Source organism: Rhodococcus sp. BP-332 (assembly GCF_019836065.1).
In the GTDB taxonomy this organism is placed as follows: Bacteria; Actinomycetota; Actinomycetes; order Mycobacteriales; family Mycobacteriaceae; genus Rhodococcoides.
On record NZ_JABUEC010000002.1, the window covers coordinates 570,969 to 627,011 of the forward strand.

At 68.8% G+C, this 56,043-nt stretch carries 58 protein-coding genes (2 of these 58 running past the window's edge); 21 read left to right on the forward strand and 37 right to left on the reverse strand.

Annotated features, from left to right (window positions below):
* The 3 genes from HQ314_RS08325 to mshA all read right to left on the reverse strand — a co-directional run.
* A protein-coding gene (locus HQ314_RS08325) for an AMP-binding protein (protein ID WP_027506349.1) crosses the window boundary here: on the reverse strand, positions 1–564 show its 5' portion. The gene continues 1,038 nt to the left of window position 1, outside the view; the window shows 564 of its 1,602 coding nt (coding positions 1–564); its start codon is at positions 562–564; its stop codon lies off the left edge, out of view.
* Positions 565–694: 130 nt separating this feature from the next.
* The gene (locus HQ314_RS08330; RefSeq protein WP_037186136.1) at positions 695–1,252 is read right to left on the reverse strand and encodes a YbjN domain-containing protein; all 558 of its coding nucleotides are present in this window, start codon (positions 1,250–1,252) and stop codon (positions 695–697) included.
* Positions 1,249–2,628: a D-inositol-3-phosphate glycosyltransferase gene (mshA, locus tag HQ314_RS08335; protein ID WP_222650065.1), complete on the reverse strand. Its 1,380-nt coding sequence runs from the start codon at positions 2,626–2,628 to the stop codon at positions 1,249–1,251. Before mshA ends, HQ314_RS08330 begins: the two co-directional genes overlap by 4 nt.
* A 144-nt stretch (positions 2,629–2,772) precedes the next feature.
* Between mshA and HQ314_RS08340 the strand changes: the two genes are divergently transcribed.
* Positions 2,773–4,269 (forward strand): DUF222 domain-containing protein, encoded by a 1,497-nt coding sequence (locus tag HQ314_RS08340; protein WP_222649798.1) that lies wholly within the window; start codon positions 2,773–2,775, stop codon positions 4,267–4,269.
* Between the two features lie 19 nt (positions 4,270–4,288).
* Here HQ314_RS08340 and HQ314_RS08345 read toward each other — a convergent pair whose 3' ends face one another.
* On the reverse strand, positions 4,289–5,116 hold the full coding sequence (locus HQ314_RS08345; protein ID WP_222649799.1) for an alpha/beta fold hydrolase: 828 nt from the start codon (positions 5,114–5,116) through the stop codon (positions 4,289–4,291).
* Between the two features lie 89 nt (positions 5,117–5,205).
* Between HQ314_RS08345 and HQ314_RS08350 the strand changes: the two genes are divergently transcribed.
* Positions 5,206–6,429, forward strand: a complete 1,224-nt coding sequence (locus tag HQ314_RS08350) for an alkane 1-monooxygenase (protein WP_308119312.1) — start codon at positions 5,206–5,208, stop codon at positions 6,427–6,429.
* On the opposite strand, the gene HQ314_RS08355 is transcribed toward HQ314_RS08350, so the two are convergent.
* Positions 6,430–7,158, reverse strand: coding sequence for a hypothetical protein (locus HQ314_RS08355; protein WP_222649800.1), 729 nt, complete (start codon positions 7,156–7,158; stop codon positions 6,430–6,432). It abuts the gene before it with no gap.
* 22 nt (positions 7,159–7,180) lie between these two features.
* A complete protein-coding gene (locus HQ314_RS08360) occupies positions 7,181–8,509 on the reverse strand; it encodes an ROK family transcriptional regulator (RefSeq protein ID WP_222649801.1) in 1,329 nt (442 codons plus the stop codon).
* Between the two features lie 319 nt (positions 8,510–8,828).
* Here HQ314_RS08360 and HQ314_RS08365 point away from each other — a divergent pair, with 319 nt between their 5' ends.
* Positions 8,829–9,716 carry a TauD/TfdA family dioxygenase gene (locus tag HQ314_RS08365; RefSeq protein WP_222649802.1) on the forward strand — a complete coding sequence of 296 codons (888 nt, stop codon included), beginning with the start codon at positions 8,829–8,831 and terminating at the stop codon, positions 9,714–9,716.
* Positions 9,717–9,736: 20 nt separating this feature from the next.
* Positions 9,737–10,504, forward strand: a complete 768-nt coding sequence (locus HQ314_RS08370) for an SDR family NAD(P)-dependent oxidoreductase (RefSeq protein WP_027506342.1) — start codon at positions 9,737–9,739, stop codon at positions 10,502–10,504.
* A gap of 22 nt (positions 10,505–10,526) precedes the next feature.
* Here HQ314_RS08370 and HQ314_RS08375 read toward each other — a convergent pair whose 3' ends face one another.
* Both HQ314_RS08375 and HQ314_RS08380 read right to left on the reverse strand, forming a co-directional pair.
* Positions 10,527–11,708 carry an Ig-like domain-containing protein gene (locus tag HQ314_RS08375; protein WP_222650067.1) on the reverse strand — a complete coding sequence of 394 codons (1,182 nt, stop codon included), beginning with the start codon at positions 11,706–11,708 and terminating at the stop codon, positions 10,527–10,529.
* 37 nt (positions 11,709–11,745) lie between these two features.
* The gene (locus HQ314_RS08380) at positions 11,746–12,834 is read right to left on the reverse strand and encodes a UDP-N-acetylmuramate dehydrogenase (protein ID WP_222649803.1); all 1,089 of its coding nucleotides are present in this window, start codon (positions 12,832–12,834) and stop codon (positions 11,746–11,748) included.
* A 103-nt stretch (positions 12,835–12,937) separates the two neighbouring features.
* Between HQ314_RS08380 and HQ314_RS08385 the strand changes: the two genes are divergently transcribed.
* The gene (locus HQ314_RS08385; RefSeq protein ID WP_222649804.1) at positions 12,938–14,521 is read left to right on the forward strand and encodes a Rieske 2Fe-2S domain-containing protein; all 1,584 of its coding nucleotides are present in this window, start codon (positions 12,938–12,940) and stop codon (positions 14,519–14,521) included.
* Between the two features lie 8 nt (positions 14,522–14,529).
* Here the strand turns inward: HQ314_RS08385 and HQ314_RS08390 are convergent, their stop codons facing one another.
* From HQ314_RS08390 to HQ314_RS08405, 4 genes are read right to left on the reverse strand one after another with little or no spacing between them, the layout of a single operon-like run.
* Positions 14,530–16,188 carry a glycosyltransferase family 39 protein gene (locus HQ314_RS08390; protein WP_374197832.1) on the reverse strand — a complete coding sequence of 553 codons (1,659 nt, stop codon included), beginning with the start codon at positions 16,186–16,188 and terminating at the stop codon, positions 14,530–14,532.
* Between the two features lie 2 nt (positions 16,189–16,190).
* A complete protein-coding gene (locus tag HQ314_RS08395) occupies positions 16,191–17,693 on the reverse strand; it encodes a glycosyltransferase (protein ID WP_222649806.1) in 1,503 nt (500 codons plus the stop codon).
* On the reverse strand, positions 17,690–19,150 hold the full coding sequence (locus HQ314_RS08400) for a hypothetical protein (RefSeq protein WP_222649807.1): 1,461 nt from the start codon (positions 19,148–19,150) through the stop codon (positions 17,690–17,692). Before HQ314_RS08400 ends, HQ314_RS08395 begins: the two co-directional genes overlap by 4 nt.
* Entirely contained in the window at positions 19,147–21,177 is a 2,031-nt protein-coding gene (locus HQ314_RS08405) for a hypothetical protein (RefSeq protein ID WP_222649808.1), read from the reverse strand. Before HQ314_RS08405 ends, HQ314_RS08400 begins: the two co-directional genes overlap by 4 nt.
* Before the next feature lie 295 nt (positions 21,178–21,472).
* Here HQ314_RS08405 and HQ314_RS08410 point away from each other — a divergent pair, with 295 nt between their 5' ends.
* From HQ314_RS08410 to HQ314_RS08425, 4 genes are all read left to right on the forward strand, one after another.
* Positions 21,473–22,582: a beta-mannosidase gene (locus HQ314_RS08410; protein ID WP_222649809.1), complete on the forward strand. Its 1,110-nt coding sequence runs from the start codon at positions 21,473–21,475 to the stop codon at positions 22,580–22,582.
* 80 nt (positions 22,583–22,662) lie between these two features.
* Positions 22,663–23,181 (forward strand): DUF2505 domain-containing protein, encoded by a 519-nt coding sequence (locus tag HQ314_RS08415; protein WP_056441577.1) that lies wholly within the window; start codon positions 22,663–22,665, stop codon positions 23,179–23,181.
* A 22-nt stretch (positions 23,182–23,203) separates the two neighbouring features.
* Complete coding sequence (locus HQ314_RS08420; RefSeq protein ID WP_027506337.1) at positions 23,204–23,707, forward strand: DUF2505 domain-containing protein; 504 nt, start codon at positions 23,204–23,206, stop codon at positions 23,705–23,707.
* A gap of 54 nt (positions 23,708–23,761) precedes the next feature.
* Positions 23,762–24,553: a class I SAM-dependent methyltransferase gene (locus HQ314_RS08425; RefSeq protein WP_374197823.1), complete on the forward strand. Its 792-nt coding sequence runs from the start codon at positions 23,762–23,764 to the stop codon at positions 24,551–24,553.
* Here HQ314_RS08425 and pabB read toward each other — a convergent pair.
* Both pabB and HQ314_RS08435 read right to left on the reverse strand, forming a co-directional pair.
* Positions 24,512–26,584, reverse strand: a complete 2,073-nt coding sequence (pabB, locus tag HQ314_RS08430; RefSeq protein WP_222649810.1) for an aminodeoxychorismate synthase component I — start codon at positions 26,582–26,584, stop codon at positions 24,512–24,514. The genes HQ314_RS08425 and pabB overlap by 42 nt on opposite strands.
* A gap of 15 nt (positions 26,585–26,599) precedes the next feature.
* Positions 26,600–27,175 carry a hypothetical protein gene (locus tag HQ314_RS08435; RefSeq protein WP_222646260.1) on the reverse strand — a complete coding sequence of 192 codons (576 nt, stop codon included), beginning with the start codon at positions 27,173–27,175 and terminating at the stop codon, positions 26,600–26,602.
* 114 nt (positions 27,176–27,289) lie between these two features.
* Between HQ314_RS08435 and HQ314_RS08440 the strand changes: the two genes are divergently transcribed.
* Complete coding sequence (locus HQ314_RS08440; RefSeq protein WP_222649811.1) at positions 27,290–28,027, forward strand: DUF2993 domain-containing protein; 738 nt, start codon at positions 27,290–27,292, stop codon at positions 28,025–28,027.
* On the opposite strand, the gene deoC is transcribed toward HQ314_RS08440, so the two are convergent.
* Positions 28,024–28,701 (reverse strand): deoxyribose-phosphate aldolase, encoded by a 678-nt coding sequence (deoC, locus tag HQ314_RS08445; RefSeq protein ID WP_037186135.1) that lies wholly within the window; start codon positions 28,699–28,701, stop codon positions 28,024–28,026. The genes HQ314_RS08440 and deoC overlap by 4 nt on opposite strands.
* Before the next feature lie 75 nt (positions 28,702–28,776).
* Between deoC and purU the strand changes: the two genes are divergently transcribed.
* On the forward strand, positions 28,777–29,667 hold the full coding sequence (gene purU / locus HQ314_RS08450; protein ID WP_027506331.1) for a formyltetrahydrofolate deformylase: 891 nt from the start codon (positions 28,777–28,779) through the stop codon (positions 29,665–29,667).
* Positions 29,668–29,680: 13 nt separating this feature from the next.
* Here the strand turns inward: purU and HQ314_RS08455 are convergent, their stop codons facing one another.
* From HQ314_RS08455 to HQ314_RS08465, 3 genes are read right to left on the reverse strand one after another with little or no spacing between them, the layout of a single operon-like run.
* On the reverse strand, positions 29,681–30,274 hold the full coding sequence (locus HQ314_RS08455; RefSeq protein ID WP_204869089.1) for a bifunctional 2-polyprenyl-6-hydroxyphenol methylase/3-demethylubiquinol 3-O-methyltransferase UbiG: 594 nt from the start codon (positions 30,272–30,274) through the stop codon (positions 29,681–29,683).
* Positions 30,271–31,287, reverse strand: a complete 1,017-nt coding sequence (locus HQ314_RS08460) for an alpha/beta fold hydrolase (RefSeq protein WP_261769887.1) — start codon at positions 31,285–31,287, stop codon at positions 30,271–30,273. Before HQ314_RS08460 ends, HQ314_RS08455 begins: the two co-directional genes overlap by 4 nt.
* The gene (locus tag HQ314_RS08465) at positions 31,284–32,189 is read right to left on the reverse strand and encodes a MerR family transcriptional regulator (protein WP_285184310.1); all 906 of its coding nucleotides are present in this window, start codon (positions 32,187–32,189) and stop codon (positions 31,284–31,286) included. Before HQ314_RS08465 ends, HQ314_RS08460 begins: the two co-directional genes overlap by 4 nt.
* A gap of 76 nt (positions 32,190–32,265) precedes the next feature.
* On the opposite strand from HQ314_RS08465, the gene HQ314_RS08470 reads away from it, so the two are divergent.
* From HQ314_RS08470 to HQ314_RS08480, 3 genes are all read left to right on the forward strand, one after another.
* The gene (locus tag HQ314_RS08470; protein WP_204869090.1) at positions 32,266–32,745 is read left to right on the forward strand and encodes a DUF2975 domain-containing protein; all 480 of its coding nucleotides are present in this window, start codon (positions 32,266–32,268) and stop codon (positions 32,743–32,745) included.
* On the forward strand, positions 32,745–32,957 hold the full coding sequence (locus tag HQ314_RS08475; RefSeq protein ID WP_027506327.1) for a helix-turn-helix transcriptional regulator: 213 nt from the start codon (positions 32,745–32,747) through the stop codon (positions 32,955–32,957). Before HQ314_RS08470 ends, HQ314_RS08475 begins: the two co-directional genes overlap by 1 nt.
* Positions 32,958–33,025: 68 nt before the next feature.
* Entirely contained in the window at positions 33,026–34,282 is a 1,257-nt protein-coding gene (locus tag HQ314_RS08480; RefSeq protein ID WP_222649812.1) for an Nramp family divalent metal transporter, read from the forward strand.
* On the opposite strand, the gene HQ314_RS08485 is transcribed toward HQ314_RS08480, so the two are convergent.
* The 4 genes from HQ314_RS08485 to HQ314_RS08500 form a co-directional block, all read right to left on the reverse strand.
* On the reverse strand, positions 34,283–34,576 hold the full coding sequence (locus HQ314_RS08485; RefSeq protein ID WP_027506325.1) for a DUF2516 family protein: 294 nt from the start codon (positions 34,574–34,576) through the stop codon (positions 34,283–34,285).
* A 67-nt stretch (positions 34,577–34,643) separates the two neighbouring features.
* Complete coding sequence (locus tag HQ314_RS08490) at positions 34,644–35,513, reverse strand: heparin-binding hemagglutinin (protein WP_222649813.1); 870 nt, start codon at positions 35,511–35,513, stop codon at positions 34,644–34,646.
* Positions 35,510–35,977, reverse strand: a complete 468-nt coding sequence (locus tag HQ314_RS08495; protein WP_037186255.1) for a helix-turn-helix domain-containing protein — start codon at positions 35,975–35,977, stop codon at positions 35,510–35,512. Before HQ314_RS08495 ends, HQ314_RS08490 begins: the two co-directional genes overlap by 4 nt.
* Positions 35,978–36,184: 207 nt before the next feature.
* Positions 36,185–37,456: a DUF445 domain-containing protein gene (locus HQ314_RS08500; protein WP_027506323.1), complete on the reverse strand. Its 1,272-nt coding sequence runs from the start codon at positions 37,454–37,456 to the stop codon at positions 36,185–36,187.
* A 276-nt stretch (positions 37,457–37,732) separates the two neighbouring features.
* Between HQ314_RS08500 and HQ314_RS08505 the strand changes: the two genes are divergently transcribed.
* Complete coding sequence (locus tag HQ314_RS08505) at positions 37,733–38,434, forward strand: TetR/AcrR family transcriptional regulator (RefSeq protein WP_027506322.1); 702 nt, start codon at positions 37,733–37,735, stop codon at positions 38,432–38,434.
* A gap of 6 nt (positions 38,435–38,440) precedes the next feature.
* On the opposite strand, the gene HQ314_RS08510 is transcribed toward HQ314_RS08505, so the two are convergent.
* On the reverse strand, positions 38,441–38,623 hold the full coding sequence (locus tag HQ314_RS08510; protein WP_222649814.1) for a hypothetical protein: 183 nt from the start codon (positions 38,621–38,623) through the stop codon (positions 38,441–38,443).
* A 44-nt stretch (positions 38,624–38,667) separates the two neighbouring features.
* On the reverse strand, positions 38,668–38,922 hold the full coding sequence (locus HQ314_RS08515; protein WP_155957058.1) for a hypothetical protein: 255 nt from the start codon (positions 38,920–38,922) through the stop codon (positions 38,668–38,670).
* Positions 38,923–39,126: 204 nt separating this feature from the next.
* Between HQ314_RS08515 and HQ314_RS08520 the strand changes: the two genes are divergently transcribed.
* Positions 39,127–39,702 (forward strand): type 1 glutamine amidotransferase domain-containing protein, encoded by a 576-nt coding sequence (locus HQ314_RS08520; RefSeq protein WP_155957057.1) that lies wholly within the window; start codon positions 39,127–39,129, stop codon positions 39,700–39,702.
* Positions 39,703–39,709: 7 nt separating this feature from the next.
* Here the strand turns inward: HQ314_RS08520 and HQ314_RS08525 are convergent, their stop codons facing one another.
* The gene (locus HQ314_RS08525; protein WP_037186134.1) at positions 39,710–40,198 is read right to left on the reverse strand and encodes a PPOX class F420-dependent oxidoreductase; all 489 of its coding nucleotides are present in this window, start codon (positions 40,196–40,198) and stop codon (positions 39,710–39,712) included.
* Positions 40,199–40,324: 126 nt separating this feature from the next.
* Here HQ314_RS08525 and HQ314_RS21710 point away from each other — a divergent pair, with 126 nt between their 5' ends.
* Positions 40,325–41,356, forward strand: coding sequence for a GGDEF domain-containing protein (locus HQ314_RS21710; protein ID WP_222646266.1), 1,032 nt, complete (start codon positions 40,325–40,327; stop codon positions 41,354–41,356).
* On the opposite strand, the gene HQ314_RS08535 is transcribed toward HQ314_RS21710, so the two are convergent.
* The 3 genes from HQ314_RS08535 to HQ314_RS08545 all read right to left on the reverse strand — a co-directional run bounded on the left by HQ314_RS08535 (position 41,282) and on the right by HQ314_RS08545 (position 45,171).
* Complete coding sequence (locus tag HQ314_RS08535; RefSeq protein ID WP_222649815.1) at positions 41,282–43,531, reverse strand: EAL domain-containing protein; 2,250 nt, start codon at positions 43,529–43,531, stop codon at positions 41,282–41,284. The genes HQ314_RS21710 and HQ314_RS08535 overlap by 75 nt on opposite strands.
* A 119-nt stretch (positions 43,532–43,650) precedes the next feature.
* Complete coding sequence (locus tag HQ314_RS08540; protein WP_027506317.1) at positions 43,651–44,685, reverse strand: PHP domain-containing protein; 1,035 nt, start codon at positions 44,683–44,685, stop codon at positions 43,651–43,653.
* Between the two features lie 120 nt (positions 44,686–44,805).
* Positions 44,806–45,171: an STAS domain-containing protein gene (locus HQ314_RS08545; RefSeq protein WP_037186133.1), complete on the reverse strand. Its 366-nt coding sequence runs from the start codon at positions 45,169–45,171 to the stop codon at positions 44,806–44,808.
* A 347-nt stretch (positions 45,172–45,518) separates the two neighbouring features.
* Here HQ314_RS08545 and HQ314_RS08550 point away from each other — a divergent pair, with 347 nt between their 5' ends.
* Genes HQ314_RS08550 through HQ314_RS08560 form a run of 3 tightly spaced genes read left to right on the forward strand, consistent with a single transcriptional unit; the run spans position 45,519 to position 47,635 of the window.
* The gene (locus HQ314_RS08550; protein ID WP_056442299.1) at positions 45,519–45,950 is read left to right on the forward strand and encodes an ATP-binding protein; all 432 of its coding nucleotides are present in this window, start codon (positions 45,519–45,521) and stop codon (positions 45,948–45,950) included.
* Positions 45,947–46,738 (forward strand): SigB/SigF/SigG family RNA polymerase sigma factor, encoded by a 792-nt coding sequence (locus tag HQ314_RS08555; RefSeq protein ID WP_027506315.1) that lies wholly within the window; start codon positions 45,947–45,949, stop codon positions 46,736–46,738. The genes HQ314_RS08550 and HQ314_RS08555 overlap by 4 nt, the downstream gene beginning before the upstream one ends.
* 30 nt (positions 46,739–46,768) lie before the next feature.
* Positions 46,769–47,635, forward strand: coding sequence for a PPK2 family polyphosphate kinase (locus tag HQ314_RS08560; protein WP_222649816.1), 867 nt, complete (start codon positions 46,769–46,771; stop codon positions 47,633–47,635).
* Between the two features lie 72 nt (positions 47,636–47,707).
* On the opposite strand, the gene HQ314_RS08565 is transcribed toward HQ314_RS08560, so the two are convergent.
* Together HQ314_RS08565 and HQ314_RS08570 are read right to left on the reverse strand one after the other, a co-directional pair.
* Positions 47,708–48,748, reverse strand: a complete 1,041-nt coding sequence (locus HQ314_RS08565) for an NAD(P)-dependent alcohol dehydrogenase (RefSeq protein ID WP_027506313.1) — start codon at positions 48,746–48,748, stop codon at positions 47,708–47,710.
* Between the two features lie 64 nt (positions 48,749–48,812).
* A complete protein-coding gene (locus tag HQ314_RS08570) occupies positions 48,813–49,073 on the reverse strand; it encodes a hypothetical protein (protein WP_027506312.1) in 261 nt (86 codons plus the stop codon).
* A 104-nt stretch (positions 49,074–49,177) separates the two neighbouring features.
* Between HQ314_RS08570 and HQ314_RS08575 the strand changes: the two genes are divergently transcribed.
* Positions 49,178–50,035 carry a class I SAM-dependent methyltransferase gene (locus HQ314_RS08575; protein ID WP_261781497.1) on the forward strand — a complete coding sequence of 286 codons (858 nt, stop codon included), beginning with the start codon at positions 49,178–49,180 and terminating at the stop codon, positions 50,033–50,035.
* Here HQ314_RS08575 and HQ314_RS08580 read toward each other — a convergent pair.
* The 7 genes in view from HQ314_RS08580 to HQ314_RS08610 are tightly spaced (at most 40 nt apart) and all read right to left on the reverse strand, a layout consistent with a single transcriptional unit that may run on beyond the window.
* Positions 50,008–50,589, reverse strand: a complete 582-nt coding sequence (locus HQ314_RS08580; RefSeq protein ID WP_222649817.1) for a hypothetical protein — start codon at positions 50,587–50,589, stop codon at positions 50,008–50,010. The genes HQ314_RS08575 and HQ314_RS08580 overlap by 28 nt on opposite strands.
* 40 nt (positions 50,590–50,629) lie before the next feature.
* On the reverse strand, positions 50,630–51,580 hold the full coding sequence (locus HQ314_RS08585) for an MlaD family protein (protein ID WP_222649818.1): 951 nt from the start codon (positions 51,578–51,580) through the stop codon (positions 50,630–50,632).
* On the reverse strand, positions 51,577–52,620 hold the full coding sequence (locus tag HQ314_RS08590; RefSeq protein WP_222649819.1) for an MlaD family protein: 1,044 nt from the start codon (positions 52,618–52,620) through the stop codon (positions 51,577–51,579). Before HQ314_RS08590 ends, HQ314_RS08585 begins: the two co-directional genes overlap by 4 nt.
* A complete protein-coding gene (locus HQ314_RS08595; protein WP_056441526.1) occupies positions 52,617–53,681 on the reverse strand; it encodes an MCE family protein in 1,065 nt (354 codons plus the stop codon). Before HQ314_RS08595 ends, HQ314_RS08590 begins: the two co-directional genes overlap by 4 nt.
* A 1-nt stretch (position 53,682) precedes the next feature.
* Complete coding sequence (locus HQ314_RS08600; protein ID WP_222649820.1) at positions 53,683–54,663, reverse strand: MlaD family protein; 981 nt, start codon at positions 54,661–54,663, stop codon at positions 53,683–53,685.
* Positions 54,660–55,685 carry an MCE family protein gene (locus tag HQ314_RS08605; RefSeq protein WP_235578873.1) on the reverse strand — a complete coding sequence of 342 codons (1,026 nt, stop codon included), beginning with the start codon at positions 55,683–55,685 and terminating at the stop codon, positions 54,660–54,662. The genes HQ314_RS08600 and HQ314_RS08605 overlap by 4 nt, the downstream gene beginning before the upstream one ends.
* Positions 55,682–56,043 carry the end of an MlaD family protein gene (locus HQ314_RS08610; protein WP_056441520.1) on the reverse strand. Its footprint extends 685 nt past the window's final position, so 362 of the gene's 1,047 nt are visible here — the last part of the coding sequence; its start codon lies beyond the right edge, outside the window; it ends in the stop codon at positions 55,682–55,684. Before HQ314_RS08610 ends, HQ314_RS08605 begins: the two co-directional genes overlap by 4 nt.

The window sequence follows — 56,043 nt, forward strand, 5'->3', positions numbered from 1 at the left end:
CCGTCCCGTGGTGCCCGAGGAGTAGGGCAGCACCGCGAGGTGGGTCGACGGGTCGAAGCTGACGTCGGGAGCCTGTGCACCCTCGGTGAGGAGGTCGCGCAGCGACTCGTGGCCCTCCGCGCCGTCGAGCACGACGATGCGATCGGCCGACAGACCGACCTGCTCCGCTGCGGCCTTCGCCTGCGGGAGCAGCGGCGAGACCGTGAAGATCATGGTCGCGGACGAGTCCGTGAGCTGCTTCGCGATGTCCTCGGCGTTGTACAGAGCGTTGATCGTCGTGGCGATCGCACCGGCGCGCAGGATGCCGTGGAACACCGACGCGAACGCCGGCACGTTGGGCGAGTGCACCGCGACCACGTCGCCGACCTTCACTCCGCGCGAGGCGAGTGCGCCTGCGACTCCGTTGATCTGACCGACGAGAGTGCGGTAGTCGGTGACGGCGCCGCTGGGGCCGTCGATCAGGGCGGGGCGCGCGAGGTCGTCCTCGGTGAGGTCACCGAAGAGGAACTCGTAGACGCTCTGCTCGGGAATCTCGACGTCGGGGTACGGGCTGCGGAAACTCATGGAACTCCTCATCGGCACAGCAGGGACGACAGAAAGGCAACCTTAATGTGTCGAGCGGTCACATAAACATCCTTCGGACATTCCGGGTGACAGCCATCACACGAAGGAGCCTACCTGCACGGTGTCCGAATCAGTCCCGGTCGTCGTCGTCCGCTCGGTCCGCCGGCTGTACCCAGGACGTGGGCCCGTCGTCCGGCCTGCCGTTCACCAGATGCTCGAACGCCTTCAGGTTGTTCAGCGACTCGCCGCGCGAGACGCGCCACGCCCACTCGCGGCGGATGGACTCGGCGAAGCCCAGTTCGAGCAGCACGTTGAAATCGCCGTCGGCCGCCTCGAGCACCTGCCCGAGGATGCGGTCGATCTCGTCTCCCGTGACCGCGTGCGTCGACATCTTGCCGACGAGGTAGATGTCGCCGATCTTGTCGATCGTGTAGTGCACTCCGTACAGACGGCGGTTGCGCCGCAACAGGTATCGGTACACGCCCTCGAAGTTCTCGTCGGGCTTGCGGCACACGAAGGCCTCGATGCGCACGCCGTGGTTGCCGACCGTCAGCATCGTCGAGGTCTTGAGCTTCTTCTCACCGGGAAGGTCCACGACGAACTGCGTGTCGGTGGCCCGGGAGTAGTCCAACTCCCGGTCGGCCAACACCGAGTCGATCAGTTCCGTCACCTGGTCGGTCGTCGTCACAGCGCTCTCACCGGTCCTGTCCGTCGAAGTCGCCACAGACCACGGGGTCTGCGAGGCGAGAACTCACCCGTCGGTCTCTCGACACCCGCGGTACGGCCGAATCTCCACGCCGCGCGGGCGTAGGTGTCCAGCAACGCGTCCGAGGTGTGTTCCCACGAGAAGTTCTCCGCATGTCGTGAGGCATTCGACGCCATCACGGTGCGCAGACGGTCGTCGGCGAGCAACGACTGCACCGCGGTGGCCCAGTCGGCCGGATCGTGGCCCTGCACCAGCACGCCGGTCTCCCCGTCCCGCACGGCCACACCGAGGCCCCCGACGTCCGCGGCGACCACCGGGACACCGCACGCCTGGGCCTCGATGGCCACGAGACCGAAGGACTCCGAATAACTGGGCACCGCAACGAGATCCGACGCGCGGTAGACGTCCGCCAGCCTGTCCGGAGGTTGCGGCGGGAGGAACGTCACCCGATCCTCGATGCCCAGCCGGCGACTCAGCTCGATGAGGGAGTCAGGCCGTTCCAGACCGGTGCCCGACGGGCCACCGACCACCAGCACGCGCACGCGCGACGACGGGTCCCGCCGGTGGATCTCGGCGACGGCCGCGACGAGGACGTCCGGCGCCTTGAGAGGTTGGATCCGTCCCACGAACGTCACGAGAGGGTCGTCGGCGTCCAGCCCCAGGGAGCGTCGAGCGGCGGCGCGATCGCCCGGCCGGAACATGCTCAGGTCCGCTCCCGGCGCGACGACGTCGATCTTGTCCTCGGCCGCGTCGTACAGATCGACGAGGGCGCGGGCCTCGTCGAGAGTGTTGGCCGTGAGCCGATCGGCTTCCTCGACGACCTGCTTCTCACCGATGCGGCGGGCCGCCGGTTCCGGCTTGTCCCCCGCCGCCACCGACAGGTTCTTCACCGCGGCGAGCGTGTGCGCGGTGTGCACCAGGGGGACCTTCCACCGGTCGCGGGCGAGCCAGCCGACCTGCCCCGACAACCAGTAGTGCGAGTGGATCATGTCGTAGTGGCCCGGCTCGTGCCGTGCCTCCTCGCGCAGGACGCCCGCGGCGAAGGCGCAGAGCTGGGTGGGCAGGTCGTGCTTGTCGAGACCCTCGAACGGGCCGGCCGCGATGCTGCGCACCAGTACGCCGGGCGCGGCCTCGACCACGGGTTCGTCACGGGAGGACGTGGCCCGGGTGAAGATCTCCACCTCGACTCCGCGCGCCGCCATCTGCACGGCGGTCTGCAGGACGTACACGTTCATGCCGCCCGCGTCCCCCGTGCCGGGCTGCGCCAGCGGAGACGTGTGCAGCGACAACACGGCTACCCGATGCGGGCTGTGACGGCGGACCACCGTTCCAGTGTGCCCTGTCCGATTGCGTCGCATGTGCGCGCCCACCCGGTCATCCCCCTACGAGCGTGCCGACACATGCGCGGGAACCCGCCGACATTCACAGCGCCGGGAACACGTACGCCACTGCCCCGCGGGAGTCATGGAAACATGTCGGAGGACCCTGCTAACTTCGCACACATGTTCGAACAGGGGTGGGCGACGCAGGATCCGGAGGCCATGGGCCTACCCGGAACGCTCCTCGACGCACCCGCGAACACCCTCCTGTCCACGATGTCCTACGCCTCGGCCGGACTGTCCTATCTCGAATGGACCCGATACCGGGCCGCAGCGGAACTGCACACTCAACTCGTCGTTCCTCACGAGATGTCCGATCACCGCCGGATGGATGCGACGACTCACTGCGCCGCCCGCATCTCGGCCGTCCTGTCCGTCAGCCAGGGCGCCGGAGAAGGCATCCTGACCCGCGCAATTGCACTCCGAGACCGGCTTCCCCGCGTAGCCGAGTGCCTCCGCGACGGCCTCATCGCCCCCAAACACGTCCACACCATCATCGGCCGAACCGACCTCGTCGACGGCACCACGTACGTGCGGGAAGTCGACACCGAGATCGCCGCGGCCCTACAGCGACGCGGCTCGTGGTCGGACAAACGCATGCGGGACATGATCGACCGCATCGTCTACCGCCACGATCCCGACGCCGTCAGGGAACGACGTGTGCTCGCCGAGAACAACCGCAGCTTCTGGATCGACGCGGGACCCGACGGCATGGCATACCTGGGCGCAACCATGACAGCCGACAATGCCGTCGTCATCGCTGCCGCGGTGGAGGAGTTGGCCGGACGCGTGTGTCGCAAGGATCCTCGCAGCAAGGGCGCCCGTTCCAGCGACGCCCTGTTCGCCCTCGCCACCCGCACAGCGTACGAGTGCCAGTGCGACGATCCGGACTGCTCCGCGCCCGGGTGGACCGGTGAGGACGGCCTGCTCACGTCATTCATCGTGCACGTCGTCACAGACTCCACCACCATGGCCGGCGACACCGCCGCCGACGGCAATCCAGGGTTCCTCGTCGGCCACGGCGTCATCTCGCCCGACCACGTCGCCGACCTCGCCGATCGTGCCGACGCCGTCATCCGCCCCGTCTCGACCACCAACCCCGCATCACAGCCCGCCGATCCGTACCGCCCCTCCAGCGCCCTCGACACGTTCGTGCGCATTCGCGACCAGTACTGCACCTGGCCCGGCTGCAACCGTGGGGTGTGGACCGGCGATCTCGACCACATCGCGGAGTACGACCATGAGAATCCCGACGGCGGCGGCCAGACGACCGACGTCAACCTCGGCGGCAAATGCAGGTTCCACCACAACTTGAAGACGTTCGGCGACTTCGTCGACGATCAGTACACCGAGGACGACACGGGACGCGTCGTCTCCACCGTCACCACGCCCGAGGGCCTCGTCGTCCCGGGGCCGGCGCACAACGGATACGACATCCACCCCGGACTCGCCGACGTCACCTTCGAGACGCCCGATCCTCCACCACCGAGTCCGCCCCGCACTCCCCCCAGCAGACGCCGCACACGTCTGGCGGACAAACATGCCCGCCGGAGGAACGAACGCAACCGCAACCGACGGGCCCGCGAAGTCGCCGACACCGACGACCCCCCACCGTTCTGACATGCATCACGTGTGTGGACTAACCCACAGAGTCGACGAAACCCGCCAGCTCGGACAGGAAGCGGGCCGGGTCCGCGACGAACGGACCGTGGTCGACGCCCTCCCACCACGAGGTCGACGCACCGGGCACGACGGAGGCGGTGTGCCGACCCGCGCCGACGTCCACCACCGTGTCCGCCGTGCCGTGCATCACCAGGGTGGGGACGTCCAGAGCCGCCAGCGTCTCGTCGTGTCCCACGTCGCGCCGGAACACCGCGGACCGCACGCGTGGACGCGTCGCCAGGCTGGCGCCGAACAGTGCCTGAGCTGCGGCGCCGTGTCCTTCGCCGGGTCCGGTGAGGGCGTTGCCGAAACTCGCGAGCGCCCTGATGGCCACGCGCGAGTCCTCGCTCATCGCGCCGGGGATCGCCGCACGCATCGCCGTGCCGACGGCGCCGCCGGGTCGGTCCGGACCGATCGCGGTGATCGCCGCGACGAAGACGACACCCGCCACCGCACCGGTGCCGTACACCGACAGGTAGTCGCACAGCACCAGACCGCCGTAGGACCAGCCCAGCAGGACCGCACCCGAGCGGATGCCCTCCTGCTCGAGAACGGCGTGCACGTCCCCGGCCCACAGCGCGGACCGGTCGTAACCGACGTCGGGGGCACCGGACATGCCGTGCCCGCGCAGGTCCACCGCGATGACGCGGTACCGCTCGGACAGGTCGGCGAGGAGGTCGTCGCCCCAGCAGGCTCCGGTCTGGGCCCAGCCGTGCAGCAGCACCAACGGTCGAGCCGAGACGTCTCCCGTGACGCGGTAGACCAGGGATGTTCCGTCGCGCCCGAGCGCCTCTCGTATTGCCATGCCACCAACATATTGGGCGCACGTTGTGGGATGTCAGAAGGGCTCGTGCAGCGGCCTGAGCAGCGTCGACTCGTCGGTAAAGTTCCGTCGTGACCGAAACACACCAGCGCTCCATCTCGCCGAAGACGGGCGAATGGCGTGACCTCAACCGGTACTACTGGCCGTGGGCTCTCATCGCTCCGATGCTTCCGCTCATCTCCGTGGGCATCGTCTTCGGGCTGCAGTGGTGGGCACCGGGAGTGTCACAGGTCGCGTGGTGGTCGGGTCCCCTGTTCCTCTACGTCGTGGTCCCCATCGCGGATCGCATCGTCGTCCCGTTCGACGAGAATCCGCCCGAGGATCTGGTCGAGTCTCTCGAGGCCGACTTCTGGTATCGCGGCTGCGTCTACGCCTACATCCCCATGCAGTTCTTCGGCATCGGGCTGTCGTCCCATCTACTGACGGCCGACGACCTCTCGTGGCTCGGGCTCGAGAACGGCCTGTCACTAGCCTCGAAGATCGGCGTGGCGCTGACCATCGGACTCGTCGGCGGCATCGGCATCAACACGGCGCACGAGCTCGGTCACAAGAAGGTCGAGTACGAACAGTGGCTCTCGCGCATCGTGCTCGCGCAGAGCTTTTACGGGCACTTCTACGTCGAACACAATCGCGGGCATCACGTCCGGGTCGCCACTCCGGAGGATCCGGCGAGCTCGCGTCTCGGTGAGACCCTGTGGCAGTTCTACCCCCGCAGCGTTCTCGGCGGATTCCGTTCCGGGTGGGCACTCGAGCGAGATCGTCTGCACCGCACCGGGAAGCGCACCTTCTCCTTCTCGAACGCGAATCTCACCGCCTGGCTCATGAGCCTCGCCCTGTGGGGTGCGCTGGTCGGCCTGTTCGGTGTCGAACTGCTGCCGTTCCTGGTTCTGCAGGCGGTGTACGGGATCTCGCTGCTCGAGGCCGTCAACTACCTCGAGCACTACGGGCTGCTGCGGCGCACCAAGGAGAACGGACGCTACGAGCGCTGCACTCCGGAACACAGCTGGAACAGCGACTACGCCGTCTCCGACATCTTCCTCTACCACCTGCAACGACACAGCGACCATCACGCCAACCCCACGCGCCGGTACCAGGTGCTGCGGAGCATGCCCGAATCTCCGCAGCTCCCAGCGGGTTACGCGCCCCTGATCCTCGTGTCGTACTTCCCGTTCCTGTGGCGGGCGCTGATGGACAAGCGCGTGGTCGCGCACTACGACGGCGACCTCCGGCGCTCCAACATCCAGCCCGCGAAGCGGGAGAAGTACCTCGCGAAGTACCCCGCGCCGACGCGGTAGCTACTTCTGCCGGCGCCGACTACCGCCGTGCCAGTCCTGCTGCACGCCCGCCTCGTCCTCGCTCACACCGAGAGCCCGCAGCTGGGGTAGCTCCCGCAGACTGCGCTTCAGCTCCGCGAATCCCGGGAACCGTGCCAGTCCCACGACGTGGTCCCACAACTCGACCGCGTCGTCGTCCGACGGGAGCCGGCTGATGACCGGGCCGAAGAATGCCACGCCCTCGGGCGGCTCGACGTGGATGATCGGTGTTCCGACGTCCTTGCCCGTGAGCGACAGCGCCTCGTCGGTCGACTCCTGGATCTCCTCGTCGAACGACGTGTCGTCCAGTGCCCGGACGTGATGCTCGGGCAGGCCGAGGCCGGCGAGGATCGGTGCGAGGAACTCGGCCGTTCCTCGGTGCGCGTGAGCACCGGCCTCGTCGGGCACCGGCTCCGCATCGAAGATCCGCGCGCCGAGCGCGGCGTACAGCGGGCCCATCGCCTCCCGGCCGTGCTCGGCCCGCACGCTCGCGGCAGCCCGGAGCAGCCGGAGCCCCGCAGTGTGTCCCGCCTCGTACTCCGGCGGGAAGTGCGTCGCGTAGTCGATGTGCGCGTTGAGTTGTCGCAGGGAGATGAAACTCCAGTCGACGGTGTAGTCCCGTTGCGCCTGGACGAGGCGGACCCACCTGCTGGTCATCCAGGCGAACGGGCACACCGGGTCGAAGTAGAACCGGAGATCGGGTGCTGTCATGTCCGCAGTATTCCCCGTGCGATCAGCGCTGAGCGTCGATCTTCCGCATCGTCACCACGGGATCGGCGTAGAGCGAGCCGAGGGACACCGCCGCCGCAGCGTGGTCCTGCACGCGCTTGCCGAAGCTGGTGACCCGTACTCGCCGCGACGTCGCGACCGAACTGGAGGACTCGAACGCGGCCTCGACGCGCTCCATCGCCGCCGGATACGCGGTGAACGCCTGACCGCCCACCTGCACGCTGTCGGGGTTGACGACATCGTGCACCAACGCCAGTGCGCGACCCAGCGCATCGGCGCGGTCGTTCAGAAGTCCCTGTGCCACAGTGGAACCCGTGCGCGCCGCCAGGTACACCGCGGCGATGGAACGCTCCGACTCGTCCAGCAGTCCGGCGCGCTGCGCCGCGGCCACGACGGCCCGATCGCTCACGGTCGCCTCGAGGCATCCCGTACGCCCGCAGTCGCACACGGCGTCCGAGCCGGTCGGTAGATGAGCGATCGACCCCGGGCCGCCCGCGGGGGTGTGCACCCGACCGTCGATGGTCAGCGCCAACCCCGTCATCTCCCGCGCATAGAAGTACAGCGACGTACCCGGCCGGCCGCCGACAGAACCACCGGCCTCCGGCCTTCCCGCATCCTCCGGGGCCGACTCCGTCGCGAGCAGCAACTCCGACGCCGCCATCGCCTCGACGTGGGGGGCCACGGCCACCACGGCACCGAGCCGCTCGCCCAGGACCGCGCCCACCGGGGCGTCGGACCAGGCGAGGCGAGGGTGATCGACGGTGCCCTTCTGCACGTTCACGCGGCCACCGATGGCGACACCCACGAACAGGATGCGGCGCCGGTGCCACCGTGCGGCGAAGGACGCGGCACTCTCCGCGATGGAGCGCAGTGCGCCGGCGTGCGGGCCGGAGGGTGTGGCGATCTCGACGCCGCCGAGCACGGTGCCGCGCAGGTCGACGGCGACGATGCGCGTGGTGGTCGCGCCGATGTGCACCCCGAGGGTGCACTGCCCCTCGTGGTCCACCTCCACCGGAACGCGGGGACGCCCGACGGCGCCGGACGTGGACAGATCGGCACGCTCACGCAGCAGCCCTGCGGCGATGAGCGCACTGACGTGGCGATTGACGGTGGCGGTGCTGATGCCGGTGGCCGAGACGATGACGTCGCGCGACACGGGGCCGCGCTGCACCACGGCGCGCAGGACGACGGCGGCCGGAGTGTCGCTGACGCGCAGTTCGGGCGCGACGACGCGCGCCGGCCTCGGCCGGTGGGGACGTCCGTACGGGGACCGCGTGGCGGAACCCGGCGTACGAGGAGCAGAACTCTGGGCGAGAACGGTGGGGGCAGACATGGGAATCCCTCGAAAGCGAGACGGATGGGCCGGGAGCCTGGGAACGAGGCCGGTCACACCCGATCGTCAGACCTCACATGGAGGTCGTCCGTCGACGCGCGATCAGACTCGTGAGAGACCGCGTCGACAACAGAGTTCGCGAGCGAGAGGCAGACGGGAACCGAGCGCGGCGGTCACATACGTGACCCGCGGTGCGGACTTCCTCGCTGGTGCCATGACCGAAAAGTAGCACCGATGTCGCCGCGCTGCAGAATCGCCTGTTTCGCTCGAGGTGATTCGAAGGGTGGACAACCTGCGACTTCGGCATCACAGTGAGCCCATGAAGACCGTGAAACTGGGCGCGAACATCGGCGCACGCATCGACGACGTGCGGATCGGCGGCGATCTCCCCGACGAGATCGTGCACGAGATCAACGAGGCGCTGCTCGAGCACGAGGTCGTGTTCTTCCGCGGCCAGCATCACGTGGACGAGAAGGCGCAGTACGCGTTCGCCGAGCGGCTCGGGATCCCCACCACCCCGCACCCCACGGTCCGGTCGCGCGGAACCCGCACTCTCGCCATCGATTCCACGTACGACAAGGCGGACAGCTGGCACACGGACGTGACGTTCGTCGACCGCGTGCCGAAGGCGTCGATCCTGCGGGCCGTGCACCTGCCCCCGTACGGCGGCACCACCACGTGGGCTTCGGCGACCGCCGGCTACGAGCAGCTGCCGCCCGCGATGAAGGCCCTCGCGGAGTCGCTGTGGGCCGTGCACACCAACATCTACGACTACGCGGCGACCGCTGCCGAGAAGTCCGTCACGTCGACGGCCGAGCGCTACCGCGCGGAGTTCCGCAGCGAGTACTTCGAGGTCGAGCATCCCGTGGTGCGCGTGCATCCCGAGACGGGGAAGCGCGCGATCCTGCTGGGCCACTTCGCCAAGTCGTTCCCGGGCCTCTCCTCCAAGGAGTTCCGCGCACTCTTCGAGCTGCTGCAGGACCGGGTGACCCGCCTGGAGAACACCATCCGGTGGTCGTGGGAGCTCGGCGACATCGCCATCTGGGACAACCGGTCGACCCAGCACTACGCCGTCTCCGACTACGACGACCAGTACCGCCGCCTCGAGCGCATCACCCTCGCGGGCGACGTTCCCGTCAGCGTGCAGGGCGAGTACTCGCGCGTCGTCGCCGGCGACGCGTCGGGCTACAGCGCGATCGCGAGCTGACGCGATCTAGCCTGGTTCCCATGACCAGCGTTCCGACGACACCGTCGACACAGACCGACCGCCCCACCGCCGTCGTCACCGGAGCCAGCTCCGGGATCGGCGCCGCCACCGCGCGGACACTCGCCGCCGGCGGCTATCACGTGGTCGTGGGCGCCCGCCGCGTCGACCGCCTCGAGGCACTGGCCGAGGAGATCGACGGCACCGCCCTCGCCCTCGACGTGACCGACGAGGACTCCGTCGCGGCCTTCACCTCGGTGCTGCCGCGTGTGGACGTCCTGGTGAACAACGCGGGCGGCGCGAAGGGCCTCGCCCCGATCCTCGAGGCGGACCTCGACGACTGGCAGTGGATGTGGGAGACCAACGTCGTCGGCACGCTGCGCATGACCAAGGCGCTGCTGCCCAAGCTGATCGAGTCCGGTAACGGTCTCGTCGTGACCATCACGTCCATCGCCGCGTTCGAGACGTACGACAACGGCGCCGGGTACACCACGGCCAAGCACGCACAGGGCGTGCTGCACCGGACGCTCCGCGGCGAACTGCTGGGCACGCCCGTGCGTCTGACCGAGATCGCTCCGGGCGCGGTGGAGACGGAATTTTCCCTCGTCCGCTTCGACGGGGACGAGGAGAAGGCCGCGAAGGTCTACGAGGGCATCGACCCGTTGGTGGCCGCCGACATCGCCGAGGTCATCGGCTTCGTGGCGTCCCGCCCCTCACACGTGAACCTCGACACCATCGTCGTGCGCCCGCGCGATCAGGCCCCGAACGGCCGTTTCAGCCGCCGGACCTGATTCTCACGCGGCAGTCCGACTCTCACGCGGCAGTCAGGGCGCTCATGCTCTGCCACGTGGGCCAGTCGATCGCCCAGTCGTAGATGTCGCCGTCCGCCGCCGAGAGATCGATGCGCGTGCCGGTGACCTCGACGGGGTCGCCGTAGACGGCCATCTGGAAGTACGTCTGCGCGTCCTCGGTGGAGAGGTTGATGCAGCCGTTGGTCACGTTGGACGAGCCCTGCACTCCCGTGGTCAGCGGATTGGCGTGGATGAACTCGCCGTTGTTCGAGATGCGGGTGGCCCACCGTTCCCGCACGTTCTCGTAGTACGGCGGGTTGGACATCAGGAAGTCCTCGTACTTCTCGGTGACGACGTGGATGCCGCTGCGCGTGACGTTGCGGTCCTCGTTGCCCTCGCCGTAACTCACCGGGATGTCCATGACGGTCTGGCCGTCGCGCACCACCTGCATGCGGTGGCTGGTCGCATCGGCGACGACGACCTGGCTCCGACCGATGGTGAAGTTCACCGTGACGTCCGAGTCGCCGTAGGCGCCGCCGCCGTAGTTCACGCCGTAGAGCTTCGCCGACACGTCGACGGTGGTGCCGGGGGCCCAGTAGTTCTGCGGACGCCAGTGCACGCGGGACCCGCCGTCGTCGGGCAGCCAGGCCCACGAGCCGGCCGTCGGCGGATTCGTGATCACCGTCAGCGCCTTCTCGACCGCCTTCTTGTCGACGATCGCGTCGTCGAACTTCAGGATGATCGGCGCCGCGACACCGACCTCCTGGCCGTCACCGATGTTGGTGGAGACCGACGTGATCGACTGCGGCGCCACCGTGCCGAGAGTGCCCTCGACCGGCACCGGCTTGCCGTCGCTGCCGACTGCCGTCCCTGCCCACGTGTAGACCGCGTCGTACCCGAGGGGCTCGGTGACGGTGAACGTCGTCTTCGCCGGGTCCAGCGTTCCCGCGACGGCGCGGCCGTCGGCGGTGGTGAGCGACACGGCCTCGAAGGTGCCGTTCGCGACCGAGACGGAGATCGGAGCGGTGGGTGAGACGTCGGTCGCACCGGCCGCCGGTGCGTAGGTCACCGCCGCCACGGGCGCGGCCTCGGTGGTCGGCGCGGCGCTCTCCGAGGACCCGGGTGTGCCGGAGCACCCCGCGACCAGCGCGATCACGAGTGCCAGCACGGCCAGGACGGCTGCGTACGGTGTTCTCCCCTGCATCTTCACGGGGACGACGTTACCTGTGGCAACAGACCGATCAGTCGAGCGTGCAGTTCACCAGGCGGCACTCGGGGATCAGCGTGATGCCGTACTTCTCCTGCACACCCGCGCGCACGTGCGACGCGAGGGCGGTGACGTCCGCTGCACTCGCGCCGCCCCGGTTGGTGACGGCCAGGACGTGGCGGGTGGAGAGGGTGGCCCGTCCGGTGCCGACGCGCTCGCCGTACCCGCGGGAGAACCCGGCGTGCTCGATGAGCCAGGCAGCACTGAGCTTGATGCCCTTCGGGTCCGTGAACTGCGGCGATCCGAGCGCCTCGGGCGGTACGGACGACACGATCGGGTTCAGGAAGAAGGACCCGACACTCCACGAGTCGTGCTCCGCCTCGTCCCACACCATGCCGCGATCGGTCCGCAGAGCGATCACGGCATCGCGCACCTCGCGCGCCGAGACGCTCTCTCCGATGCGCACGCCGAGCCGCTCGGCGAGCGCCGCGTACCGCACCGGTGCCGACTCGTCGCTGCGTCGGAGCGCGAACGTGACATCCACCACGACGTAGCGATCGGTGTACTTGAAAGCCGACGACCGGTGCGAGCCGAAGCCGCAGCGTGCGTTGTCCCACACCTCGACCTCGCCGCTCTCTCGGTCGAGCACCGTCACCGACTCGAGCCAGTCCGACGTGGAGGCGCCGTACGCGCCGACGTTCTGCACCGGCGTTCCGCCGGTGCTGCCCGGGATGCCGGAGAGTGCCTCGATGCCGGCGAGTCCGTGGTCGAGCGCGGTGCGGACGACGAGATCCCATTCGACTCCGGCGTCCACGTGCATGCGAGTGCCGTCGACCCGGAGACCGGACGTCGCGACGCGGACGACGGTGCCGTCGAAGCCGTCGTCTCCGACCAGCAGGTTCGAGCCACCGCCGATGACGAGCACCGGAGTCCCGGCGGCGTCGGCGCTGCGTACGGCGTCGACGAGCTCCTGCGAGGTGGTCGCCTCGACGAGACGTCCGACGGGGCCACCGACGTGGATCGTGGTGAGGTCGGCGAAGGACACGGGGCGGTGCGCGGCCGTCGCGGAGCCGGGATCGCCGGTCTCCGGAGCCGTCGCGGACTGGAGGGGACTGCTCGTCACGGGGGTGAACGCTACCCGGCTGTCCCCCCGCCTCGTCGTGAGCACCGGGTGTTCGCGCCTACCATGGTCACCGAACCAGGTTCCATATTTCGGGAGGATTCACGTGCAGGTCACCAGTGTCGGACACGCGGGATTTCACATCCAGACGTCTGCGGGGTCCATTCTGTGCGACCCGTGGGTCAATCCGGCGTACTTCACGTCCTGGTTCCCGTTCCCCGACAACTCCCAGCTGGACTGGGACGACCTGGGCAACTGCGACTACCTCTACGTCTCGCACCTGCACAAGGACCACTTCGACCCGAAGCACCTGGCGAAGCACGTGAACAAGGACGCGGTCGTGTTGCTGCCGGACTACCCGGTGCCGGACCTGCGCACGGAGCTGGAGAAGCTCGGCTTCACGAAGTTCTTCGAGACGACGGACTCGGTCAAGCACACGGTGTCCGGCCCCAAGGGCGACCTGGACGTCATGATCGTGGCGCTGCGTGCCCCGGCCGACGGACCCATCGGCGACTCGGGCCTGGTGGTGAGCGACGGTGAGACCACCGCGTTCAACATGAACGATGCCCGGCCCGTCGATCTGGACATGATGACCGAGGCCTTCGGCCACATCGACGTGCACATGCTGCAGTACTCGGGCGCCATCTGGTACCCGATGGTCTACGACATGCCGCAGCGCGCCAAGGACGCGTTCGGGACGCAGAAGCGGCAGCGTCAGATGGACCGGTGTCGGCAGTACATCGAGCAGGTCGGCGCCACGTGGGTCATTCCGTCCGCAGGTCCCCCGTGCTTCCTCGACGACGAGCTGCGCTCGCTCAACGACGTCTACGGCGATCCGGCGAACATCTTCCCCGACCAGATGGTGTTCCTCGACCAGATGCGCCGCCACGGCCACGACAAGGGCCTGCTGGTGATGCCGGGAACCACGGCGGACTTCTCGGGTTCCGACCTGAACGAGCTGGCGCACCCGCTGCCCACCGACGAGGTGGAGGCCATCTTCACCACCGGCAAGGCCGACTACATCGAGGCGTACGCGCAGCGCCAGGCCGACGTCATCGCGGCCGAGAAGGCATCGTGGGCAACCGCGGCGGGCGAGCCGCTGCTGGGGCCGTTGCGCGCACTGTTCGAGCCGATCATGGCGCAGACCGACCAGATCTCCGACGGCATCGGCTACCCGGTGGAGCTGAATCTGACGGGCAGGCCGGAGGCCGGTCGACCTCCGGTGGCTGCCGACAGAGTGGTGCTCGATTTCCCGAAACGCATCGTGCGCGAACCGATCCAGGACGAGAAGTTCCGCTACACGTTCGAGATTCCGGCCGAGCTGGTCCGCACGGTGCTGCGGGACGGGGAGTCCGACTGGGTCAACTCGATCTTCTTGTCGACGCGGTTCCGGGCGAAGCGGGTCGGTGGCTACAACGAGTTCCTGTACACGTTCTTCAAGTGCCTCACCGACGAGCGCATCGCCTACGCGGACGGCTGGTTTGCCGAGGCACACGACGACACGGCCACCATCGTCAAGGACGGCTGGGAGATCCAGCGGCGCTGCCCGCATCTCAAGGCGGATCTGTCGAAGTTCGGTGTCATCGAGGGCACCACGCTCACGTGCAATCTGCACGGCTGGGACTGGAACCTCGAGACGGGCAAGTGCCTCACGTCGAAGGGCCACCCGCTACGAGCCGAGCGCGCCTGATCCGGGTGTCAGTCGGCCACACCGAGAACCCGGTAGATGCGCCAGACAGGTTGATCGGCACCGTCGTTGGGCACCTCGACCACGAGCGTGCCGACTTCGGCGCCGTTCTCCCAGATCGAGGGGTAGCGGCGATTGAGCGCGTCGGACTCGCCGCGGCCGCTGTTCGGCACCGTCAGCATCAGCCGCACTCCCGCCTCGGCGGGATCGTTGAGGACGGTCGTGAAGTCCTCGTCTGAGGGCACCACGAACTGCCTCGGGTGACGTGACGCGGCGACGACCGCGAAGCCGTAGACGGAGTCCACCAGAACCGAGCCGTCGGGCAGACTCTGCGCGTCCAGGTAGTCGGCCAGGGCCCGCTCCGTCGAGAACGACGCGATGATCCGCTGCGCCTCGTCCGACCTCTGCCGACTCAGCAACTGCCCCACCGCATATTGCTGCGGCGACAGTGACGGCTGCAGGAGCACGTAGGTGGTCACCGGCAGTGACGCCACCGACAGGACCACCGTGCCCGTCGCCACGATGCGACGGAACCGGGTGCGATCGGTGGGCGCCTCGGGTCGACGCCGCGAGTGGGCGAACGTCCCGGGTCGACGGCTCGGGACGGCGCCGCGTGCGGAGAGCACCTGGATGCACCCGACGAGCGCCAGCGGGATCGCGGCGATGAAGAAGCGCAGGAACCCGAACGTCGATCCGCCGATGTAGGTGAGCGCCTGGAACGCGAGAACGGCGCCGAACAATACCGGCGCCACGAGGAATTCGAGGTCGCGCCGCCGCCAGGACAGTCCGGCCACGGTCGGCAGCAGCAGCGGTATCGCCGGACCCAGGGCGAGGACAGCGGTGGCCACGTAGGCGGCGTTGCCGATCGGGTCCCCGGTGGGCCCGCCGGACTGCGCGAGGATCGCCGCGTTGCCGTACGTCGAGGAGAACTGAGCGAACGCCTGTCCGGTGATGATCCAACTGATCGCCGCCCACACCAAGAACGCGATCAGACCCGGCCCCGCCACCAGCACCGCGTCGAGCACGGCCTGTCGGCGCATCCGGCGCCAGCGCTGTCGGCCCCCGCGCCACAGGGTCACACCGAAGACGAGGAAGGCAGCCGCCGCGATGGCCGCGACCGCGTCGTACCGCGTGAGATACGCCAGAGCGAGGGCGATTCCGGCGACGAGCAGATCGTGGACGTCGTCGGTGCTGATCCAGCGCAGCAGGCGTCGCGCGGTCCAACAGAGGAAGAACAGGAAGACGGCCTCGCTCATCCCGTTCGCACCGTAGAACACGATCATCGGGTTCACCGCGAACACCAGTGTGAGAGCGGAGGTCTGCACGGGGCCGCAGCCACGATCCAGGCACATCCCGCGCACCGTCATCACCGCGCCCGCCATGAACACGGCGGACACCGCGATACCGGAGAGGTTCCACCGCGTGATGGCGGGCAGCAGGTCCGAGAACACGACCATCGGGAGCTGCAGCAGCGCGGTCAACGGCGTGAAGACGAACCCGATGGCCGACACGTGCGGATCCCGGCTGTGCAGCACCGCCTGCGCGGCGTACGTCCGGCTGAGGGCGTCACCGAGGAGGTACCCGAAGCGCAGCGACAGGACCGCTCCCACGAGGCCGTAGGCAGCGGCGAGGCACGTGAACCACCTGACCGCCGTCGACGGTCCGCGCACGCTCACGGCGGCGCGTCCTCGGCGAGTGCGGTGTCCTTCGCAGGTGCCGAGAGCCCGTGGAACGTCTTCTCCCAGTAGGACGGATTCCGCAGCAGCTGCCAACATCCCTTCAGGGCAGCGACACTCATCATCACCCAGTAGAGCGGCATGGTGAGACTCGGGACGAGGAGATAGGCATTCCCACTCTCCCGGCTCGCGACGAGATACATGTAGATGGTGGCGACGTTGCCGAGGATCAGCGAGACGAGCGAGAAGTAATAGATGTACGGCGGGAACAGCGCCACGATCACACTCGGCTGACCCAGGATCCAGGCTGCCGTGGTGAACCAGAACACCATGTTGATGCAGGCGGTGACGGGCGTGCCGGCGAGCAGCAGGGTGAAGCGGTACGTGCCCACCCAGCCGAGGGCGCGCACGGTGCGGCGCGGACGTCGCATGTGCACCAGCCAGGTCTGCAGATAGCCCTTGTACCACCGGGATCGCTGCCGGACCCAGTTGATGGGATCGCTGTTGGCCTCCTCCAGCGTGGTCGAGTCCAGGACGGCGGTGGAGTATCCGGACGCCGCGATGCGCACGCCCAGATCGGCGTCCTCGGTCACGTTGAAGCCGTCCCAGGCACCCACCTCGGCGATGACGTCGGCACGCAGGTGATTCGACGTGCCGCCCAGCGGAATGGGCGATCGGCTCTTCATCAGACCCGGTAGCAGGTACCCGAACCACAGCGCGTAGTCGGCGGTGAACCAGCCGGTGAGCAGATTCTGAGATCCGTTGTGGAAGGCCAGCTTCGCCTGCACGCACGCCACCGTCGACGGCAGCTTCGCGAAGGCCGCCACGACGCGCCGCAGTTGCAGCGGTTCGGGGAGGTCCTCCGCGTCGAAGATCGTCACGATGGTGCCGGTGGCGAAGTGCAGGCCGTAGTTGCACGCCTTGGGCTTGGTCCTGGGATCACCGGCGGGAACGAGGACGACCTCCACCACCCGACTGACGCCGGCGCGCCTCGCCGCCTCGATGGTGACGTCGTCGTCCTCCTCGAGCAACAGGAGGACCTGTAGCTTCTCCGGGGGATAGTTCAGCGCGGTCATGGCGGCGATCAGATCGCCCACCACCTCCGGTTCGTCGTAAGCGGGAACGAGAATGGTGTAGTCCGGCAGGTCGTCGTCGGGCACGGCGAGGGCCTCGGCATCGGTGATCGTGACGATGGCCGAGGCGTCGAGGCCCCGCGCGAAGAGCAGTACCCGGTCCGCCATCATCGCGATGTACCCGAGCGTGCACACGACACTGACGGCCACGAGTGTGGCTATCGGTGCGAGGACGAGCGCCGCCACGGCCACCACGAGGACGCCCAGCCCGAAGTTGCTCTGCCACGGGACGAACGCCACCGCGGCGGAGGCCAGGGGGTCCCGACGCGCGAGGCCGTCGATCGCGTCCTCCAGTGCGGCGGCGCGGAACTCGGCGCTCTCGGTACCTATCCGCGGCGGCCGCGACCGACCGATCTCGGCCGTCATCGAGGATCCTCCGCGCCTGCGGGGAACTGGGCGTCGACCAGGGATGCGCCCACCGATGCCAACAGACCTCGGTCGTCGAAGTCGGGGTCGTCGTCCCCGACGATGGTGTTGCCCCGCAGGAAGACCGCGAACACCGCCGAGAGGTTCGATGCCATGGACGGAGTGGGTTCGGGGAACGTCGCATCCGGGTCGTGGTTGTCCACGCTGATCACGGTGATCCGCTGGAACACGCCGTCGCGCACCCAGTCGAAGACCAGCTTGGTCCAGGTGAGCAGCAGGGTGTCGTCCACCGAGGTGTAGAGCGAGGCCGTCACGCCGTGTCCGAGTTCGACGGGCAGTGCCGTACTGGTGCGGGTGCTCGCCAGGTGGTAGAGCGTCCGCTCCGGGTAGACGGCGAGCGACGCGGCATTCGTGGTCGTCAGCGTGTCCACGACGACGGTGCGCGGACGACCGCGCACGTCCCACTCGGGATTCCCCACCGCTGCCTGCAGTTCCTGACGCACGAGCGAGGAGCGCTGCCCGAAGTACGAGCGGACCCACGGATACGTCTCGTCGTCGAGGAGACGCCATCCGGTGGGGGCGGCCAGTGCGGCCGCGACGACGCCGGGCGGACCGACCGTGTCCACGGGGGGCGGCGGAGCGGGCAGCGGCCTGGTGACCAGCGCGACAGCGACCACCACCAGCGTGATCACGGCCGATCGCGCACTCTTCACCGACGGCGCACCGACGGGGCGCCCGAGTGGTCGCTTGGATCGGCCGCGCCGCGCGAAGAGATAGAACAGGGTCCCCGTCGCGGCCGAGGCTCCCACGGTCGGAATCAGTTGCAGCAGAACGATGTCGATGGTCGGGTCCAGAACCAGCACCAGCTGCAGCACGGCGGCGCCGACCGCCACGGTGACGAGGAACCCCAGCGCAGCGCGCCCTCGGGTCCGACCCACCGCGATGGCCCCGGCGACGCCGGCGACGAGCACGAGCACCATGCCGTACGCGAATCGACTGCCGCCCATCGACACCGCGAGGAGGCGGTACAGCATGGGCGACATCGCGAAGGCCAACAGCAGAATCGGCCAGAACTGCCCGACCGGGCGCAGGCCGAAGAGCATGATCGCACCACTGAGGGTGAACAGCACGACGGCGGCGAGGTCGATGTGCAGCAACGCGTACTGATCCGAGTACCGCGGAAGCCAGAGGGCCTGGACGGCCAGCGCGAGCAGGGCGCCGATTCCGCCGACGATGAGATCGGTCTGGCGGTCGTGGATCGGCAGTTCTCCTTCCCGTCGACGGGCTGTCCCCTGCCCCGCGACCACGGCGAGAACGGGGAAGACGAAGACGTAGGCGGTGACGGCGCCGCTGTCCGCCTCCTCGGCGAGCCGGATCCAGGTCGGCGCGAAGGCGAACGCCACGCACACGACGAGCACCGCCCACCGAAGCGCAAGGGTGCGGACCGGTCGTGTCACGACGTCTCCGACGAGCCGCCGCTCACGTCGGGTCTCGTCGGCGGCACCTCGTCCTGCCGACCTCGACTGCGCACGAACACGAGCACCGCCGCGACCACTCCGACGAGCAACGCGACGAGTCCCGCCACCAGGATCGCCGAGACGCCGGAGGGGGCGGTCGATCCGGCGGCCACCGGCTCCGACCCCGCGACGTCGGCGGACGACGACAGTGACACCGGTTCCCGCTCGCCCGCACCGAGCACCACGTCGCCGGTCAGACCCTCCCAGCGTGTCGGGTCCGCACCCAGCCAGCTCACCAGGCCGTCGAGCTGGACCGGGTCGGACGCCGTGGCCACGAGCAGGGTCCGGTCGCTGTCGCGGGCCACCTGCACGGACGCGAACGGTACGTCGCTGTCGACGGTGACCTGAGCACCGTCGTCGTCACCCTCCGCGTCGCGCAGGGTCAGGATGCTGGTCCCGGTCGTGGCGAGCGGCAGGGTCAGCTCGGAGTCGCCGCCGAGGTCGTCGACACCGTCGGGCGCCACCAGCAACCCCGGACCGGAACCGGTCAGCAACTGCTCGACGGGAACCACGGCCGGCGACAACGCGCGAGCCGACAGCCGCTGCAGTCCGGTCAGGAGGGTCGCGGCACGGACGGTGTTCGGCAGATCCTGCTGCGCCAGTGCCACGTCCACGGTCGGCATGAGCGCTTGCGGGACGGAGGCGAAGCCACGCGCGTCCGGTGTTCCGCCCGAGCTCTCGATCGTCGTACCGCCGTCGACGGTCAGGGTCAGTGACCCGCCCGTGGAGCACGCGTCCCCGTTACCCGAGGTCTGCATGACGACGTCGAGCGACGTCACCCGGTCGACCAGGTCCGCGGGCACGTCGACCCACCGATCGATTCTCCCGGTGTCGTCGGCCGGCCAGGTGACCAGATCGCTCGAGCCGACGGAGATCCGGAGCGCACCCGCGATCTCCGAGGACAGCGGGGTGTAGTCACCCAGGACGTGCACACGCAGATTCGACGCCGCCCGTCCCAGGCGCGTCTGGTCGACCGGGACGGTGACCGTGACCTCGCCGGACCCCGACGCCGTCAGTGGGCCGAGCGACATGTCGCCGAGGGTCATCGCATCGGCGGTGAGGGTGGGTCGTTCGCGGACGGCACCGGCCGACACCCGGGTCGAGACCGCCAGCGCGGACACGTCGCTGGTCAACAGCGCGATCTGATCCACGAGGGTGGTCCCGTCACCCGAGACGAACAGTTGCGGGGGTGCGCCGGGAGTCGCGGGGTAGATCAGACGGGCGTCGGGATCGGTGTTCTGCGTGAGCACCACCGACCGCTCGAACGGGCCGTCGGGGGCCGCGCCCCCGGCGGCGCTCGCCGGGAGGACGCTCACTCGGACGGGCTGCGAACCGTAGAAGTCGACCACCGAGGTGGCGAGGGTGAGTGCGGCGGTCGACTGGTCCGGCGTGGGCTCGTCCGGCACGAAGATCCGCAGTCCGGACAGCACCGGCGGAAGGAAGTCGGCCACGACCGTGGGATTCGCGGGTGTTCCGACGACGTCCATCACGGGATCCTGGAGCCGCACGGTCGACGACTCACGGGAGTCGAGGCAGTATCCGGCCGACGGCACCACGGTGGTGGCCATCTCGAGAGTCACGGTGTCGTCCACGACGTCGAGACCGGTCAGCGGAACCTCGACCGGGGCGGTGGGCACTCCGGTGGGCAGATCGACCCGCCCCACGATCCGGCCGCGGTGCGTGACGTCCAGCCACCCGCGTTCGAGTCCGGCCGGGACCTCGACGGTGCCCCGCAGCGCGGCGGGAACCGTCCCGGGCGGCACCGGAACCGTGACGACGGCGGATCCGCGCCGTCCGGCGAGAGCGATGGAGCCGCCGAGGCCCATCGACGCGAAGCTCAGGGGCGTCGACACCGGCGCGGGTTCCGAGTCCTCCTGCGCGACGGCGAGACCGGGTGCGGTGAGGAGCAGGGAGAGGGCGACGACCGACGCGGCAATGGCGCGTCGACGACTGGGAACCACACGCATCGGCGCAGCACGTCTTTCTCGAGAACGATGGAATGCAGAAACCGCACAGAAAGGCGAATTCCGTCGATCATAAACGAGCCCGCCCGGATTCTCGCGTCGGTTGCCGTAATGGCGACAGTTCGTATTTCGCAGTGTTGCAACGGTATTGCGACACGCACTGAACAACGTTACGGACCGAACGGTCGATGAATGGGATGGAAACTCGTCGCTCGACCCGCTAACAAGGCCCGAAAAGGATGCTCGCCGGGTGCCGCGCCGCCATTTCCGAGGACATGTCCGGAGATACAGTGTCGCAATGTCATCCGCAGGCGCCGTGCTGCGCGCGGCCGTGGTCGTGGTTCTTCTTCTGACGAGCTGCGCACAGGCCGCCCCCTCCGTCGCGGCACCGCCGCAGACCTCGGCGCGCGTCGCAGCATCGGCCGACGGTCTGACGCTCGACGGCCGACCCTGGTGGCCGTCGGGATTCAATGCCTATCAACTGGCGACGGACTGGTCGGTCAACGAGGGCTGTGGGGCGATGGTCGATCTCGATAGATACTTCGCCGCCCTGCCGCCCCGCTCCATCACCCGATTCGATGCCTTCCAGGCCCTCGCGATCGACCGCACCACGGGCACGCTGAATTTCGCCCCGATGGACGCGGTCCTGGAAGCCGCCCGGACACACGGCCAACTGGTGATACCGGTACTCGCCGCCCAGGACGGCGCGTGCGAGGACGAGCAGTTCAAGGACCGCTACTGGTACGCCGAGGGGTGGCGGGACGTCGCCGACGCACGCGCCCTGGTCAGCTTCGAGGAATGGGTGACGCGGGCGGTCGACCGCTGGCGCGGGGACCCGGCCCTCGCGGCCTGGGAGGTGGTCGGCGAACCGGAACCCGGTGTGTGCGGCGAGTCCTGCGACTGGACCGACCGCACGTGCCCCGCCGATGCCGCGTCGGTGCTGCGTCGTTTCGTCGACGACACCGGGGCGCTCGTTCGCTCACTCGACGCCTCCACGCCGATCACGGCCGGTCTGACCGGCGGTGGCCAGTGCGGCACGCAAGGCGACGAGTACCGCGACATCGCCGCGTCGCCGTACGTCGACATCGTCCAGTACCACGATTACGGCGCGGACGGTGTGCCGCTTCCCGGTGATCGGTGGAACGGGCTCGAGCGTCGTCTCACGCAGGCATCGGAGGTGGGCAAGCCGCTGCTCATGGGAGAGATCGGCCAGAACGCCGGATCCTGCTCCACGCTGGATCACCGGGCCGCGAACATCGAGACGAAGGTGGCCGGCCAGCGCGCCGCGGGCACCGCCGGATTCCTGCTCTGGGCGTTCGTTCCGGATCCGCGGCCGGGCGACTGCACCTTCGACATCGGCTACGACGATCCGCTCTGGTCGACCGTCACGCGCCTCGGTTCCGGCTGACCCGCTCCCGGCACGCAGGTCACGACGTTCGAGGTACGGGCTCGGGGTTCGGACGACGCGCCACCGGCTAATCTCAGCTCATGCCACGCAGGTTCGATCACACGGTCCCGTCCACGCTCGCCGCGTCCGACGTCCACGCCGCCCTCACCACCGAGCAGTACTGGACCGATCGGCTCGAGGCCGTCGGCGGCCCCAAGGCGCAGCTGAACGACGTGACCGTCGCAGGCGACGACGCGGACAGCCGCACGGTGTCGGTGTCGATGACCCAGGCCATCGCGGAGGAGTTCCTGCCCGGCGCCATCACCAGCATCCGCCCGGGCGATCTGATCATCCACCGGACCGAGTCGTGGGGTTCCCTCGACGCGCAGGGCGCCTCGGGCACCTTCGAGGCCAAGGTCGAGGGCGCCCCGGCGTCCATCACGGGCACCCTGGCACTGCGCTCGAAGGGCTCCGCATCGAGCCTGACGGCGACGGGTCAGGCCGAGGTCAAGGTGCCGATCTTCGGCGGCAAGATCGAGCAGGCGGTCATCGAGCAGGTTCTCGCGCTGATCGACGCCGAGCAAGAGTTCACCGACACCTGGGCGCCGGAGCACCTCTGACTCACCGGTAACCTCATCGACCATGGCACGTCGCATGAACTACTCGGCTCGTCTCCCGTTCACCACAGAGCAGGTGTACGGGGCGCTGACGACGCGTGACTACTGGGACGCGGTGATCGAGGAGCTGCGCAAGTACTCGGAGAACGAGCTCACGCGCTTCGAGGTCACGGCAGACGGCGTCGACGTGGTCATGCGGCACATCATTCCGCGCGACACGCTGCCCGACGTCGCGCAGGCGGTGATGAAGAAGGACATGGTCATCACCCGCAACATCCATCACGACGCGTACTCGGAGACCACCGCCGGGAAGTACGACGCGTCGATTCCCGCCGGCCCGGGCAGCCTCACCGGCACGACGTCCCTCTTCGCCACCGAGGCCGGCTCCACGTTGCGCACCACGTCCGAGGCCAAGGTGTACATCCCCTTCATCGGCGGAAAGCTCGAACAGTTGATGCTCGTCAACCTCGTCGATCTGTGGCGGGGCGAGGGCGAGGTCACGCACGACTGGCTCACGAAGAACGCCTGACCGGCGGGTAGGCCGGAGGCCGGTCGGGATGAGCGGAACGAACTGCTGGGCACTGTGATCTCCCGGATCGGTCCGGAGGGTGTGGTCACTCGCGGGACGACCAACATCAACCGGTTGCGGCGCAGTGATCGCCGACTGGTGCACGATCCCGACGTCCGAGCGTTGCTCCGCGGCGCGACGCATCCCCTGGTCGTCGACCTGGGCTACGGCGCCAGTCCGGTCACCACTCTGGAGTTGGCCGCGCGACTGCGCACCGTCCGTGCGGACGTCGCCGTCGTCGGGCTGGAGATCGAGCCGTCCCGCGTCGTCCCCGATCGGGACGGTGTCTCCTTCCGCCGCGGCGGCTTCGAACTCGCGGGACTGCGGCCACACCTGGTGCGCGCGTTCAACGTGCTGCGTCAGTATCCCGAGGACGCGGTACCGGGTGCGTGGGCACGCATCACCTCCGCTCTCGCGGACGGCGGCCTCCTCGTCGACGGCACGTGCGACGAACTGGGGCGTCGGGCCACGTGGGTCACCGTGGACGCGTCGGGACCGCGCAGTCTGACCCTCGCCTGGGATCCGTTCACGGTGGAGCGGCCGTCGGACATCGCGGAGCGGCTGCCGAAGGTCCTGATCCACCGCAACGTCGCGGGCGAGCGCGTGCACGAGGTGCTGCGGGCGGCCGATCGGGCGTGGGACGTGGCGGCGCCGCTGGCACCGTTCGGACCCCGCGTGCGGTGGCGTGCGGCGCTGACAGCCCTGGCGGCGCAGGGACTTCCGGTCACCGTGCCGCGCCGACGACTGCGGGACAACGTGCTCGCCTTACCGTGGTCGGCCGTCGCTCCCGCCGAGGACACGCAGTAGCGCGTCGGCCTTGAGGTGCATCTCGTCCACCTCGTCCTGCGGGTCGGACAGCGAGACGACGGCGCCGCCCGTCCCCACCGACGCCCGGCCGTCCGCGAGCACCACGGTCCGGATGACGATGGACAGGTCCGCCGCGCCGGTGAGCGAGAACCAGCCCAGCGCACCGGAGTACACGCCGCGCGGCCCGCCCTCGAGGCGGTCGATGATCTCCATCGTGCGGCGCTTCGGGGCGCCGGTCATCGATCCGCCCGGGAACGCCGCGCGCACACAGTCGACGGCCGAGAGCCCCGGGCGCACCCGACCCTCGACCGTCGAGACCAGTTGGTGCACATGGGTGTGGCTCTCCACGTCGAAGAGCACCGGCACGTGCACCGACCCGGGCACGCACACCTGATTCAGGTCGTTGCGGACCAGATCGACGATCATGATGTTCTCGGCGCGGTCCTTCTCGCTCGTCGCCAGGTCGAGGCGCGCGGCCGCGTCCTCCGCCGGCGAGCGCCCGCGAGCCCGAGTTCCCTTGATGGGCTTGGAGTCCACGACGCCCGACGCCGTGATCCGCAGGAAGCGCTCCGGTGACGCGCTGAGTATCGCCAGCCCGGGGAAACGCAGGAACGCCGCGTACGGGGCGGGACTGGCGCGCCGCACCGCGAGGTAGAGGTCGGCGGCGTCGCCGTCGAACGGCACGCTCATCTCGTTGGTCAGACAGATCTCGTAGCTCTCCCCCATCGTGATCTGCTCCAGGCAGTCCGCGATCGCCGCGCGATACGCGCCGTCGTCGTGCCGGGTGTCGATCACCGACGGCAGCGCGCCGAGGGGGGTGTCGGACACGGCCGGGCGACCGCGCTCCGAGCGGGGCATCGCGGTCACGGCCGCGGCGGTCTCGTCCAACCATCCGAGCGCCGCGGTGTCGTCGCCACCGACGAGTGTGAGGGTGAGCAGATAGGTGCACCGATCGCGGTGGTCGAGTGCGATGAGTCTGTCCGCGAACATCATTCGCGCATCGGCCGTCGGCGACGCATGCGCCGCCGCTCCGCCCGTCTCGGCCTTTAGCTCGTAGCCGAGGTGACCGACGTAGCCGAGGGCGAAGTCGAACGGCACCGCGGGCACCCGGTCGACGGCCCGCGCCGCGATCTGTTCCCCGAGGTGGTCGAGGAACGACGTGACCGTCTCCTCGGTCGTGCCGTCGGCGGTCGTCGTCGTCACGCACGAGGTGGCGACGTCGTACGACACGTCCTCCGCCAGTGGGCCGTCACCGGGTCCGAGGTAGGAGAACCGGGCACTGCCGTCGAGCTCGGCGCTCGAGTCGAGCCAGAACGTGGACCGTCCGCGGAGTGGGCGCGCCACCTCCTCGGGGTCCGGCAGAACGTCGAGACGGCGCACGAGCACCCGGTAGCGGGGGTCGCGCACGACCGGGTCACGCGGCGCCACGGTCGGCGCGGAGGTGTGGGTGCTCGGGCGGGCGTCCCGCGCGAGGTCGAGAAAGTTGGCGATCACCTGCAGTCCACGTTCCGTGCCGATCGACTCGGGATGGAACTGCACTCCCCACAGCGGCCGTGACCGATGACGCAGCGCCATCATCACCCCGTCGTCGGTCCACGCCGTCGCCTCGAGCTCGTCGGGCAGGGCCGTGACGGTGAGGGAGTGATACCGCACCACGCGCAGGGGCGACGGCAGGCCGGCGAAGAGATCGGTGCCGTCGTGCCGCACGTCGGACATCCGGCCGTGCATGGGCTCGGGTGCCAGATCGACGACGCCACCACAGCTGTCCGCGATGCCCTGATGCCCCAGACACACCCCGAGAAGCGGCAGACCACCGTCCCGGATCATCCTGCTGCTGACGCCCATGTCGGCCGGGCGACTCGGGCGGCCCGGGCCTGGCGAGACGACGACGGCGTCCACCCGGTCCAGCGGGAGGGAGGACCACGGGACGTCGTTGTGCACGACGATGGGGGCGGTGCCGGACACCTGCTCCAGGTACTGGGCCAGGTTGTGGGTGAACGAGTCGTAGTTGTCGATCAGCAGCGTGCGCATGAGAGGAACATCCTCTCAGCGCAGCGCCGTCTCCACCCGCTCGGCCACCCGGTCACCGCACTCCACAGCCTGCTCGAAGAGATCGTCGACGACCAGTCGTCCGAGCACCAGACCGTCGGCGACCACTTCGTCGAGGGTGAACTGCGAGATGCCGCCCGCCGCGAGATCCAGCACGGTGCGGACCGGCGTGGTCATGCGGAAGGCACCGGAGAGCTCGATGTCCGCGCCCGTCAGGCGTCCCCGATGGATCGCGAGGCGCTGGTCGTGCGCTCGGGCCGTCCCACTGACCCGGACGTGGACGAACTGCGGGTGCAGGCTGCCCATGCCGTGCAGCTCGGCCGCGCTCTGGTGGGAGATCACCGCGGTGGCGCCCAGCCACACGCACCACTTCGAGTACTCCTCGAGATCGTGGCTCGGCCAGTCCGACAACCGCAGCAGATCGGTCTCGACCCGCGTCCAGGATCCGTCGGCGACGTGCGCCTCGATCTCGCACGGCAGATACCCGGCATCGAGCGCGTGAGCTGCGGTGAAGTACCCGTCCTGTTCGGCGACCACGCCGTCCAGACGTTCCGCCACATCGTCGCCCGCCATGCTCGAAGAGCCTACGTGGTTGTGTCACGCGTCACAGAGAAATGGCGCTGTCGCCGTGCACCCGATCGGCCGGTCCACAGAGGAACCTCAGAGATGTCGTCCACACTGTCTCTCATGACTCACGACACCGCACCCAGACGACGCTCCCGGGTGCCTCTCATCGCCGGAGTGCTGGTCATCGTCGTCATCGCGGCACTCGTCGGCGGCGAGTTCTATGCCCGCAACCGCGTCGAGAACTGCCTCACGACCCAGTTCGAGAGCGAACTCGGCTCACAGATCGACGTCGACCTCGGCCTGCAGCCCGTCCTGTTCTCCCTCGCGACCGAGAAGTTCTCGTCCGTCGACATCTCGAGCGACGACACGAAGTTCGGGCCCGCACAGGACATGCAGGTCCAGGCGACCGTGAACGACGTCGACCTCACCTCCACGGACACCACGTCCGGTCAGATCGGCAGCAGTTCGGCCGACGTCACGTGGTCGACCGGCGGCATCCTCGCGACCCTGCAGGAGCAGGGCGTCGGCAGCGTCGTGTCCGGTGTGACCAGCGATCCCGCCGCCGGAACGCTGAAGTTCGCCATCGTCGGTGGACTGGCGGAACTCACCGTGAAGCCCGTGGTGCAGGGCGACACGATCGAGGTCCAGACCACGGACGCGTCGATCCTCGGCATCGGCATTCCCACCGACCTCGCGGACAGCGTCGTCTCGGTGCTCACGGACAGCCTGCAGGCGTACCCGCTCGGCATGACGCCGGACGCCCTCGAGGTGACCGACACCGGGATCCACATGACCCTCAGCGGCGGCCAGTACACGATTCCCGCCGCGCAGGGCGGTCAGCAGCAGGTCACCTGCTAGTCGGCGAAGCCGTCCAACACGCTGCGGGTCCCGGACAGGCCCAGTCGGGTGGCGCCGGCCTCGATCATCGCTCGGGCGGTGTCCGCATCGCGGATGCCGCCCGACGCCTTGACACCCAGGCGGCCACCGACGGTGCGGGCCATCAGACTCACGGCCTCCGTCGACGCTCCACCCGCGGGATGGAACCCCGTGGACGTCTTGACGAAGTTCGCGCCGGCCCGCTCCGCCGCCCGGCAGCACTCGATCACCGCGCGCTCCCCGTCCGCCGACGCGAGCAGCGCCGCCGACTCGATGATCACCTTCAGGACGGCGTTCTCGCCCATCGCCTCCCGGACGGTGATGATGTCCGCCAGGACGGCGTTGAAGTCACCCTCCACCGCGGCGCCGACGTCGATCACCATGTCGACCTCGCGCGCCCCGTGCTGCACCGCCAGACGCGCCTCCGAACCCTTGATCAACGAGTGGTGCTTTCCGGACGGGAACCCCGCCACCGCGGCGACCACCAGGTCACCCGTGTCACGAACCGGGAGCATCGACGGCGACACGCAGACCGCGAGGACGCCCAGATCCTTCGCCTCCGCGACGAGCGCCCGGACGTCGGCGACCGTCGCCTCGGGCTTGAGCAGAGTGTGATCGACCATGCGGGCGACGTCGGTGCGCGTGAGGGTTGTCATGCGCTCCACCTTTCCAGACGGAGGCCGGTCGGGATCGGTCAGGAAGGGAGGGGTGTCAGTGAGACAATGGCGCCCATGCCGCCCGAATCTCCACGTTCCGACTCTCGCCGCTACGTCCTCACCCTGGGCTGCCCCGACCGCACGGGCATCGTCGCGCGCATCTCGACCTTCCTGGCCGATCTCGGGGGCTCGATCGTCGAGGCCGCCTATCACGCCGACGCGGACAGTGGCTGGTTCTTCACCCGTCAGGCCGTCGCGGCCTCGTCGATCGACATCGGAGTCGACGAGCTGCGCGCACGGTTCGCGGCGGTCGCCGCGGAGATCGGCCCGGAATCCGAGTGGTCGCTGCACGATTCCGGAGAGCGCAAGAAGGTCGTGCTCCTGGTGAGCAAGGAGGGACACTGCCTCCACGATCTGCTCGGGCGCGCCGCCGGCGGAGAACTGCCGGCGACCATCGAAGCGGTCATCGGCAACCACCCCGATCTCGAATCCGTCACGCGCGCACACGGTGTGCAGTTCCACCATGTTCCGTTCCCCGAGGACCCCAGCGAGCGCGGGCCCTCCTTCGACGCGCTCCGCGACCTCGTCGACGGCTACTCCCCCGACGCGGTGGTGCTGGCGCGCTTCATGCAGGTGCTGCCGGAGTCGTTGTGCGAGCACTGGTCCGGGCGCGCGATCAACATCCACCACAGCTTCCTGCCGTCGTTCGTCGGCGCCCGGCCGTATCACCAGGCGTTCGCACGAGGGGTCAAGCTCATCGGCGCGACGTGCCACTTCGTCACCGCCGAGCTCGATGCCGGACCCATCATCGAGCAGGACGTCATCCGCATCGACCATGCGGACGCGGTCGCCGACATGGTCCGTCAGGGCCGGGACATCGAGAAGATGGTGCTCGCGCGCGGACTGCGCTGGCACCTCGAGGACCGTGTGCTGGTGCACGGCCGCAAGACCGTGGTGTTCGACTAGACGGCCGGTCGTATCAGGCAGCTGGGGTTCGACCCACCACAACGGTCTCGTTGTAGACGAACAGCTTTCCCACCGGACGCGGGAACGGGAACGAGGCGGACGTCGTGCGCTCGATGCCGGCGGCAGCGCAGAGGGCGAGCAGGTCGGCGGCGTCCAACCAGCTCGTGTGCGTCGGGTCGCTGGCGAACCCGACTTCCTGTGGGCACACGATCATGACGACGGAGTCCGGCTGCAGACACGGCAGGTACTCCGTCAGCACCTCACCCTCCGCGCCCGGCGGCAGGTGCTCGAGCAGGTGGGCCATGAGCATGCCGTCGAAGCCCGTGTCGCCGAGGGCGTGGAACTCCTCGGGTGTGTACGCGGTCATGCCCTGCGAGCGGCAGAACTCGACGGACGCGACGTTGTGATCGACACCGACGCTGCCCGCGGGAAGGTTGCGCAGATTCCGGCCGATGCCGCAGCCGACGTCGAGAACGCGCCGCCCAGCGAGATGGCGTCGGATGTTCCACTGGTACGGAGCCTGCACGCGCAGAACGCGTTTCCACCGCGCACCCTGCAGCTCGCGCAGCCGCTCGGTGTAGGCGTCCCCTCTGGTGTCGTCGCTCATGCCGGCAGCTCCGCGAGGCGGACCAGCTCGGCGTCGAACTCCGCGATCGATTCCACCGAGCTCATGTGTCCGACACCGTCGAGTTCGAGGAACCGGCCCAGCACTCCGGCGCGGGAGAGTTGGTCGGCGAGTTTGCGGGCGTGCACCGGCGGCGTCAGGCGGTCGCGAGTACCGACGATCACCGACGTCGGGACGTCGATGTTCTCCAGCGCGTCGTGAATGTCCAACGCGGACAGCGCCGATCCCCACATACCCCGCGTTCGAGGGGAGCACTCGCGCACGATGCGTTCGCAGAACGCCACCTGCGCCGGAGTGGACTCGGCGCCCATCGTCACGTACTTCAGAGCACGAGCGGAGAACGGACTCGACGGGATGGGCAGTGCCGATCCGAGCACGCTCGACGCCACCCGCGCCGGCACCTGCGCGACACCGGGTGGCAACGGGATGACAGTGGTCTCGCGGACCAGACTGTCGGTGGCCGTGTTGGCCAGCAGTATCGCCTTCACGTAGTGGCGCACCTGCGCGGGATACTGTGCCGCCCAACTCATCACGGACATACCGCCCATGCTGTGTCCGGCGACGACAGCCTTGGCGTCCGAGTCGACCGTCGCGTCGAGCACCGCGGCGAGATCGTCCCCCAGGACGTCGGCACCGAGTGGCCGGGTCCCCACCTCACTGGCTCCGTGCCCGCGCTGGTCGTACACGACGACGCGGTACCGTCCGGCGAGGTCGTTGATCTGCGGCGCCCAGAAGTCGGCGGAGCAGGTCCATCCGTGACTGAGGACGATCGGGGCGGCGTCCGGGTCGCCGTACTCGCGCACGTGCAGCGCGGCACCGTCCTCGGCGACGACCGTGCGCACCCGTGGGGTGAGCTCCGGACGCGCCAGCAGTACATCGGTGTCCGCCATCCGCGCCGAGGGCGGTGACGCCCGTCGAGTCGCCCGAATCGAGGCTGCACCGGCCACCGCGACCGCGGCCACGGCAGCGGTCACCACTGCACCACGAGTGTTCATCGGTCTCCTGTCCTGCTGCTCGAGCTGGTGCTCGCGCCGTTGCCGTCACTGTCGTCGGTGTCCGCCGTGGCGGCGTCGCCGCTGTCCTCCGTGGCGGCGTCGCCGCTGAGCGCCGTGGCGGCGTCGCCGCTGAGCGCCTTCTCCATCGCGTGCACGATCTCGGCGTCCATGGTCTCGGAGAAGAGCGCCTGCACGGCACGGCTGGCCAGCGGACGCAGGGTGGTGATGAGGTCCGCCATGGCCGAGAGCTCGCTGGGGTCGAGCGTGAACGGATCGGCGCCGCCCGGAACGAACCTGTCGACGACCAGACGCACGAACTGCTGGGACACGCTCGTCAGGTCCTGGTGGACGCGCTCGGTGCGGGACAGGATGTCCGGCAGCGCGAGACCCGCGTCGAACAGCACCTTGGCCGCGCGGACCAGGGCGGGGTTCTCGATGCGGTAGCCGTCCCCGTCGCGGGAGAAGACGTCGAGCGCTTCCGCACGCGTCAGATCGTCGTCGCTGATCCGTCCGTCGAACATGGTGTCGATCTCGTCGCGGGTCAGCCGCGCCGGGTGGTCGACGTTGGCGGCGCCGTCGGGATCCTCGGTGCCCAGGACGTCCTCGACGCGGAGTCCGTACTGCGCCGCGGTGAGGAGTTCGCTGATGGTGACGAAGGTGTAGCCACGGTCGAGCATGCGCGAGATCATCTGCAGCCGAGCGAGGTGCGACTCGTCGTACCAGCCCGTCCGACCCACCTTGCGCGGGGGCGGCAGCAGACCGCGGTCCTGATAGACGCGCACGTTGCGGACGCTCACGCCGGCTTCCCTGGCGAGGTCGTCGATCCGGTACTCGGTCAGGCCGACTCGGCGGAGATCCCGGGGATCACGCGAGCGAGCATCGTCGAGTGGGGAGTCCGGCACCCTCAGACCTTAACCCTGCCGCCCTCTCGCACCAGTACCTATTGATTTTCGATAGATCCTGACCGATACTCGATGCATGATCACGGAAAGACGCGTCGTCGCGACACTCAGGGTGTTCCTCGCCGGCCTGTTCGCCCTGCTCGTCCTGTTCCAGGTCATGTCGCTGCCGGGACAGTTCGCGCACATGGCCCGCGAGAACCCGGAATCCGCGTACCTCCGATGGCCCCTCACCGCGCTCACCATCTTCTGGGTGGTGTGCGTGCAGATCGTCGTCATCGCCACCTGGAAGCTGCTCACTCTCGTCCGCCGGGATCGCATCTTCTCCGGTGCCGCGTTCGTGTGGGTCGACGCGATCGTCCGCGCGATCGTGGCCGCCGGTGTGTCGCTCGGTGTCGTGTTCCTCGTCGTCGGGTTCCGCGCGGACGATCCGGGGCCCGTGCTCCTGCTGTTTCTGCTCTGCATGATCGTCGGCGTCGCCGCACTGCTGATGATGGTCATGCGTGCCCTGCTGCGGAAGGCGACCGACCTGCGCGCCGACCTCGAGGGCGTCATCTGATGCCCATCGTCGTCCGCATCGACGTGGAGCTGGCCAAGCGCAAGATGAGCGTCGGCGAGTTCGCCGAGCGCGTCGGACTGACCCCCGCCAACGTCGCCGTACTCAAGAACGGGCGGGCCCGCGCGGTGCGGTTCAGCACCCTGGAGACCATGTGCCGGGTGCTGGAGTGCCAGCCGGGTGACCTGCTCGAATGGGTGGACGACGAGACATGATGCGGGTCCCCTAACTTATCGGTACGGCCCGGCGAACACGATCGCGCCGGGTGCCCTACACTTCCGTCATGGTCGACCGCATCGGAACTCGTCTACCCACATCCGGAGGCATCACTCCCGTCCGGCTGTTCACGCTGCTCGGCCCCGCGTTCGTCGCCGCCATCGCCTACGTCGACCCGGGCAACGTCGCCGCGAATCTCACCGCGGGCGCGCGCTACGGCTACCTCCTCGTGTGGGTACTCGTGGCCGCCAATGCGATGGCGGTACTGATCCAGTACCTCTCGGCCAAGCTGGGCCTGGTCTCCGGACGATCACTGCCGGAGATGCTCGGCGACCGCATGCGTCCCTGGCCCCGCCGGGCGTTCTGGGTGCAGGCCGAGGCCGTGGCGATCGCGACGGACCTCGCCGAGGTGATCGGCGGCGCCATCGCGCTCAACCTCCTGTTCGGCGTTCCGCTCTTCGTCGGCGGTCTCATCACCGGCGTCGTGTCGATGGTGATCCTGGCCGTCCAGTCACGGCGGGGTCAGCGCACCTTCGAGTTCGTCGTCATCGGCATGCTCGCCATCATCACGATCGGCTTCCTCACCGGCCTGCTGTTCACCGACATCGACGCGGGCGGTGTCGCCGGCGGTCTCGTACCGGGGTTCGACGGCTCCGGATCGGTCCTGCTCGCGGCCAGCATGCTGGGCGCGACGGTCATGCCGCACGCCATCTACCTGCACTCCGCGCTCGCCCGCGACCGCCACGGCGTCGAGAAGGACTCCGGCAAGCTCGACCGCCTGCTGCGCGCGACCAAGTGGGACGTCACGTTCGCGCTCATCATCGCCGGCAGCGTCAACATCGGCATGCTGCTGCTCGCCGCATCGGCGTTCCGCGGCGAGGAGGGCACCGACACCATCGACGGCGCGCACGCGGCCATCGAGAACAATCTCGGGCCCGCGGTCGCCGCGATCTTCGCCGTCGGCCTGCTCGCCTCGGGTCTCGCGTCGACCTCGGTGGGCTGCGCCGCCGGTGCCGAGATCATGAAGGGACTGCTGCAGAAGCGGATCCCGATCCAGGTGCGCCGCGTCGTCACGTTGATTCCCGCGCTGGTGGTCCTGGGTATCGGCGTCGATCCGACGCTGGCGCTGGTGCTGAGTCAGGTGGTGCTGAGCCTGTGCATTCCGTTCGCGCTGATCCCGCTGGTGCGCATGACCTCCAGCAGCGCGGTGATGGGCGCCCGCATCAACTCACGGACCACCGTGGTCCTCGCCGTCGTCACCACCGGCCTGATCGTGGCGCTCAACGCGGCACTGCTCTGGCTCACGGTCACCGGCCAGGGGTAGCTACCAGCGCGGTCCGCGCTGGATGTCGTCGACCTTGGGCCGCACGTCCACGAGGTACACACCGATGGCGACGACGGCGATGATGCCGACGAAGCCCACCACCGGGAAGACGAGCAGGATCAGCAACGCGACCGCGAGAATGGCCACCCACCCCGGCTTGTTCAGCTTGTCCGCGGCGGTGAAGGCGTCGGGGCGCTGGCGGATGGCGTGGAAGAGCGCGAACGCCACACCCACCAGAGCGATGAGTTGCAGGATGTTCATGATCGCGCTGGTCGCGCTGTACGCCATGGGCATGCGGTCATCCTAAACGACACCGACCCCCGCGCTTCGTCAGCGCGGGGGTCGGAATTGTCGCGATCGACTAGCTGGTCGACTTCTTGGCCGGAGCCTTCTTGGCCGGGGTGGTCTTCTTGGCGGGGGCGGGAGTCGAGGCCTTGGCCGGGGTGGCCTTGGCGGGAGCCGACTTCGTGGCCGGGGTCTTCTTGATGGGCGAGCCCGCGTTGTTGCGCGTCTTGCCCTCGACCGTGCCGGCTGCACCCGAGGCGCGATCCGACGCCTTCTGGCCTGCGGTCTTCGCCTTCTGGCCGAGCTCGTCGATCTTCTCGCTCAGCTCGTCGGCAGCCTCGTCGACATTGTCGACGGCGTCCTCGGCGCCTTCCTTGATCGCGTCGGTGGCCTCGTCGGCACCTTCCTGCACACGATCGGACGCGCGGCCCGCGAGGGCTGCGGCGCGCTCACCGACGGCGCGGGTCTGCGAGGCGACGGTGCCGAGGGTCTGCTCGGTGAGGTCGACAGCGTCGTTGGCGACGGCGTTGGCGCGCTCGAGACCGTCCTCGACCGCCGGGTTCTTGCGGATGCGCTCGACCGTCTCCTCGCCGCGCTCGGCGAGTGCGGTGTAGAGGTCCGACGCCACCTTGAGGTAGGCCTCGGCGACCTTACGGAGCTCCTCGGGGGTGAAACGCTCGCGGAGATCGGCGATCTCGTCCGGCAGCTCCTGCGGCAGCGCGTTCAGGCGTCCGCGGAGCGTCTCGACGCTCTCGGTGACGTCTTCCTGCAGGTCGGCGAGGCGGGCGCGGGCGGTGTCGACGCGGTCGTTGACGTCGGCCTGCGTGCTCTCGGCGCGGTGGCGGACCTGGGCGACGACGTCGGCCACGGCCTGGACCACGGCATCACCGGCGCCGACGGCGGCGAACAGCGGGGTCTTGACGGTGTCGAACTTCGGGTCGGTCATGTGTGATCTCCTGATGTCGTTTCGTGGTTGATCTCTGATCGCAGCGTGGGGGTGCCGGTCTCGTTCTCGCGGCGGAACGAGTAGTAGATCTCGAGGAGCACCTGCTTCTGACGCTCCGTGATGGAGTCGTCACCGTGCACCGCGTCGATGATGGGACTGTGCGGCCGTTCCTCGAGCAGACCGGCTTGCACGTACAGGACCTCCGAGGACACACGAAGACCCTTGGCGATCTGACTCAGAACCTCTGCCGACGGCTTGCGCAGGCCCCGCTCGATCTGGCTGAGGTAGGGGTTGCTGACGCCGGCGGAGAGTGCGAGTTGCCGCAGGGACACCTGGGCCGACTCTCGCTGTGCCCGAATGAAACTCCCGATGTCCTGTGTCGCCGTGCTGACGACGCGGGCGGCGAGATCTCCGGCTGCCGACACCACTGTGGTGTCGTCGCCTTCCTTCTCCTCGGATGCCATCTCGAACACTCCTGACTCATGTCGAATGCGCCTCGCCAACGACGATAACCAAGGGTGCTAGCAATTGCAAGCACTGTGCTAGCACCCACACCCGAGGGCACGCGGTGGTGGTGTCGACCAGCCACACACCCTGCTCGGCGCTGCGCACCCCGACCAGTCGGCGGTAAGGGGTGGGCACCTCACGCACCCCGTGTACGGCCGCGGCGGCTACCCGAACAACAGGTGCGAGATCGAGTAGATCGCCAGACCCGCGAGCGAGCCGACCACCGTGCCGTTGATGCGGATGAACTGCAGGTCCCGTCCCACCTGCAGCTCGATCTTGCGGCTGGCCTCGTCGGCGTCCCATCGGGCGACGGTGTCGGTGATGACGGTGGTGATCTCGTCGGTGTAGTTCTCGACGATGTAGCGCACGCCGGCCATCAGCCAGCCGTCCGCCTTGCCGCGCATCGCGTCGTCGTCGCGCAGGCGGAGCCCGAACTTCTGCACGTTCTCGCTGATCTTGGCGCGCAGGGTGCTCTTCGGGTCGTCCACCGAGTCGACGATGAGCCGCTTGGCCACCTTCCACGATGCCGCCGCAAGGCCGGTGACCTCGTCGCGGCCCATGATCTCCGACTTGATCGACTCGGCCTTGGCGATAGTGTCGGGGTCGTTCTGCAGGTCGTCGGCGAAGTCGGTGAGGAACTTGTCGGCCGCGAGCCGCAACTCGTGCTGCGGGTTCGACCGGACCTTCCACGTGAACTCCACGAGTTCGCGGTGGATGCGTTCTCCGAGAAGCACATCGACGAACTTCGGCGACCAGGACGGAGAGTCCCTCGACACGATCCGGTCGATGGTCGGCAGGCTGTTCTGGGCCCATTCGTGTGCGCGCTCGGCGAGCAGGTCGATCAGTGGTTTCTGCCGGTTGTCCTCGAGCAGCGAGCCCAGGACGCGTCCGATCGGCGGCCCCCACTGCGGATCACCGAGGCGCTTGACGATGGTGTTGTCGATGACCTGCTGGATGTCCTCGTCGTCGAGCACGTCGAGGAAGCCGCGCAGCACGGTCGCCGTCTCCTCCGCGACACGGTCGGCGTGGGCCGGGTCGGCGAGCCAGGTGCCGAGGCGCAGCGGGATGCGCGCGGACTCGACCTTCTGCGACACGACGTCGACGGCGAGGAAGTTCTGCCCGACGAACGATCCGAGGCTGGTGCCGAGCTGGTCCTTCTTCCGCTTGATGATCGCGGTGTGCGGGATCTTCAGACCCATGGGGTGCTTGAAGAGAGCGGTGACGGCGAACCAGTCGGCGAGCGCGCCGACCATGCCCGCCTCCGACGCCGCCCGGACGAAACCGACCCAGCCGCCGGCGCCGCGGGACTCCTGCCACCGGCAGAAGAGATAGACGATGGAGGCGAACACCAGGAAGCCGGTGGCGACGATCTTCATCTTGCGGAGGTCGCGTCGTTTGACGTCCTCGTCGAATGTCATGAGCTGCACCGACTCCATTGTGCAGGGTCGGCGCGCGACTCGTGCCCCGACCGGCGACGACGTCTCGCCCGGACGCGGGTCCGACGGCGCCGGGCACTACTGTTGGAGTGGGCGACGTGACATGCGCCGCCGCACACGAGTGCGCCAGAAGCGCAGTCGGACATCGGGACGGAGTACACGCGCGTGGCGAGCAGATCGGCAGCGAGGAAGAGCGACGGGGACACCGCCGACCAGGACGCCGACGAGACCGGGGCCCGGAAGACCGGGCGAACCCGTTCCGCCAGGGCCGAGACGGTGAAGCCGGATTCCGACGACACCGCGACCGACGCCCGCACGGACAAGCCGGACGGCCGCAAGCGACGCTGGCGCGAGCACAAGATCGCCCGTCGCGAGGAACTGGTGGACGGCACTCTCGCCGCCATCCGGCTGCGCGGCCGCAACATCGGCATGGACGAGATCGCCACCGAGATCGGTATCTCGAAGACCGTCCTGTACCGCTACTTCCACGACAAGAACGATCTGACCAACGCGACGCTCGAGCGGTATGTGGAGACGACTCTCGCACCGCGGATCTACGACGCGATCAGCGTCGAGCTCGACGAGTACAACCTCACCCGCCAGGTGGTCGCCGCGTACGTGGAGACCGTCGCGGACGACCCCGAGGTCTACCTGTACGCGATGTCGAACAGCTCGGGGCCGAACCGCGACGTGGTCGCCGAGTCGGAGCGCATGATCGCCGAACTGCTGGCGACGGTGCTCGGTGAGCGCCTGCGCCGGATGGAGATGGACTCGGGCGGCTCGCTGCCCTGGTCGTACGGGATCGTGGGCGGCGTCCAGTTGGCCACGCACTGGTGGATCTCGAACCGGTCGATGTCGGCAGCGGACCTCATCGACTACCTCACCATGATGGTGTGGGGCGGCATCCACGGTGTCGCGGAAGCGGGCGGTTCGCCCTCACGCTTCAACGCGGTCGACCACCCACTCGTCGACGAGTAGAGGCGCCTAGCGGTCGTGCTCGTCGTCGAGCGGGACGTCGCGACTCTGCTCGAGCAGGTCCGCGTCGGAGGCGTCGTACATCACGGCGACCGTGGGCGTGACCGCGTCGGTGTCGTCGTCCTGCACCGTGTCCTGCTCCTGCTCGAGAGCGTCCTCGACGGGAAGTTCCGGGCTCGTGAAATCGGGCATCTGTCGTTCCCTCCCTCGGTGAGTCTGCGTGGGCCGTTCCGAGGTTACCGGCGCTCGACCGGAACCAACACCACGGCCATACCGGCCATCCCGATCATGAGGACACCGACCAGGGCTCCCAGGGCGAAGGAGTTCACCGCGGCCGCCACGAAGGCCGCCATCCCGGCGCACAGGGCGACCATCAGGACGATTCCCGCCGTGGTGTGCTCGAAGAGGCAGGTCATCACGGGTGCCTCGGCGGCATCGCCGGCGGTGTCGGGCACGACCGCTCCGGCCGCGTCCACTGTCGGTGTGCTCACTGGTGTTCCCCTCTCCCGCGTCACCTCTCGGTGAACGCAGCGGTGCCTCGATCGGACGTGCTCACCATCCGGTCGAAGGGCAGATACCCGCGCCCGGGCCGATCCAACCCGCCGAGGGTGTGCCGTTTCCCACCACCGGGTGCCGGGTAGATCGGGACAGCCGCATCGCGTCCCGCGACACGGCGAGAACGAGAGAGGTTCACGATGACTGACACTCCGAACACCGACTCCGGGTCGGCCCGCCGCACCGTGGCGTTCCTCGCGACGGACGGTGTCGAGCAGATCGAGCTCACCGCTCCCCGCGAGGCACTCGATCAGGCCGGAGCGACCACGGTGCTGCTCTCGCTGACCCACGGTGAGATCCAGGCCTTCGAGAACGACACCGAACCCGCCGACACCTTCGCCGTCGACCAGTTGGTCGCCGAGGCCTCCGTCGACGACTTCGACGCGCTGGTCCTGCCGGGTGGAACGACCAACCCCGACACGCTGCGCCTCGACACCGACGCGGTGTCGTTCGTCCGCGACTTCGTGAACTCCGGCAAACCGGTGGGGGTGATCTGCCACGGCCCGTGGACGCTCGTCGAGGCCGACGTCGTACGCGGTCGCACGCTGACCTCGTACCCGAGCGTGCGTACCGACATCAGGAACGCCGGCGGCACGGTGGTGGACGAGGAGGTCGTCGTGGACGGCAACCTGATCTCCAGCCGCAACCCGGACGACATCCCCGCGTTCTGCGAGGCCGTGGTCCAGGCCGTCACCGCTCTCGACGCGGCCGAGTGAGCCGGGGTCAGCCGTTCGACTCGTCGGCCGGCTGATCCTGCGCGGGCGGCGGGAATCCGCCGGTCGCGATCGGTCCCCACGTGTCGATGGCGATGCGGATGATCGACTTGCCCTGCGTCACCATCGCCTGCCGGTACTCGTCCCAGTCGGGGTGCTCGCCCGCGATCGCCCGGTAGTAGTCCACGAGCGGCTCGACGGAGTCGGGCAGGTCGATGACCTCCGCGGTGCCGTCGATCTGCACGTAGGGGCCGTTCCAGTCGTCGGAGTGGATGCAGAGCGTGACGGCCGAGGACCGACGGATGTTCACGGTCTTCGCGCGCTGCGGGTACGTCGAGACGACGATGCGCCCCTGCGCGTCGAGCCCGCAGGTCACGGGTGAGATCTGCAGTCCACCGGACTGCTTCGTGGTGACCAGGGTGGCGTGATGCCGCTCGGCGACGAAGCGATGCAGGGCATCGAGATCGACTCGGTCGGCTGTTGCGTACGTCGGTGCCATGATTCGAGGGTAGGTGCTCGCCCGCCGGGGGCTAGAATCGGTGCCGACAGACGACACTCGGTCCGGACTCACCGGCCACGCGGTTCCGGGGGTGCCGCGGTCGACCTTCCGCCCTCAGGACAGACCGTGACCGTTCCACCTCGTCCCCCCTCGATCGCACCGCCGCCCTCCGCGCTCTCCACCTTCGACGCCGCGGGCGCGGCCGTCGTCGCGTATCTCGACAGCATCGTTCCCGCGACGGCCTGGGCCGTCTCGCGCGTCGTCGACGACAAGCAGATCTTCCTGCGCACCAACACCAACGGCCTGGGGATCGACACCGGCCTCGTCGTGGGGTGGAACGAGTCGCTGTGCCATTCGATGACCGAGGGCGAGATCCCGTCCGTCGTGGAGGACCTCGACGACGCGGGCATCCCGCGCATCGGCGTTCCCGGGCACGACCCGGTCCGGTCGTACATCGGTGTGCCCATCCGGCGGGCGGACGGCTCGCTGTTCGGCACGATGTGCGGTTTCGGCTCGCGGCCGATCAGCGGGCCGCTGCCCGCCGGCATGACCGCGCTGCTCGATCTTCTGTCCGGGCTGCTCACCACAGTGTTCGAGACCGACCACGCCCGCGCGGTCGCGGAGCGGTCCGCCGAACTGGCTCGGCGCGAGGCGGAGACCGACCCTCTCACCGGACTCTTCAACAGGCGGGGATGGAACCGGGTGCTCGAGCCCGAGGACGCGCGCTGGACTCGCTTCGCCGACCCCGGCGCCGTGGTGGTCGTCGACCTCGACGGGATGAAGCAGGTGAACGACCGGCACGGCCATGCCGCGGGAGATCGGGTGATCCGACGCGCCGCCGAACTGCTGCGGGCGTGGGCTCACGAGTCGGACGTCGTGGCCCGTCTCGGCGGCGACGAGTTCGGAGTCCTGGTGTTCGACCGCGACGCCACCGACGTCGACGGCATGCTCACGGCCCTGGAGTCCTCCGCCCACGCGGCGGACGTGCCGATGTCGGTCGGCTGGAGCACGGTCACCGAGGCCGGCAGCATCACCGCGTCGTGGTCGCTCGCGGACGAGAACATGTACGTGTCGAAGCGTCGGTCACCGAGCAGGTCCGGCATCGACATTCATCCGACCCCCGGACGCCACCAGGGCGGTCACGTCGCCCGGCGGTAGTGGTCGCGCCATCAGGTAGCCCTGGGCGTAGCCGCATCCGCACCGGACGAGGCTGTCGAGTTGGGCCGTGGTCTCCACACCCTCGCCCACCACGTCGAGACCGAACGCGTCGGCCACCGACACGACGGCGCGGATGACCGCCTCCGACTGCTCGGTCGGCAGGTCGGCGACGAAAGATCGATCGATCTTGATGGCGTCGAGAATCGGGAAGCGCGTCAGGTAGTCCAGCGAGCTGTGGCCGACACCGAAGTCGTCCAGCAGGATCTTGATGCCCATCCGGTGCAGCTCGTCGAGGTTGTTCTTCACAGCGGACGTGTCCTCGAGCCACAGGGTCTCGGTGATCTCGATGCCCAGCAGATCCGGGGCGAGACCGGTGCGCTCGAGCGTGTCGGCGAGGGACGACGCGAACGTGCGCTGACGAAGCTGCAGCGGACTGACGTTGACGCGAAGTTCCACCGGATCACCGGTCTGCCAGCGCGCGGCCTCGGTGCACGCCCGGCGCAGCACCCAGCTGCCGAGCGGCCCGATCAGGCCCGCGCGTTCGGCGGCGGGAACGAACTCGTCGGGCCCGACGACGCCGAGACTCGACGTGGTCCACCGCGCGAGCGCCTCGACCCCGGTCATGCGTCCGGATCGGATGTCGAACACGGGCTGGTACGCCACGTCGAGGTCGTCGTTCTCGATCGCGGACCGGAGCTCCGAGGCGATGGTCAAGCGCCGCAACGCTTCTCCGCCCTGCACCTTGTCGTACAGCTCGTAGCTCCCCGGACCCTCCTTCTTCGCGCCGCCCATGGCGACGTCCGCCTGGCGGACCATCTCCGCGGCGGTGTGCTCGCCGTACCCGACCGAGATGCCCATGCAGGCGGTGACGGTCGTCGTCCGGTTCCCGATGGTGAGCGGACGGCGGAACATGGCCAGCACACCCTGGGCGACGCCGATGGCGTCGAAGGTGCTGCGCAGGCCCGGGCACACGAGCAGGAACTCGTCGCCGCCGAAGCGGGCGACGGTGTCGGAGGGCCTGACGGTGCGCGTGAGCATCGGCGCCACCGCCGTGAGCACCGCGTCCCCCGCGCCGTGGCCGAAGCTGTCGTTGATGGTGCGGAAGTCGTGGAGGTCCACCAGGATCACTGCGGTGAGCGTGCCGTCCTCGCGCGAGACTCCGAGCGCGGAATCGATGCGTTGGTACGCGAGCGTGCGATTCGCCAACTGCGTCAGCGGGTCGTGCAGGCTGCGGTACCGCAGCTCGCGTTCGAGGTCGGACCGGCGCACGGCGGACGCCAGCACCGCGGCCACCGTGACGACGAAGGACAGCGTGTCGGCCGACGGCGTGTGCGGCTCGGTGCGATAGACGACGAGGACACCCCACGTGCCGTCGCCCCCGCGGACGGGAGCCGCGATACCGCTGCGGAGGTCGTGGTCCTCCAGCAGGGTGACGTCGAAGCGGGTCTCGTCGCGGGTGTCCGCGCACACGATCACCTCCTCGCGCTCGAGCGCGTAGCCGGCCAGCGTCGCGGTGCCCGAGGGCAGGGTCTCCTCGTCCTGCGGCTCGAAGGTGGCCGCGTGGACGGCCAGGCGGTCCGCACCGCGTCGGCGGAACACCACGGCGTGCGTGGCACCGACGAGATCCACGATGGACTGCAGAGCGGTGACCACGAGGTCGTCGAAGGATCCGGTGAGCGCCGCACGGTTGAGCCCGGCAACGATGCGCTGCTCGCGCGCTCGGCGGCGGACGGCGGTGAGGGCGTCGACGAGCTCCTCCTCGCGCTCCTGCCGCTCGGAGCCGTCCACGAGTGTCGCGACCACGACCTCGTGGCCGTCGGTGGGTCCGAGTACCCACGCGGACACCAGGATCGGTCGGGCCGGAGTTCCCACCGCGATCCGACCGGTCCAGGCTCCCGTGGCGTTCAGCTCGGCGAGAATGAGGTCGAGTGTCGAGGCCGCCGTGTCCGCGACGAGGTCTCGCGCGGACGGGTTCTCGTGGGCCGGGAACTCGAGGATGGTGCGGGCGGCGGCGTTGGCGTACCGCACGGAGGTGTTGCGATCGAAGACCACGACACCGTCCTGGGACGACTCGGAGATCGCCGTCAGCGCTGCCAGAACGGTGCGCCTGTCGCCGGCGTCGCCCGAGTCCGAACCACCAGAGTTCAGGCCACCCGAGTTCAGGCTTCCCGTCACCACGTCTCCGCCCCCAGACCCGTTTCCGCCCCCAGCAACACCTCGCGATTGTTCCACCTTCGACGCACTCTGCCCGTTCTTTGCCCGCTTTTCCTCTCGGGGACCGGTACCTGCCCGCGTCACGCTCCGTCCGACGACGCCCAGTCCAGCAACCGGTCGACCGGCCAGGTGGTGACGATACGGTCAGGCGGAACGCCCACCGCGGTGGCACGTGCACAACCGTGGCCGAGCCAGTCCAGTTGGCCGGGGGCGTGCGCGTCGGTGTCGATGCTGAACAGGCAGCCGATCTCCAGGGCGAGCTCCATCAACCGCTCCGGCGGGTCCTGGCGCTCGGGACGCGCGTTGATCTCCACCGCGGTCCCGTGGTCACGGCACGCCTCGAACACGGCACGGGCGTCGAACGTCGACTCGGGGCGGGTGCCGCGTCCGCCCTCGACGAGACGGCCGGTGCAGTGGCCGAGAACGTCGACCTGCGGGTTCGTCACCGCGGCGATCATGCGCGCCGTCATCGTGGCGCTGTCCGCGCGCAGGTGGGAGTGGACGCTCGCGACGACGATGTCGAGGTCGTCGAGCAGCTCCGGCTCCTGGTCCAGCGACCCGTCGTCGAGGATGTCGACCTCGATGCCGGTCAGCACCCGCATCGGCCGCCCGCCGTCGGTCTCGAAGCGTCGCTGCACCTCGTCCATGACCTCGAGCTGGGCGCGCAGTCGGTCGGCGGAGAGCCCGTGGGCGACGGTCAGACGCGGTGAATGGTCGGTGAGCACCCAGTACTCGTGCCCGATCCTGCGCGCGGTCTCCGCCATCTCCTCGATCGGACTTCCCCCGTCCGACCAGTCGGAGTGCGTGTGCAGATCCCCGCGCAGAGCTGTTCGCAGTTCCTCGCCGCCGACACCGATGGGCTGTGCCTCGGCGCGCAGTTGCAGGAGGTACTCGGGAACCTCGCCGGCCGCGGCCGCCGCGGCGACCGCGGAGGTCTTCGGACCGATGCCGCGCAGGGTGGTCCAGCCGTCGGTGCGAGCGAGCTCGGCCATCCTGTCGGCGTCCAGTGCGGCCAGGACGTCGGCGGCGGTGCGGTAGGCCTTGACCCGGCGCGTCTCGGCCCGCGACCGCTCGAGCCAGAACGCCACCTCTCGCAGTGCGGCAACAGGTTCCATGCCGTCAGAGCCTACGGCCCCGGACATGACACTGCCCCTGCCACCGGGAACCGGCGACAGGGGCAGGGGGGAGCGACGACCCGGACGAACCGGATCACGCCGAGTTTCGGTGCAGGGTGGTCAGCGGACCACGCGTGCGGTGGGCTCCCACCGAGCGGCACCCATGACGCGGGTGACCGCGTCGCCGACCACGAGGGTCAGGTGGGAACCGTTCGCCGCGCTGCGGTCGTCGAGACCCGCCACGACGGAAAGTGCTGCGGTGCCGAAGAAGTCGACTCCGGACAAATCGAGCACGATGCTTCGTCCCGCCTCGACGTCGTTGCTCACGACGTCCGAGAAAGTGGACGAGTTGGACAGGTCCACACTGCCGGTGACGCGGTACGTGGTCTCCGAGTCGGTGCGCACGACGGAGATGAGTCCGCCGAGCATGACGACGTCGTCGCCGAGAGTGGTGGTGGTGGATGCGTGTGAAGTCGAAACAGTCATGATTCTCCAAATGCCGATCTAGCTGGAGAAGCAGAGCAATGGTGCTGCAGGTGAAAGAACCCGTCCGCGACTGCAGAATGAGTGGCGGTTGGTGGAAAGGAGTCCGAGCGACCATCGACGGTGCTTCGTACGTCGGCTGCTGACTCAACCTGTCTATGAACCTACGCTACCCGGAGCGGTCTGCCAACCACTTCGGTGAGGATCCTGGTGAACATCGAGCGACGCCGCGGGAGACGCCGCCGGTACGGTGCACGTTTTGCGACGACGGGCCCCGGGTAATCTCGACCGGTCGAACACGTACGAGGTTCGTCTGAACCGACACGCGACACGAAGAAGTGGGAGACCTCATGACACGGGCCATCACGACGGAGCCGAACACGGAGGGGGCCGACGCCACCATCGAACTCGGTGTCCACGCCGACGCGAGCCAGCTGTCGGTCACTCGCGCCGTGGCCGCGACACTCGCCGCCCAGGACGACTTCGATCTGGACAGCATCGCCGACATCCGGCTCGCCATCGACGAGTCCTGCAGCCGCCTCATCGTGCGTGCCACCCCGGGTGCCCGCATGGTGTGCCGTTTCCTCACCGCGGACGACGCCCTCCACGTGTCGGTGACGACGACGACCGAGGCCGGCGCCGATCTGGACGCCAGCGGTTTCGGCTGGCACGTTCTCAACGCCCTGACCGACTCCGTGTCGACGTCGCAGTCCGAGGACGAGCACGGTGTCGTCTCGACCACCATCGAGTTCACCAAGAGCAAGCACGGCTGGGACGAGTGACGACAAGCGAACGCAAGCCGAAGTCACGGCGCTCGGCGGACGAGTACGCCGACGTCGCCGAGCGCTTCACCCGCATCCGCACGCTGCCCGAGGGCGATCCCCTGCGAGGCAAGCTGCGCGACGAGCTGGTGACGCGGTGCCTGCCCCTCGCCGAACACATCGCCCGCCGATTCGACGGCCGCGGTGAGGCGCACGACGATCTGGTGCAGGTCGCCCGCGTCGGGCTGGTCAACGCGGTCGATCGCTTCGACGTCGAACGCGGATCCGATTTCGTGTCCTTCGCGGTACCCACGATCATGGGCGAGGTACGCCGACACTTCCGTGACGCGGGATGGGCCGTCCGCGTCCCTCGGCGCATGAAGGAACTGCACCTGCAGCTCTCCCGTGCCATCGCGGATCTGTCGCAGACGCAGGGGCGGTCACCGACCGTCTCCGAGTTGGCCGAGTATCTCGACCTGGACCGCGACGAGGTCGCGATGGGGCTCACCGCCGGCAACGCCTACCAGACACTCTCGGTCGACAGTGCTTCCAGCGGAAGCGATTCCGAGGGCCTGTCGTTGGCGGACACCCTCGGCGACTACGACAAGGAGATGGAGAACGTCGAGAACCACGAGGCTCTCCGTCCCCTGCTCGAGAAGCTCCCCGAGCGTGAGCGCAACGTGCTGCTGCTGCGCTTCTTCGGAAACATGACGCAGACGCAGATCGCCGAGAAGATGGGGATCTCGCAGATGCACGTCTCGCGTCTCCTCGCCCGGACACTCGCCCAACTCCGCGAGGAACTGCACTAGAGAAGCGGGGCGTACGCCTACGCTCGCGGGATGAGCAGCTCACCGTCGCCCGGCTTCACCACGAATCTGCCCGCGGCCCTGGCCGCGTCGGACACGTCGTGGTCGACGGTGGACGCCGCGTCGACGCCCGGTTTCGATCGCGACAAGGACGCCGGCAAGGAGTTGATGTCGGCGCGCGGCAAGATCCTGTCGGAACTTCAGGAGCGTCTGTACGCCTGCGGCAAGAGCGGAGACCACCGGTCGGTCCTGCTCGTGCTGCAGGGGATGGACACCTCGGGCAAGGGCGGCATGGTCCGGCACGTGCTCGGCATGGTCGAGCCCCAGGGTGTCGATCACGCGACCTTCGGCACCCCGACGGAGGAGGAGCGGGCGCACCCGTTCCTGTGGCGCGTGGAGAAGAAGCTGCCGCGACCGGGCCAGATCGGGGTCTTCGACCGGTCCCACTACGAGGACGTCCTCATCGTCCGTGTGAACGAACTCGCTCCTCCCAGCGTGTGGCGCACGCGCTACGACGAGATCAACGACTTCGAGCGCCGCGTGGTCGAGAGCGGCACCACCATCGTCAAGGTGGCCATGGCGCTGTCGTGGGAGCAGCAGGGCAAGCGTCTCGCTCGTCGACTGCGCCGGCCGGACAAGTACTGGAAGTACGACCCGAGCGACATCGAGGCGCGCGAGAAGTGGGTCGCCTACCAGGAGGCGTACCAGGCGGTCCTGGATCGCACCGACACGGAGTGGGCGCCCTGGTACGTGGTGCCGTCCGATCACAAGTGGTACAGCCGCCTCGCCGTCACGGAGCTGCTGACGGGAGCACTGACGTCGTTGGACCTGCAGTGGCCGCCCGCGGACTTCGACGTGGAGCACGAGAAGCAGCGTCTGGCGTCCCTGCCGCGGCCGTGAACGCCGACGGGCGCCGACCGCGAGGTCGGCGCCCGAAGGTGGTGTTCGCAGCTGTGGCGCTGCGCCTGTGAATCAGAGGGTGGCGGTGTCGATCACGAAGCGGTAGCGCACGTCCGACTTGACGACGCGGTCGTACGCCTCGTTGATCTGGTCGCCGGAGATGACCTCGATCTCGGCGCCGATGTGGTGCTCGGCGCAGAAGTCCAGCATCTCCTGGGTCTCGGCGATGCCGCCGACCATGGAGCCCGCGAACGAACGACGGTTCGCCAGCAGGTTGAAGGCCGGGACCTCGAGGGGCTTCTCGGGAACGCCCAACTCGACGAGCGTGCCGTTACGGGCGAGCAGGCCGAGGTAGTCGCCCATCGGCAGGTTCGCGGAGACGGTGTTGAGGATGAGGTCGAACTTGCCGCGCAGGTCCTTCAGCGCGGTGGTGTCCTTCGTGGCGTAGTACTCGTCGGCTCCGAGTCGCTTGCCGTCCTCCTCCTTGCTCAGCGTCTGGCTGAGCACGGTGACGTGAGCGCCGAGCGCGTGGGCGATCTTGACGCCGACGTGGCCCAGTCCGCCCATGCCGATGATGGCGACCTTCTTGTCGGGGCCCGCGCCCCAGTGCTTCAGCGGCGAGTAGAGGGTGATGCCGGCGCACAGCAGCGGCGCGGCGACGTCGAGCTCGACGCCCTCGGGGATGCCCAGCACGAACTTCTCGGTGACGACGATCTGCGTCGAGTAGCCACCGTGGGTGAACTCACCCTCGTAGGTCTTCGAGTTGTACGTCTGGACGACGCCCTTGGTGCAGTACTGCTCATCGCCGTCCTTGCAGGCCTCACAGGTGCCACAGGAGTCGACGAAGCAGCCGACGCCGACGCGATCGCCGACCTTGCGGCTGGTGACGTCGGAACCGACCTCGGCGACGATGCCGGCGATCTCGTGGCCGGGGACGACGGGGTACGTGGTGCCGCCCCACTCGTTGCGGGCGGTGTGGATGTCCGAGTGGCAGATACCGGCGAACTTGACGTCGATCAGGATGTCGTTCGGACCGAGCTCTCGTCGCTCGATGGTGGTCTTCTCGAGCGGTGCGTCGGGTGCGGTGGCGGCGTATGCGGTTGCTGTGGACATGTACACATGTCTACCCGTGCATCGTTGACTCGTAAACCATGTCCGGTTCGTCCCCGGCGACGGATCAGCGAGCGGTGGCCATCCGGTACCCGAGGAAGCCGAGGTACCCCGCGAGCGCGACGAGACCGACCTTGCGCGTGGCCGGGACGGCGATGGCGGTGCCGATGACGAGCTCCGACGCACCGTTGCGGTAGGTCCACGTACGAGTGTCCTTCGGGAACGCCGGCTCGGTGATCGAGCGGAAGGCGTCGGGCGCCACGAAGTGCGCGGCACCTGTTGCAGCGAGACCGATTCCAGCGATGGTGGGCACCGTGATCGAAGCCATGACGTGACGTCCTCCCCTGTACGCGAACGGGTCCGACCGGACCCCGTCGGTCACAGTAGCAACGTCCGCACCGCCGTGGGCGTGGTCGCGCTAGCGTGGTCGGTATGGCCGAGACACCCGCGGTACGGCGCACCCGAGAACTGCTCCGAACGGGTGTCGACGCGTCGTCGCCGATGCGCGGAGTGCTCGACGTCCGGGTGACGGATTCCACAGCGCGAGAGGCGTCCCCCGCCTCCGCATCGTCCGTCGCCGGGCGCCTGATGACCTTCTCCCCCCTCGCGGCCGTCTACGAACGCGCGTGGCGGCCTCTGTTCCGCCTGTGGATGGGCGCCGGCGGGCCCTCCATGGAGGAGCAGCGGGCCTACGCGGTGCGTGACCTCGGGCTCGTGTCCCCCGACGTGTCGGTCGTCCTGGACGTCGCGTGCGGGCCCGGCAACTTCTCGCGATCGCTGGCCGAGGCCATGCTCAGCGGAGCGCACGGTCGGCCTCTCGTGACCGGGCTCGACGTGTCGGAGCCTCTCGTGATCGGCCTGGACGCGTCGGAGCCGATGATCGCCCGCGCGTCGGCGGACACCGACGACGACGAGCACGTCGCCTACCTGCTCGGGGACGCGCGAGAGCTCCCGTTCGAGGACGACGCCGTGGACGCGGTGTGCTGCTACGCCGCGCTGTACCTGGTGCCGGAGCCGTACCGGGTCCTCGACGAGATGATCCGGGTGCTGCGACCGGGCGGACGCATCGCGCTCATGACGACGGTACGTCGCGGCCCACAGCCGGTCGGGGTGGTCACCGCCGCGGCAGCGAGCACCGTGGGACTGGAGATGTTCCGACGCGACGACATCACCGACGTCCTACGGGAACGCGGGGTCGAGCATGTGGAGCAGCGCATCCACGGCGCAGCCCAGTTCGTCACCGGGCGGCTGAGCCGCAGCGATCAGGACGTGCCGGTGTCGGCTCCGTAGTCCGAGACCAACCACTCGTCGCCGGTGTGCTCGACGGTCACCGTCAGAAGCGTCGGCACGGCACCGGGTTCGGGCTGCTGCAGGTTCTGCGTGGTCTGGGTCGCGAAGACCGACACCGTGTAGGTGTCGCCCTCCTGCGCCGTGACCGTCGCTGCGTTCACCCGACCCGACGCCACCACCTGCGAGTCGGTCATGATCTGCGTGAGCACTTCGCGCACACCGTCGAAGCGCTCACGCAGGGCATCGGTGGTGCCCTCCTCGACGCCCCCGAAGAAGCCGTCGATGTCCGTGTGGTCGTAGGTCAACGACCGCTCCGTGTACGACCGCGCCGTGTTCTCGGCGGTGGCGCGGTCGGCATCGGCTCCGCGTTCCGCGGCCAGGGCGGAGTGGGCGGACTGCCACTGCACCCCTGCCACCACGGCAGCGACCGTCGCGAGCACGGCGACCACGGTGGCGACGATCGCCACGATGCGCGTCCGGGACGACACCGCGGGCACCGCAGTGTCCGGCGCCGCGTCGTCCTCGGTCGAGGTGGTGTCGAGTTCTGTTGTCATGATGGCCTTCTCGTCGTCCGTCTGATGCAGGAGGGGTACGTCAATTGCCGGGCAGGGTCACGGCCACCCGAGCCGGTCCGCCGCGCGGGAAGACCTGCTCGAGCATCGTCACCAGGGCGCCGGCATCGACCCGGAGCGGGCGGATCGGCTGTGTGACCGGGCGCAGCACGGTGGCGATGAAGCCGAGGTCCGGTGACAACTGACTCAGGTACTCGTCGATCTTGGGCACCAACCGGGCCAGTTCGCCGTCCCACACGGTCTCGCCGACGTACGAGTAGTCCTGGTACGAACCGATCAGGTGGTCGAGACCTGCTCCGGAGGCGTTCAGTTCGGGAACCGCGTCCGCGAGCCGCGGGCCCAGCGCATCGGCGTACGCGTTCTCGCCGAGCACCTGCAGGTTGCGATACAGCCGCCGGATCTCGTCCTTCTTGTCGGCCAACGTGAGGGACAGCAGCCGCAACACCTCGACGACGTTGTCGATGTCCGACTCCCGGCCCCGCGTGGCGGTGTCGACCGTGTCGACGATGCCGCCCAGCGCATCGGTGTCGATCTCGCGCGTGAGTGCCTCGGCGACCGCGAGGGTGTCGCTGACGCTGGGAGCGACCGAGACGTCCGCCGCGTCCACCACGTCCCCGTCCGTCAGGTACGGCCCGGAGTCCGAGTGCGGACGGAAGTCGAGGAACTGTTCGCCCGCCGCGGAGAGATTCGAGACCCGCACCTCGGTGTCGACCGGAATCTTCTGCGCGGCATCCACTCTGACGACGGCACGGAGTCCACCGCCCTCGACGTCGATCCGCTCGACCCTGCCGATGGCGAATCCTCGCAACGTCACCTGAGAGGTGTCGATCAGGCCGCCGGACGTCGTGAGCGGCACGGTGATCTCGGCGTGGTCGCGTCGCGGATCGATGTCCAGGACGTTCAACGACAGGTATCCGACACCCAGCACGGCGACCGCCGCGAGCGCCGTGGCGGACAGGATCGAACCCCTCATCGCACGAATCCGATCGATCGCAGAACCTGAATCATCTCGTCGGCCCGATCGAGGCCGTCGGGTGCTTCTCCCGCGGGTGTGTCGCCCGAGACGGAGGCGATGCGGACGTTCGGCGACGACGTGAAGAACGGCACCAGCTTCTCGCGCAGCAGGGCGTCCATGCGGGACGCCAGCATCGGCGCCGTCAGATCGGCCGTGGCGAGAGTGCGGATCATGGGCTGCAGAGTGGCGATCACGTCGTGCAGATCTCCCGCCACCGGGTTGATCACGGCACCGATGTTCCGCGACATGTACCCCAGATCGATCAGGGCGTCGACCACGACCAACAGGGCGTCCGCGAGTCCCGCGACACGTTCCGGACCACTCGTCAGGATGGTGTCGAGCGTGTCCGTCTTCTCGGCGAACGACCGGGTCACCGCCTCGGCGCCGCCCAGGATGCGGTCGAGCTCCGTCGTGTTGGTCGCCAGGTCCCGCAACGCCTCTCGGGCCTTGTCGTTGATGAGGTCGACCGTCGCCGGATCCGGCGGGATCGCCCGGTTGAACCGATCGATGGACCGCTGGAAGTCGACGATGTGCCCGCCGGCCACCACCTCGGAGAGCCCGCGCAGCACGTCTTCGACGTTGTCCGCCGGCGTCGTCCGCTCGAGCGGGATGACGTCGCCGTCCTGCAGGGTGGCACCCGAAGTGTCGGATCCGTCCTCCGGACGCTGCAACGCGACGTAGATCTCGCCCAGGATCGTGCCCTGGCGCAGTTCCGCTCGCGTGAGCGCCGGCAGTGCGACGGTGCGATCGACGTTCACGGCGGCGACGGCGGTCGAGCCGGTGAGGGTGACCGACTCCAGGAGCCCGACGTCCACACCGTCGAGGACCACCTTCGCCCGCGCCGGCAGATTCAGCACACTCGAGAACTCGATGTCGACCCGGTAGGTCGGGCCCGGAACGTAACTGCCCGGCACGGGCAGGTCGGCGATCGAGGCACCGCAGCCCGACGCCGTCACGGCCGCGGCCGCCACGGTCAGCGCCGCCAGGAGCCGCTTCACCGGGACCCTGCCGATCCGAGCACGAGCGGGACCAGATCGACGTTCACGGTGGACCCACCCGCGACGGGCACCGCGAACTGCGGAGGTGCGAACGTCAGCCGGGCGGCCTGCGTGTCCGGATCCTGGAGGGAGGCGAGCTGTTCCGTCTGCTTCGGCACCCGCGACAGGATGCTCGCGATGTCGCCGACTCTGCTGACGATGATCGCCACGATCGGGACGACGACGTCGAGCACGCGGTAGAGCGTGGGTGCGAACTTCGGCAGCGTCTTCTCGAGGACGGGGAGAAACTCGACCGTCAGGTCGATCGCCTGGGCGAACCGCTCCGAGAAGTCGCCCGCGGCCCCGAGCCCCTGCTTCAGGTTCTCGATCAGCAGGGTGATGTCCGGCCACCGGTCCACCAGGGTCGCCGTCAGCGTGTCGACGTTGTCGACCATGCGGCGCACCTGGGTGTCCTTGTTCGCCGGATTGCCGACCAGATCGGAGACCTGGGACAGCGCGGTCCCGAGTTGCTCCCCGCTGCCGTCGAGTGCGGTGTCGAGCGAGCGCAGGGTGTCGCCGAGAATCTCCTCGTCCGGCGGCCGCGGGTTGTCCGGATCGGTCGTCGACGTCGTTCCGAGAAGCTCCGCGCCGAGCTTGTTCACCGCCTCGAGGGTGTCGCTGATCCCGATGGGGGTGCGGGTGCGCTCGAGCGGGATGCACTCGTCGCGATCGAGGGGCACGCCGTCGCGATACGGCGTGGTCAGTTCGAGCCGGCGATCGGTGACGATGGAGTCCGACATCGTCACCGCACCCACGTCGGCCGGCAACGTGAGCGAGTCCTCGACGGACATCGTGACCCGGACGTGGTCGCCGCGAGGCTCGATGCCGGTCACCTCGCCCACGGGGATGCCGAGGAGCGTGACGTCGTTCCCCTCGTAGAGACCGACCGAATCGGTCATCTCGGCGCACAGATCCGAGCGCGGGGTCCCGACGAGCTGGGCTGCGGACGACGCCGCGGTCCCGGCGCCGACCAGGACGACGGCGGCGACGGCCACTGCCACCACCTTGCTGCGAGCGGCCACGTCAGCACACCTTTCCGGGAACCGGGACACACAGCGTCGATCCGGTGACGACGGCGGCACTGCGGTCGATGACGGGCCCGGCGCCGGTGTCGAGAAGGCCGGCCATGGACTCGGAGAACTCGCGGCCCGCGGAGATCGCGTCGTCGATGGACCCCGTGCGCTCCTTCAGCGAGGCCACGAGATTCTCGACCTCGTCGATCGTGGGGCCGAGCCCCTCGTCGAGCGCCATGATCGGTCGGTGCAGGAGCGAGAACAGCCGGTAGAGCTTGTCGGCGGCCGCGGCGACGTCGGCGCGCTTCGCGCCCAGCTTGGAAGTGATGATGCCGATCTGCTTCAGCAGCCCCAGCAGGATCTCGCGATCGGTCGCCAGTTCGCCGATGTACTCGTCGGCCACGTCGAGGCTCCGGTCGAGATCGTCCTGGCGATCGGCGATCGCACCGGTCATGGACGTCAGGGTCGTGGTGATGTCACGGATCGACTCCGGCTGAGCCTGCACGGCCCGATCGATCTCGGCGATGTTCTGCCGCAACGACGTTCCGTCCAGATCTCGGAGGATCGGCGTCGCCGCCTCGACCGTGTCGGACAGCGAGAACGGCACGCGGGTGTGCTCGAGCGGGATCTCCCCGTCCTGCAGCTCTCCGGTACCGCCGGGAGTCAGCGAGAAGTAGTGGCCCCCCACCGGCGTCAGCAGGCGCACCCCGAGCGACGTCGCGTCGCCCAGTTCGACGTTCTCGTCCACCTCGAAGGCCACCTCGACGTGGTCGCCGTCCAGCTTCATCGACGTCACCGATCCCACCGAGATACCGGCGATGCGGACGTCGTCCCCGGCGTGCGCTCCGCCGGTCGTCTCGAATGCCGCTGTGTACGTGCGATGCCCGATGGGAAGCGAGTACACGACGACGGCGGCCACCACGGCGACGACGAGCGCGAGCACGCCCACGATTCCCCAGACGGTCTGGCTTCCCTGACGCACGGAGCTCATCGGCACACCACCAGGCGCTGGGTTCCGAGCACGACCGAGCCGATGCCGGGAATCTCGGTGTCGCCGGCCGAGCACGCGGAGACCTGCCCCTCGGGGGCGTTGCGCACCGTCTGGCCGACACCGCGCAGCAGACTGGGCACCATCGCGAGCAGGTCCACCAGTTGCTGAGCTCCCGGTACGAGCCGCCTGAACGCCGAATCCACCGGGCCATACTCGGAGTCGTAGGTGTCGCGCAACTGCTCTCCGATCGAGATGAACGGTCCCTGACCGGAATTGATGTCGTCGACGGACGAGAGCAGGGTGTCGGCCCTGTCGGCGAACGTCGACACCACGCGGTCGAGTTCGGCGAACAGTCGACCCAGTTGCTCCGAGCGCTCGGCCACCACACCGGAGATGGCGCCCAGGTTGCGGATGAGGAGCACGATGAGGTCCTCGCGCTGCGAGGCATAGGTGGTCAGCCCGTCCAGGTCGCGCAGGACCGGCCCGAGGCCCGACCCGTCGCCCTGCACGAGATCGAGTACGTTCTGCGCGAACCGGTTCACCTGGTCGGTGTCGATGGTCTCGAAGATGGGCTGGAACCCGTCGAAGAGCGTCGTGATGTCGAACGACGGCACGGTCATGTCGTCCGCCAGCGAGGACCCCGGTGCCAACTCGGATCCCGAGTCGTCGGTGCTGATGAGCTCGAGATACCGCTGACCCAGCAGGTTCTGGTAGCGCACAGCAGCTTTCGTGGTCGTGAGCACCGGCCGGTCGGAGTCGACCTCGAAGGACACCCTGGCCCGGTTCCCGTCGAGTTCGATGTCGTTCACCGACCCCACGAGCACGCCCGAGAGGCGGACGTCGTCACCGGCGTAGAGACCGGAGACGTCGTCGAAACGCGCGTCGAACGTCGACCGGTCGTCGCCGCCGCCGTTGTTCAGCGCGCCGCCCACGAGGACGAGACACAACACGGCCACGAGCGCGAACGCACCGAGCTTCACCAGGGTCGCCACCGGCGTCCCCACCACCGACGAGCGCGTCACAGCACACCACCCAGTCGCGCCGCGAAGGCTTCCGCCGGACCGGCCATGGCGGGCATGTTCTTCACGATCACCTGAAGTTGCAGCTGGGTCCGGCCGTCGACGTTCGGGAAAGCGTCCTCGACGCCGGAGATCACGTCGGGCACACGCTGGTATGCCGGCGCGAGCGTTCCCGCCGAGAGCGCCACCGGCAGCAACACGTCCAGCAGGGTGTCGAGCAGCGGGCGGAGGTACGGACCGTTGTCGCGCAACAGATCTCCCAGTGGGATCGAGAGGCCGGATCCGAGTCCGGACATGGCCTTGATCGCCCGCGCACTGTTCTCCGGATTCTCGAAGTACTCACTGCTGGTGACGACCTGGT

Coding starts and splice junctions, on each gene's coding strand:
- HQ314_RS08485 (WP_027506325.1), bottom strand. CDS start 34,576: ATGCCCATGGCGTACAGCGCGACCAGCGCGATCATGAACATCCTGCAA.
- HQ314_RS08480 (WP_222649812.1), top strand. CDS start 33,026: ATGGTCGACCGCATCGGAACTCGTCTACCCACATCCGGAGGCATCACT.
- HQ314_RS08575 (WP_261781497.1), top strand. CDS start 49,178: ATGGCCGAGACACCCGCGGTACGGCGCACCCGAGAACTGCTCCGAACG.
- HQ314_RS08410 (WP_222649809.1), top strand. CDS start 21,473: ATGTCATCCGCAGGCGCCGTGCTGCGCGCGGCCGTGGTCGTGGTTCTT.
- HQ314_RS08470 (WP_204869090.1), top strand. CDS start 32,266: ATGATCACGGAAAGACGCGTCGTCGCGACACTCAGGGTGTTCCTCGCC.
- HQ314_RS08475 (WP_027506327.1), top strand. CDS start 32,745: ATGCCCATCGTCGTCCGCATCGACGTGGAGCTGGCCAAGCGCAAGATG.
- HQ314_RS08340 (WP_222649798.1), top strand. CDS start 2,773: ATGTTCGAACAGGGGTGGGCGACGCAGGATCCGGAGGCCATGGGCCTA.
- HQ314_RS08540 (WP_027506317.1), bottom strand. CDS start 44,685: ATGGAACCTGTTGCCGCACTGCGAGAGGTGGCGTTCTGGCTCGAGCGG.
- HQ314_RS08415 (WP_056441577.1), top strand. CDS start 22,663: ATGCCACGCAGGTTCGATCACACGGTCCCGTCCACGCTCGCCGCGTCC.
- HQ314_RS08405 (WP_222649808.1), bottom strand. CDS start 21,177: ATGCGTGTGGTTCCCAGTCGTCGACGCGCCATTGCCGCGTCGGTCGTC.
- HQ314_RS08570 (WP_027506312.1), bottom strand. CDS start 49,073: ATGGCTTCGATCACGGTGCCCACCATCGCTGGAATCGGTCTCGCTGCA.
- HQ314_RS08495 (WP_037186255.1), bottom strand. CDS start 35,977: ATGGCATCCGAGGAGAAGGAAGGCGACGACACCACAGTGGTGTCGGCA.
- HQ314_RS08455 (WP_204869089.1), bottom strand. CDS start 30,274: ATGAGCGACGACACCAGAGGGGACGCCTACACCGAGCGGCTGCGCGAG.
- HQ314_RS08365 (WP_222649802.1), top strand. CDS start 8,829: ATGAAGACCGTGAAACTGGGCGCGAACATCGGCGCACGCATCGACGAC.
- HQ314_RS08395 (WP_222649806.1), bottom strand. CDS start 17,693: ATGACGGCCGAGATCGGTCGGTCGCGGCCGCCGCGGATAGGTACCGAG.
- HQ314_RS08520 (WP_155957057.1), top strand. CDS start 39,127: ATGACTGACACTCCGAACACCGACTCCGGGTCGGCCCGCCGCACCGTG.
- HQ314_RS08510 (WP_222649814.1), bottom strand. CDS start 38,623: ATGCCCGATTTCACGAGCCCGGAACTTCCCGTCGAGGACGCTCTCGAG.
- HQ314_RS08420 (WP_027506337.1), top strand. CDS start 23,204: ATGGCACGTCGCATGAACTACTCGGCTCGTCTCCCGTTCACCACAGAG.
- purU (WP_027506331.1), top strand. CDS start 28,777: ATGCCGCCCGAATCTCCACGTTCCGACTCTCGCCGCTACGTCCTCACC.
- HQ314_RS08585 (WP_222649818.1), bottom strand. CDS start 51,580: ATGAGGGGTTCGATCCTGTCCGCCACGGCGCTCGCGGCGGTCGCCGTG.
- HQ314_RS08545 (WP_037186133.1), bottom strand. CDS start 45,171: ATGACTGTTTCGACTTCACACGCATCCACCACCACCACTCTCGGCGAC.
- HQ314_RS08565 (WP_027506313.1), bottom strand. CDS start 48,748: ATGTCCACAGCAACCGCATACGCCGCCACCGCACCCGACGCACCGCTC.
- deoC (WP_037186135.1), bottom strand. CDS start 28,701: ATGACAACCCTCACGCGCACCGACGTCGCCCGCATGGTCGATCACACT.
- mshA (WP_222650065.1), bottom strand. CDS start 2,628: ATGCGACGCAATCGGACAGGGCACACTGGAACGGTGGTCCGCCGTCAC.
- HQ314_RS08375 (WP_222650067.1), bottom strand. CDS start 11,708: ATGCAGGGGAGAACACCGTACGCAGCCGTCCTGGCCGTGCTGGCACTC.
- HQ314_RS08435 (WP_222646260.1), bottom strand. CDS start 27,175: ATGGCGGGCGACGATGTGGCGGAACGTCTGGACGGCGTGGTCGCCGAA.
- HQ314_RS08525 (WP_037186134.1), bottom strand. CDS start 40,198: ATGGCACCGACGTACGCAACAGCCGACCGAGTCGATCTCGATGCCCTG.
- HQ314_RS08600 (WP_222649820.1), bottom strand. CDS start 54,663: ATGAGCTCCGTGCGTCAGGGAAGCCAGACCGTCTGGGGAATCGTGGGC.
- HQ314_RS08370 (WP_027506342.1), top strand. CDS start 9,737: ATGACCAGCGTTCCGACGACACCGTCGACACAGACCGACCGCCCCACC.
- HQ314_RS08440 (WP_222649811.1), top strand. CDS start 27,290: ATGACTCACGACACCGCACCCAGACGACGCTCCCGGGTGCCTCTCATC.
- HQ314_RS08490 (WP_222649813.1), bottom strand. CDS start 35,513: ATGACCGACCCGAAGTTCGACACCGTCAAGACCCCGCTGTTCGCCGCC.
- HQ314_RS08460 (WP_261769887.1), bottom strand. CDS start 31,287: ATGAACACTCGTGGTGCAGTGGTGACCGCTGCCGTGGCCGCGGTCGCG.
- HQ314_RS08560 (WP_222649816.1), top strand. CDS start 46,769: ATGAGCAGCTCACCGTCGCCCGGCTTCACCACGAATCTGCCCGCGGCC.
- HQ314_RS08360 (WP_222649801.1), bottom strand. CDS start 8,509: ATGTCTGCCCCCACCGTTCTCGCCCAGAGTTCTGCTCCTCGTACGCCG.
- HQ314_RS08580 (WP_222649817.1), bottom strand. CDS start 50,589: ATGACAACAGAACTCGACACCACCTCGACCGAGGACGACGCGGCGCCG.
- HQ314_RS08355 (WP_222649800.1), bottom strand. CDS start 7,158: ATGACAGCACCCGATCTCCGGTTCTACTTCGACCCGGTGTGCCCGTTC.
- HQ314_RS08550 (WP_056442299.1), top strand. CDS start 45,519: ATGACACGGGCCATCACGACGGAGCCGAACACGGAGGGGGCCGACGCC.
- HQ314_RS08345 (WP_222649799.1), bottom strand. CDS start 5,116: ATGGCAATACGAGAGGCGCTCGGGCGCGACGGAACATCCCTGGTCTAC.
- pabB (WP_222649810.1), bottom strand. CDS start 26,584: ATGCGCACGCTGCTGATCGACAACTACGACTCGTTCACCCACAACCTG.
- HQ314_RS08500 (WP_027506323.1), bottom strand. CDS start 37,456: ATGGAGTCGGTGCAGCTCATGACATTCGACGAGGACGTCAAACGACGC.